Genomic DNA, 54,659 nt, shown 5'->3' with positions numbered 1-54,659 from the left:
TTAGGCCCTTTCTGTTTAGAAACCAATTCACAAGAATAATGCTTCTTTAAAACTAATTCTACGCATTCTAACTTAAATGCATAATCATACTTGACTTTTCTTTCCATAAAAATACCCCCAAATAGTGTCTAACTTTTTGGGTGCAGTCTAATTTGGGAGGTTTTTTTATTTTTGAAACATGAAACCAATAATTAAAACATTCTCAACAACAAAATTCATTGGAATGAATAGTCAATTTTCTTATTCAGATTATCGAATAGGGGAATTGTGGGGAAAATTTATGCCTAGAAGAAATGAAATTCGAAATGCGATAGGCAAAGATTTATTCAACATTCAAATCAACCCTGAAAATTTCGATTTCAACCCTCAAACTGAATTTGTAAAATGGGCTGTTGTTCCTGTGTCAGATTTTAATTTTATTCCCGAAGGAATGCAGTCTTTAATTGTTGAGGAAGGTTTGTATGCTGTTTTCAATCATATTGGAGATGCTTCAAAAGCAAGAGAAACGTTTGGTTATATTTTTGGAGTTTGGCTGCCAAATTCCGAATATGAATTAGATAATCGTCCTCAATTTGAAATTTTAGGAGAAAAATATAAAAATAATACTCCTGACTCTGAAGAGGAAATTTGGATTCCAATTAAGAAAAGAATTTAATATTCTCCATCCACATAAAACCATTTTCCATTTTCTAATTTAAAAGTCGAATGTTCGTAATGGACTTGTGCTTTTAAATTTTCATCTAAATAATACGCTTTGAAAGTTACCGTAGTTTCAGTTGAAGCCAAAACTTCTAGTTTTAACCATTTGTTGGCTTGACTCCAATCTAAAATGTCTTTTTTATTATGAAGTCTGCGTTTTGAAATATGAGTAGTGTTTACTAAATAATCAGCGGCACCTGTTGCAAAAGCACTGTAACGAGAACGCATTAATTTTTTGGCAGTTGGAGCATTTGTAATTCCTTTAATATAAGGTTCGCAACAATCTTGAAAAGGAATGGAATTTCCGCAATAACAATTCGACATAAATTATTGTTTAGATTCGTTAAATTTTCTAGTAATCTCTTTCAATTTTTCGGTACGAGCATTCTTTTTTGCTTTTTCTTTAGCTTGCTCTTTGTGCAATTTATCGTTGTGTGCTTTAATATTTTTTGGATTATTTCTTCCCATTTTACAAGCTTTTTTGAAGTTTCAAAGATAAGAAAATAAAGTGTGATAAATTTTTGGCACAACAATTGGTTATATCTATATAGGAAAACATTTAAAAAATTAAAGAATATGAAGAAAATTACTTTATTGATAGCTTTTATCGGGATGATAACACTACAAAGTTGTACAGTTAACGAAGTTCAAGATAATGTTGATAACGATACTATAAGCGAGGTTTTTGAATTCACAAATGTTGATTTAACATCTGGAAACGGATATTCAGCATTATTAACCTTTCCTCATGCTACTTATACATCTGATATGGTTTTGGTTTATCGTTTGGTAGGTTATGGTGCTGATGGAGATGTTTGGAAATTATTACCAGAAACCTATTATTTTAACGATGGAACTCTAGATTTTGGATATAGAAATGATTTTACTCGATATGATGCACAAGTAAGTTTATTTGGATATGATTTACCTGGATTACCCAATGGGAATAGATTAGATCAAGTGTTCAGAGTAGTAGTCATTCCAGCCTATGAGAATAACAAATCATCTTCTGGTAAATTTGACTTTGAAGATTATAATTCAGTAAAAGAACATTTTAATTTAGATTCTGCTAAAGTGACTAAAATTAAAATGTAAATAAACTAAAAAGAGCTATCCAATCCGATAGCTCTTTTTTTATACCGATATTTTATCCAACTTTAAATAACCAATATGTTTTTCATCTTCTGAAATTACATTGGTTTTTGTTATTTTCAAACAATATTGCGATTTGAATTTATCTGATAGAATTTCTTCTATATTGTGAATATCATCAACATCAACTCCATATTTATCATCAATATGTGATTCGGCACCTTTAAAACCACAATGTTTATAAAAAGTAGTTTGCTTTGCTTTCTTGATTGCTTCGACTTTTGTTTTAGCAACGACTAATACTTTATAATGGTATTCTTCAAATTCTCCTTCTTTGTAACCTCCTAGGTTCAAAAAGAATAATTGTTCTTCTTGTTCTAATTTTTCCTCTTTTGAAACTATTTCTATAGTAAATCCATCAACAATAGTTACTTTTTGCCAAGCATCAATATGAATTCTGCCTTTTGCTTCTTGCCAAAATTCTTTCATATCAGGAACCAATTCTTTTAAGCTACTTCCAATACCAAAAAAGATATCGTGTTGTTCGGTATAGCGTCCTTTTGGAGTGCATCCCAACATTATCATGTATAAATTTGATGTTTTCATAATGTAAAAGTAATAAAAAATATTTTTACCCCTAAAAAAATAGGGGTATTTGAAAAAATATTTAAAAAATTTATATATTTGCATAACTTTTCAAGGGTATAACTTTAAACACACACAACTTATGTCAACATTACGTTTTCAAGCTTTAAGAAAAGCAACCGACAGAAAACCAGTTCACGTAGAAGAATTGGACAGAAAATCAGCTATTTTTGGTAGTAATGTTTTTGGAGATAAAGCGATGCGACAGTTTTTAACACCAGAGGCTTACAAAGCTGTTAAAGCTGCTGCTGAAGGAGTAAAAATCGACCGAAAAATTGCCGATTATATTGCATTGGGAATGAAAGAGTGGGCATTATCTAAAGGAGTAACTCATTATACGCACTGGTTCCAACCTTTAACCGGAACCACTGCGGAAAAGCACGATGCTTTCTTTGAAACATTTCCTGATGGAAGTGATCCAGTAGAAAAATTCGGTGGAAGTCAATTGGTACAACAAGAACCAGATGCGTCTTCTTTTCCAAATGGAGGAATTCGTAATACATTTGAAGCTAGAGGATATACCGCTTGGGATCCAACATCACCAGCATTTATCTTTGGAACTACATTGTGTATCCCAACAGTTTTCGTTTCGTACACAGGAGAAGCGTTAGATAACAAAACACCTTTATTAAGAGCGTTGCATGCTATCGATTCAGCTGCGATTGACGTTGCAAGATATTTCGATAAAAATGTAAAAAGAGTAACACCGACTTTAGGTTGGGAACAAGAATATTTCTTGGTAGACAGTGCTTTAGCTGCATCAAGACCTGACTTATTAGCTACAGGAAGAACGTTATTAGGACATACTGCAGCAAAAGGACAACAATTAGACGACCACTATTTTGGTTCGATTCCTACTCGAGTTTTAACGTATATGCGTGATTTAGAAAACGAATGTATGTTATTAGGAATTCCGGTTAAAACACGTCATAACGAGGTAGCTCCTAACCAATTTGAGTTAGCACCAATCTTCGAAGAAACGAATTTAGCGGTTGACCACAACTCATTATTAATGGATGTAATGCAAAAAGTGGCTGAACGTCACGATTTTAAGGTATTATTCCACGAAAAGCCATTCAAAGGAGTTAATGGTTCTGGTAAACATAATAACTGGTCATTAGCAACAGATACTGGAATTAACTTATTATCTCCAGGAAAAACGCCAATGAGCAACTTACAATTCTTGACTTTCTTTATAAATACGATTAAAGCGGTTCATGATTATGAAGAATTGTTAAGAGCGTCAATTGCTTCGGCAAGTAACGACCACCGTTTAGGAGCTAACGAAGCGCCACCAGCAATTATTTCGGTTTTCATCGGACAACAATTGACTAAAGTGTTAGCGGAATTAGAAGGTGTTTCTCAAGGGAAATTATCTCCAGAAGAAAAAACAGATTTAAAATTAAACGTAGTAGGTAAATTACCAGACGTTTTATTAGACAATACCGATAGAAATAGAACTTCTCCATTTGCTTTTACAGGAAATAAATTTGAGTTCAGAGCAGTTGGTTCTTCTGCAAACTGTGCAGTTTCTATGACGACTTTAAATACAATCGTTGCAAAACAATTAAAAGATTTCAAAATTGAAGTGGATGCTTTAATTGAGAAAAAAGATTTAAAGAAAGACGAAGCGATTTTTAATGTTTTAAGAGAATATATCAAGCAAACGAAAACTATCCTTTTTGAAGGCGATGGTTATAGCGAAGCTTGGGAAAAAGAAGCTAAAAAACGCGGATTGAGTAATCATAAAACTACACCACAAGCATTAAAAGCTAAAGTTTCTAAAAAAGTTGTTGAGTTGTTTGGTGAAATGGGGGTTATGAATCATGTTGAGGTAGAATCACGCTACGAAATTGAATTGGAAGAATACGTGAAAAAAATCCAAATCGAAGGGCGTGTTTTAGGAGATATTGCTCGCAATCATGTGGTTCCAACTGCGATTAAATACCAAAATGTGTTAATAGAAAACGTAAAAGGTTTAAAAGAAATTTTCGGAAAAGATTTTGAGAAAATCGCTAAAGAGCAAATTTCGTTAATCAAAGAAATTTCAGAACATATCGAAGGCATTAATACGAAAGTAGAAAAAATGACTGAAGAACGTAAAAAAGCAAACGCCTTAACAAGTACAGAAAAAATGGCAGACGCGTATTGCGATAAAGTAAAACCATACTTCGAAGAAATTCGTTACCACGCTGACAAATTAGAATTGTTAGTAGACGACGAACTTTGGACACTAACAAAATACAGAGAATTGTTATTTACGAAGTAATTGAAATAGAAATCCCAATCGAAAGATTGGGATTTTTTTGTTTGCAACTTGATAATAATAATTTACCCCTAAATTAACTAACCAAGTGCTTAAATTTATTTGCAATGATTTGTTTGATACATTGCAAAGATTGTTAGTGACATACTTTAACCCCTTAAATTACCACTAACATTTCAAAACTTAAGTAAGGAATGCAGTTTTGAAAGCATTAAAATTTAGATAGGTCAAAATTAATAGGTTTTATTGGAGTGTTTGCTGTAGTTTTTCTGCATATTTTTACTAAAATGCATTTTTTTGCTACTTTTTTGTAAAAAAAGTCTAGCAAAAGCTAGACTAGTAAAATATTTAAATGGTAATATTAAATTTTGCTAATTGCAGTCTCGTATTTAGCATTTACAACAGTCCAATCGATTACATTGAAAATAGCGGTTAAATATTCATTGCGTTTATTTTGGTAGTTTAAGTAGTATGCGTGTTCCCAAACATCAATAGCTAAGATAGGTGTTCCCCTTACTTCGGCATTTGGCATTAAAGGATTGTCTTGGTTGGCAGTGCTAGTAACGGCTAATTTTCCATCACGAGTAACTACTAACCATGCCCAGCCACTTCCAAATTGTCCTGCAGCGGCATCTGTGAGTTGTTTTTGTAAGTTGTCAAACGAGCCTAATTCTGCAGTAATGGCTTCCGCTAAAGCACCTTTTGGAGTACCGCCGCCTTTTGGATTTAATATCTCAAAAAACAAATTGTGGTTATAGTAGCCACCAGCGTTATTTCGGATTTCTTTATTGTTAACGTCTAAGTTTTTTAGAATATCTTCAACGGTTTTTAATTCTAAATCGGTTCCAATTACGGCTTTGTTTAGTTTGTTTGCGTAACCTAAATGATGTTTTGAATAGTGGATTTCCATTGTACGACCATCTATGTGAGGTTGTAAGTCATCGTAGGCATATTTTAATCCGCGCATTTGAAAGATTCCACCTTCTGTGACTTTTACATCAGCTGGATTTCCTAAAGCTGAAATTTTAGTTTCTACTTCTGGGTCAGGAATTTTAACTTCTTCAAGTTCGTTTTCTTTTCTACAGCTCGTCATCATAAATGATATACAAGCCAAAATCAATAGTGACTTTTTCATTTGTAATGCGGATTATAAATTACGTTCTTTCAGTAATTGATTGATGATATTGATGTATTCTGCTTTGGCATCATCTGGTTTCAGATGTTTCACTTGCATCCAAGCATTTAACTTGAAAGCATTTCTTAAATCTTGTGGATTTTGAAACAATAAAGGATTGGAAGTTTCGGATGTAGCTTGTTTATACAAACCATACAGTACTAGTTGCATATCCTGGGGCACTGATTCTTGTGGAATTAATTGTGCGTTAGCAAATGCTTCGTCAAATAAAGTATTGATATCCTTTTCGCTCATTCTTTATGCTTTTTTACTAATAACGGTTTTGTTTCCGATAGCTTTATCGCCTAGTTTTACGTTGATTTCAGTTCCTAATGGTAAGTAAATATCAACTCTTGAACCAAATTTGATGAAACCTGCATCTTTACCTTGAACTACACGCATACCTTCTTGAGCGTAATTTACAATACGTCTTGCTAAAGCACCGGCAATTTGGCGGTATAAAATTTCACCATAAACTCTATTATTAATAACAACAGTAGTTCTTTCGTTTTCTTCACTTGCTTTTGGATGCCAAGCTACTAAATATTTTCCTGGATGATATTTGCTGTATTTAACGATTCCGTTTACACAGTAACGTGTAACATGCACGTTAATAGGTGACATAAAGATAGAAACCATTAAACGTTTGTCTTTGAAATATTCAGGTTCAAATACTTCTTCAATAACTACCACTTTTCCATCTACTGGAGCCAAAATGTGATTGTCACTATTATCAGCAACACGTGTAGGGTTTCTGAAGAATTGTAAAACTAAAACTAAAATTACTAATGCAAATAAGTATAAAAGTGTTCGTAACCAATTTATATCAACAAATGCATCGGTTAAGAAAATAATAGCAACTACTATAAGCAGTGTAATGAAAATGATTTTAGCGCCTTCTTTATGAAACATAGTATAAAATTAAATAAAATAAATTAATAAATGGAATTACAAATATAATACTATCTAGTCGATCTAGAATACCTCCGTGACCGGGCATTATATTTCCAGTGTCTTTTATGCCGGCAACACGTTTTAATTTCGATTCAATTAAATCACCTAACGTACTGAAAATACTAACAATTGCTGCAATTACAATCCAAATGTATAACGTAGAAGCCATGATGTAATAATTAGCCAACAAAGCACCGCCAATAATTGTAAACAATAATCCGCCAGCAAAACCTTCAATTGTTTTTTTAGGAGAAACACTTGGGAAAAGTTTATTCTTTCCTATGTTTTTTCCAACTAAATAGGCAAAAGTATCGTTGGTCCAAATTAAAACAATGATAGAAATTAATATTTTAGGATTATAACCTTTAACTCCCATTGCCACATAATTTGCTAAGATGAATGGAAGAATTACATAACCAAACAACAAGAAATATCTTGTGTAAATTTTAAAATTAGATTTATTTGCATTGAATAAATACAATAATAATTTTATAGAAGTTATAATCGAAATGGCAGTTAAAGTGGTGTTTATGTTTAAATCGAAATTCTTATTCCATAAGTAATAATAAGAACCAGCAGCAATTGGAATACTTATATAGAAATTTAATCCACACATTTTACAGAATTCGTAAACTCCAAAGACTAAAAATGCGCCAAAAAGAATTGCTAAACCCTCTCTAGAATAAGAAATGCAGCCTAACAGTAATACAACATAAACGGCTCCAGATAATGCTCTTTTTAGCGTTTCATTCATTATTATAAATCTTCTAAAAGAAGTAGATAAAGATTTTTATGGCAACTTCCATAGTGAAGAAAATCCTGTTCTTTTACTTCTTCAAAATATTTTATAGCAGTAATATTGGAAGGATAATTTTTTTCGTGTGTGCTTTTAATTCGTCTCATCCCATCACTTTTGCTATTTACTATTTGACTAGTTGTAGCAAAAACAATCATGTTGGTAGGCAACTCATTTGGTTTAAAATGTTTTAACTGATTTGAAGAGAATAGAATTGAGCCTTCATCAGCAATTAAATTTTCACAAGAAGAAAGAAAAAACACAGGAGTTGATGAATTATCGTAAGTTAATTTATTGTCGTTTAGTAAATAAAGTAATCGGTTGTCAAAACATTGTGTGTTACATTCAAACCAATCATTCTCTGCTAAAATGTTTTCAAAATTCTCTGCAATCTCATCTAAATTCTCACAATAAATAAATTTACCTCCATTTTCTTTGAAATTGAAAGTAAATTGTTCGTCAATTGGTAAAGTAGTATCAGGAGTATAAGGACTTTTGACTTCTTGTTTCTTGTCATTGTCTTCTTCGTCTGATGATGAACCAAAAAATTTTCTAAAAAGACTCATGTATCTTTAGTAGGTTTTTTAACTGTGAAAATCAAAGATAAAAAAAATCTTAGTTCTACACATAAAGAACTAAGATTTTTATTAATATTATTTTGTTGATAAGTTGCTTATTCTGATACAGTATTTTCGGTTGTTTTTTCAGGGGTTGCAACAGTTTCTTTTTCAAAAGGTCTTTTTCCAAAAATGTTTTCTAAATCATCTTTAAAAATTACTTCTTTTTCAATCAGAATATCAGCTAATTGGACTAATTTTTCTTTATTGGTTTCCAAAAGATGAATAGCTCTATCATACTGTTCTTCAATTAATTTCGAAATTTCAGTATCGATAACTTTAGCAGTTTCTTCAGAATATGGTTTCGAAAAATTATAGTCAGATTGTCCTGTTGAATCGTAATACGTGATGTTTCCAAGCTTATCATTCAATCCATAAATCGTTACCATGGCTCTCGCTTGACGCGTAACTTTCTCTAAATCGCTCAACGCTCCAGTTGAAATTTTATTGAAAATTACTTTTTCAGCAGCACGACCTCCCATGGTAGCACACATCTCATCTAGCATTTGTTCTGGTCTTACGATTAAACGTTCTTCAGGTAAATACCAAGCGGCACCTAAACTTTGTCCACGAGGAACAATCGTAACTTTTACTAATGGAGCAGCGTGTTCTAACATCCAACTTACGGTTGCGTGGCCTGCTTCATGTATTGCAATAGCACGTTTTTCCTCTGGAGTAACGATTTTATTTTTCTTTTCTAAACCACCAACGATTCTGTCAACAGCATCAAGGAAATCTTGTTTGTCTACCGCTTTTTTGTCTTTACGAGCTGCAATTAAAGCCGCCTCGTTACAAACATTAGCAATATCTGCACCCGAGAATCCAGGAGTTTGTTTTGCTAAGAATTCGGTATCTAATTCCTCTGATTTTTTCAAAGGTTTTAAATGCACTTCAAAGATTTCTTTACGTTCTCTAATGTCTGGTAAGTCTACATAAATTTGTCTGTCAAAACGACCAGCACGCAATAACGCTTTGTCTAAAACATCCGCACGGTTTGTGGCAGCTAGTACAATTACATTTGAATTGGTTCCAAAACCATCCATTTCAGTTAATAACTGATTCAATGTGTTTTCTCTTTCGTCGTTAGCGCCTGTCATGTTATTTTTACCACGAGCTCTACCCACAGCGTCAATTTCATCAATGAAAATGATAGAAGGCGATTTTTCCTTCGCTTGTTTGAATAAATCTCGAACACGAGAAGCTCCAACTCCCACAAACATTTCCACAAAATCAGAACCTGACAATGAAAAGAAAGGTACTTTAGCTTCACCTGCAACAGCTTTAGCTAACAAGGTTTTTCCGGTTCCTGGAGGTCCTACTAACAATGCGCCTTTTGGAATTTTTCCTCCAATAGAAGTATATTTTTCAGGATTTTTCAAGAATTCAACAATTTCTTGAATTTCTTCTTTTGCTCCTTCTAGTCCAGCAACGTTTTCAAAAGTTACACGAGTATCGTTTTTTTCGTCAAATAATTTCGCTTTCGATTTTCCAATACTAAAAATTTGACCTCCGCCACCACCAGAACCACCAGACATTCTTCGCATCATGAAAATCCATAATCCAACTAAGATTAAAATGGGTAGAAGCATGGAGATAAGTTCACCCCAAATACTTTCTGGCTCTTTTTCATATTCTGAAAGTTTGCCTTCATTTGATGCTTTTTGTAAGTTTTCTTGAAAGGTTTTTAAATCTCCAATTTCAAAGAAATAGTGAGGTCCTTTGGTGTTTAGTTTCCCTAAAACGTCATTTTTAACCTTGTCATGAGCCTTATCTGTTAAAGCAGTTTTCTTTAGAAAGACTGTTGCTTTTGTATTGGTAAACACTACTTTTTCTACCTGACTTTTATCTAAAAATTGGTAGAATTTTGACAATGTAGTTGGCGCAGGATTACTTAAATCTAATCCTTTAGTAAATAAACTTATCGTAAAAAAAATCGTCAGGACAAGTACAATACTCATCCACGGACTAAACTTAAAGCCAGAATTATTATTTTGTGCCATAAAATTTTTAGTAATTAGTATCTATGGTTGTAATTTTAGCATCACCCCATAAACTTTCAATGTTGTAGTATTCTCTAATATGTTTTTGGAACACGTGAACCACAATACTCACATAATCCATAAGTACCCATTCTCCATTTTGCTCTCCTTCAACATGCCATGGTTTTTCTTTTAATTCTTTTGAAACCACCTTTTGAACCGAGCCCACAATTGCATTAACTTGTGTATTTGAATTACCGTTACAGATTACAAAGTAATCACAAACCGTATTTTCTATTTCCCTTAAATCAAGGATATTAATATCATTTCCCTTTACGTCTTCAATTCCTTTGATGATAAGTGCTAATAAATCATCATTATTCGTATTTTTTTTCGTCATGTAATATTTATGATTTTATGCAAAGGTATCATTTTTTGTGATTATTTTTGAACCTTAACATAAGATTAAATTTTGTTATTAAAATATGAGAATAATCAAACTCGATGCCATAGATTCAACCAACCATTTTTTGAAAGCACTTTCTGCTCAAGAAAGTTGCGAAAATTTCACAGTTGTAAGTACTCAATCGCAAACGGAAGGTAAAGGTCAAAGAGGGTCTGGGTGGGTTTCTGAAGTAGGTAAGAATCTAACTTTTAGTGTTTTATATAATCAAAAGACAGGTGAAATTACAAGTTTGTTTACTTTGAATATTATGGTAGCATTGAGTGTTGTTGAAGCACTAAAAACCGTTAGTAATTTAAATTTTGTCATCAAATGGCCAAACGACATTTTGGCAGAAAATAAAAAAATAGGTGGCATTTTAATTGAAAATACATTTAAAAGTTCAAGCGAAGTGCAATCGATAATAGGAATTGGTTTGAATGTAAATCAATCTCAGTTCGAAAATTTACCTCAAGCGTCGTCTTTATTTTTGTTAGAAAATAAATTTTTTGATAGAGAAAAGATGCTAATTTCTATTGTAAATCAGTTGGAATTCAATTTAAAACAATTATCAATTTTAGGTGAAACTCATTTTTGGAACGCCTATCATCAAATTTTGTTTAAGAAAGATGTAGTTTCTGCTTTTGAATCGGTTGATGGAAATCGTTTTGTGGGTAAAATCCAAGAGGTAACACAAGAAGGAAAATTAGCTGTTTTGTTGGAAGATGATTCTGTTCAATTTTTTGATGTCAAAGAGGTGAAAATGTTGTACTAAAATGAGAATGTTATAAATTCCTCAAACCTTTGTTAAACTTCGTTAAAAAGTTTTTGTTTTTAAGTACATTTGTGCCAAATTAAAAAAACGTATTCCTATATATCTCATGGAGAAAAAAATACTATCCCTGTTATCTTCCACGCGCTTAATGGCTGTTTTGTTTATTCTTTTTGCTGTTGCCATGGCGGCTGGAACTTTTATTGAAGATGCTTATAATACTGATACTGCAAGAGTTATTGTTTACAATGCCGTTTGGTTTGAAGTTATTATGGTGTTTTTTATCATTAATTTTTTAGGCAACATCAAACGTTATCAATTGCATAAAAAAGAAAATTGGGCGACTTTAATTTTACACCTTTCTTTTATTCTAATTATTGTTGGAGCCTTTGTTACGCGTTATATTAGTTACGAAGGAATGATGCCAATTAGAGAAGGCGAATCTTCTAATATGATTTATTCGGATAAACCTTATCTAACGGTTCTGGTTGATGGAGATCACGAAGGTCAAATGCGTCGTAAGACTTTTGAAAAAGGCTTGTATTTAGCACCAGAAGTAAAAGAAGACGGCTTTTTGAATGCTTTCGCTAGTAATCATTTTTCAATGGGAGGAGAGTTTAGTGGCATTCCATTTGAAGTAGAACATCAAGAATTCATTATGAACGCTACTGAAACGGTTGTTCCTTCTGAAACCGGACAATTGATGTTGAAAATGGTAGAGTCGAGTGGAGGAACGCGTCACGAACATTACTTAAAAGAAGGCGAAGTTCAAAATTTACATAACGTTCTTTTTGCTTTCAATAAATATACAGAAGGTGCAATCAATATTACTAAAATTGCTGAAGCCTACACGATTAAAACGCCTTTTGAAGGTGATTTTATGCGAATGGCAGATCAGTTAAAAGGTAAAGTTGCAAAAGATTCGGTGCAACCTTTAATGTTACGTTCACTATATAATATTGGTGGAGCACAATTTGTATTTCCAGAACCAGCAATAAAAGGAGAATTGACTTTCAAATCGAATAACGATTTCAAAGACAAACAAACCGATGATGCTTTGAAAGTTAAAATCAAAACGCAAGGAAAAGAAGAAATTCTAACTTTAGTTGGTTCAAGAGGAAAGCAAGGAGTTCCGCAAAGTGTTAAGATTGGTGATTTAGAATTTACACTATTCTTTGGAAGTAAAATTTACAACATACCATTTACAGTGAAATTAGACGATTTTATTGCCGATAAGTATCCAGGAACGGAAAACAGTTATTCGGCATATAAAAGTAAGATTGAAATTGCGGATACAGAATCTGGAAAAACATTTAAAGATAGTATTTTCATGAATCATATTCTAGATTATGGAGGCTATCGTTTCTTCCAAGCTGGTTTTGATCCAGACGAAAAAGGAACTAATCTTTCTGTAAGTCACGATTTCTGGGGAACTTGGATTACTTATATTGGTTACTTCTTATTATATTTTGGTCTGATGGCAATACTATTTACAAAAAGTAGTCGATTTGCAAGTTTGAAAGAAAAATTAGAAAAAGTGAAAACGAAAAAAGCAGGTTTACTAAGTGTATTTTTGATTTTATTCTCGACAATAACTTTTGCACAACAACACAATCATCAACCAAGCAAAGAAGAAATTCTGAAGTTGTTGAAGAAATACGAAGTAACGCCAGAACATGCGAGCGAATTTGGAAAAGTAGTTATTCAAGATAATGGGCGAATGAAGCCTATTAACACGTTTTCATCAGAATTACTTCGTAAAGTATCTAAAAGTGATACTTATGAAGGAATGAATTCCGACCAAGCGTTTTTATCAATGACGCAATATCCTCAATATTGGTATTCGTTGCCAATCATCTATTTAAAAAGAGGAAATGATAGTATTCGTAAGTTAATTGGAGTAGAAAAAGAAGCAAAATATGCACCATTAATTGCCTTTTTTGATGAAACCGGAAATTATAAATTGGCTCAATTTTTAGAATCGGCTTACAAAGAACCAGTTCCAAATCAATTTCAAAAAGATTTTATTGAAGCAGATAAAAAAGTAAACCTTTTATATTCGGCTTTGAGTGGACAAATTTTGAAAGTATTCCCAATTCCAGGTGACAAATCGAACAAATGGGTTTCATATTTAGAAGCAAATGAACCAACGGGAACTGCTTTGGATTCAATTAAAAATGTAATGCCGTTTTATTTGAATGCTTTAGATAAAGCCTCACAAAGTAAAAATTACGAATTGCCAAATAGTCTTTTAAAAGGACTAACTGAATACCAAAAGAAATACGGAAAAGCCGTAATGCTTTCGGAAAGTAAAATCAACTCCGAAATCATGTACAATAAGTATGATATTTTCAAAAGGTTGTACTATATGTATATGTTAGCTGGTGTTTTAATGTTAGCGTTCTGTATTGTTCAAATTTTCAAAAATTCAAAAGCCATTCGAATGATTATCAATGGTTTTCATGGATTAATCGGATTGTTTTTCATCTTGCATTTAGCGGGATTAATTATAAGATGGTACATTTCAGGTCACGCGCCTTGGAGTGATGCTTATGAAAGTATGATTTATGTGGGTTGGGCAACGATGTTCTTTGGATTAGCTTTCGGAAAAGATTCGAAACTTACGGTAGCTTCAACTGCTTTTGTAACTTCAATGATTTTGATGATTGCGCATTGGAATTGGATGGATCCTTCCATCGGAAACTTACAACCGGTTTTAAATTCATATTGGTTAATGATTCACGTTGCAGTAATCGTAGCGAGTTACGGACCATTTACTTTAGCGATGGTTTTAGGTTTAGTTTCGTTATTCTTGATGATTTTCACAAACGAAAAAAACAAAGAAAGAATGAAATTAAGCATCGACGAAATCACATACATTAACGAAATGGCACTAACAGTAGGTTTAGTCATGTTAACCATAGGGAATTTCCTTGGAGGACAATGGGCTAACGAAAGTTGGGGACGATATTGGGGTTGGGACCCAAAAGAAACTTGGGCATTAATTAGTATTATGGTCTATGCATTTGTAATTCACGCAAGATTTGTACCAGCATTAAGAGGAAGATGGATTTATAATGTAATGAGTGTTTTAGCTTTCGCTTCTATTTTAATGACGTATTTTGGAGTGAATTTCCACTTGAGCGGTTTACACAGTTACGCTTCTGGAGAGAAACAAAACGTTACGTATTACTTTGTAATTTTAGCAGTTGTCTTAGTAATATCGGCAATAGCTTACTTCCCGTATAAGAAGTATTATAAAAAATAAGAATTTGGTCGCTAATAAGCGGCCATTTTTTTTAAGAAATGTTTATCAAAAATTGCGTTTTAAAATCCTAAATTTGAAATAAAAAAAGAGATGAAGAAATTAGTAACCTTGTTTTCAGTAGCAGCATTGCTTTTTAGTTGTCAAAATCAGGCACAAAAAAAACAAACAACTACTGTAACAACAACCACAACACCTATGGCAAAAGAAACCATTTATCAGTTTAAAGTAGAAGATTTGAGTGGAGATTCATTCGATTTTTCTACACTAAAAGGAAAAAAAATCTTAGTAGTCAATACCGCTTCTGAATGTGGTTTAACACCGCAATACGAACAATTGCAAGCGATTTACGAAAAATACAAAGACAAAAACTTCGTAATTGTAGGTTTTCCAGCTAATAATTTTGGAGCACAAGAACCAGGAACTAATCAACAAATTGCAACTTTTTGTCAAAAAAATTATGGCGTTTCGTTTCCTATGATGGCTAAAATTTCGGTAAAAGGAGGCGACATGCATCCGGTATACCAATTTTTAACACAAAAAGCCAAAAACGGTTTGGAAGATAGCGAAGTACAATGGAACTTCCAAAAATACCTAATCAATGAAAATGGCGAGTTAGTAAAAGTAGTTTCACCAAGAACGTTGCCAACTGATGCAGAAATCGTAAATTGGATTGAAGGGAAATAGTTTAGTATTCAGTATATAGTGTTCAGTTTGTTCTTTTTTAGAATACTGAACACTTTTTTTTATAATATCTTTTGAACAAAAACAGAATGCAACCATCGGTTAAATTTAAAGCCGGATTCTTTAATAAAACCAACTTCTTCAAAGCCAAATTTCTTATGAAAATCGATGCTGTTCGTGTTTTCAGAATCAATAACACCAATCATCGTATGAAGGTTTTGTTTTTTTGCTCTTTTAATTAATTCGGTTAATAATAATTTACCGATGCCTTTACCAATACAATTTTTATTCGCATAAACCGAATGTTCTACTGTGAATTTATACGCTTCTCTGAAACGAAATTCACTATAATAGCCGAAGCCTACAACTTCACCATTCATTTCGGCAACAATCACAGGGAAACCTTTCTGAAGTTTTTCTTCAAAAATGGCTTCTTGTGTGGCTAATGTTCGCACGTTGTAATCGTATAAAGCGGTTGAATGCAAAATAGCATCGTTGATGATGTCTAAAATGGCTGGGCAATCTGTTATTTGATAGTCTCTAATTTTTATCTCCATTTGGTAAAGAAATTACGTAGTAAAAGTACTAAAAACCTTTTCAACTTCGTAACTTTGTAGTCCAGTTATTTTTTAAAAATGATGTATCCAAAAATTCCTTTAGCGCAAAGCATAATCGAAATTTGCCAACAAAAAGGAGTCCAACATATCGTAATTTCACCTGGTTCGCGTAATGCTCCTTTGACTATTGGATTTACTAATAATCCGTTTTTCAAATGTTACAGTATTGCTGATGAACGTTGTGCTGCATTTTTTGCTTTGGGAATTGCCCAACAAATTCAGAAACCTGTTGCTGTTGTTTGTACTTCGGGTTCCGCTGTTTTGAATTATTATCCTGCGGTTGCAGAAGCGTTTTATAGTCAAATTCCGTTAGTAGTTATTTCTGCGGACAGACCACAAAATAAGATTGATATTGGCGACGGGCAAACGATTCGTCAAGAAAACGTATTGGGAAATCATTCTTTGTACAATGCGAATTTACGTGAAGATACCTCTGCTGAAAACGATAATCACATTCAAATGGCGTTGCATGTTGCGGTTACCCAAAAAGGGCCGGTTCATATCAATGCACCATTCGAAGAACCGTTGTATGAAACGGTTTCCGAATTACAAGTAAACCCCGAAATTATCGAATTTATTACTGAAGATGAACATTTTTCTCTCGGTAATAACACAAAAGAAACTTGGAACAAAGCCACTAAGAAATTGGTTTTAGTAGGAGAGTTGTTTCCAAATTCAGTAGAGCAAAAATATTTGGATATTTTAGCGAATGACCCAAGTGTGGTGGTCTTAACGGAAAAAACATCCAATTTGCATCATCCGTCATTTATAGATCAGATTGATACTTTGATTACGCCATTTTCAGAAGATGATTTCAAAACGTTTCAACCAAAAATTTTATTGACTTTTGGTGGAATGGTCGTTTCTAAACGTATTAAAGCGTTTTTAAGAAAGTACAAACCTACTCATCATTGGCATGTTGATACATTACGTGCTTACGATACTTTTGGTGCGTTAACCAATCATTTTGAAGTTGCAATCAATCCTTTTTTCAAGGAATTACTAGAGGTAAATTCAGTTGAAAGTAACTACAAATCCAATATTGCGGAAATTTGGAAAGATAGAGTTGTGAAACATCAAGCCTATTCGAAACAAATTCCGTTTTCTGATTTTAAAGTATTCGATTTTATATGTCAAAATATTCCAGCGAATATCCAATTACAAGTTAGTAACAGTTCGGCAATTCGTTATTTGCAATTGTTTGATTTAGATAAAAGTGTTCAAGTGTTTTGCAATCGTGGTACAAGTGGTATTGATGGAAGTACTTCAACTGCCATCGGAGCAGCATTAGTTTCTGATTTGCCTACAATGTTAATTACAGGTGATATCAGTTTTTTATACGATAGTAACGCTTTGTGGAACAATTATATTCCAAAAAACTTCAAAATCATTTTATTAAACAATAGTGGTGGTGGGATTTTTAGAATTTTACCAGGTCATCAAGAAACCGAAACGTTCAATACCTATTTTGAAACTTCACACCAATTAAACGCTTCTCATTTAGCTAAAATGTATGGATTAGATTATTTTGAAGCGAATGATGAAATTACATTACAACAACAATATTCAGCTTTCCTAAATCAAAATGAAAAACCAAGTATTTTAGAAGTTTTCACACCAGAAAAAGAGAATAATTGGATTTTATTAGCGTTTTTTAGAGAGTTGAAGTAATTTTTTTGGTTTAAGAAATCATATAAAAGACTTTTTTTGGCGTTACAAGATTTAATTTTACTCTTTTTCCAATTGTGATAATTAATTTTTAACTTTTCTGAACGAGAATAGTTGATTTGATAAGTTTTAGAAATTCATTTGATATTATTGTATTTTCATAAAATTCTCATTATTTACCCAAATTTGTAAGTCTGTAAATGTTTGTTTGCAGGCTTTCTGTTTAATATGATATTGTGTTATATGAGGAAAGTTTTTTTTTATTGAAATAGAATTATGTTTTATTTTATGATTTAAGAGAATTCTATTTACATTCTCGAGCTCATTTAATCTTTTTATTATAATTTTTCTTTATTTCATTTTAATATTTTAAACTTTTTTTCTAAACATGATTTTTATCATGTTAAAGGATGTTTTTGTCCTTTAATTTTGACCTATAAAATGATAGTAACGAAACTATTATTGATACCAATATTTAAAACTAATTTTTCTACCATGAGTAATTTTATTAAAAAAGTTCTTGTATTGTGTGTGGCTTGTGCGGCAAGTATCGCATGTAAACAGAACGGTGACTCAACAACCAATTATGCCGATATTGCAGTTGGTGATGAAATGATTGCAGAATTAACAGCGCCTCCATTTGTACCAAAACCTGTCGGAGATCGTCCTGCTAAAAAATTAATTGTAAACATGGAAATTAAAGAAATCGAAGGAGAAATGGCCGACGGTGTTAAATATGTTTACTGGACTTTTGGTGGTAGTGTACCAGGAAGTTTTATTAGAACTAGAGTAGGTGATGAAGTAGAATTTACGTTAAAAAATCATCCAGACAACAAATTGCCTCACAACATCGATTTACATGCCGTTACAGGTCCAGGTGGTGGAGCTGCTTCTTCTCTAGTAGCGCCAGGACATGAAAAAACTTTTAATTTCAAATGTATCAATCCAGGATTATATGTGTACCACTGTGCTACAGCTCCTGTAGGGATGCATATCGCGAACGGTATGTACGGTTTAATTTTGGTAGAGCCAGAAGGTGGTTTACCTCCTGTTGATAAAGAATACTACGTAATGCAAGGGGATTTCTATACGAAAGGAAAGTACGGAGAACCTGGAATGCAACCTTTCGATATGACAAAAGCTGTTGATGAGCACGCGGATTATGTTGTATTTAATGGTAAAGTTGGGGCTTTAACAGGTGAAAAAGCTTTAACGGCTAAAGTAGGAGAAACAGTTAGAATTTATATGGGTAACGGTGGACCAAATTTAGTTTCTTCCTTCCACGTTATTGGAGAAATTTTTGATAAAGTTCACATTGAAGGTGGTGACATGATTAATAAAAATGTCCAAACAACTTTGATTCCTGCTGGAGGTTCTGCAATTGTAGAGTTCAAAGTAGACGTTCCAGGAACTTTAATTCTAGTGGATCACTCAATCTTCAGAGCGTTCAATAAAGGAGCATTGGGAATGTTAAAAGTAGAAGGTGCTGAGAATGCTAAAATTTATTCAGGTACAACCCAAGAAGGAATTTATCACCCAGAAGGTGGAACGATTCAAAACATGCCAAAATCAGGTAATGGAAAAGAAGTGGTAGTCAACAAAACGTTAGACCAACAAATTACAGATGGTAAAAACATTTATTCAAGAACTTGTTTTGCTTGTCACCAATCTGAAGGTCAAGGAATTCCTGCAGCGTTCCCACCATTAGCAAAATCAGATTACTTAAACGCCGATCCAAATAGAGCCATTAATGCAGTTCTTCACGGATTAAGTGGTGAGATCACAGTAAATGGTAAAAAATACAATTCGGTGATGACGAGTCAAAACCTTACCGATCAAGAGATTTCGGATGTTTTAACCTACATATATAACAGTTGGGGTAATAACAAAACAAAAGTAACCCCAGAAATGGTTAAAACACAAAGAGCAAAACCAGCGCCTAAAGTAAAAGATATGCACGAATAATAATCAAATAAATAGAGTAAATACAAAATGAAAAAAATAGTATTGAGTGCCATCGCACTTATCGTAACCGGAACTTTAATCAGTTTTAAATTACCAACAACCAAAACATCTGAAGTAGTTGCATTTCAGGATGGAAATAAAGGAAAAGCAATTTATAACAAAACTTGTGTGGCTTGTCATCAGGCAAACGGACAAGGAATTCCAAATGCATTTCCTCCTTTAGCCAAATCCGATTACTTAAATAAAGATGTTAACAGAGCTATTCGTGCTGTAATTCACGGTTTAAACGGTCCAATCACAGTTAATGGAAAAAAATACAATAGTGCTATGACAAGTCAGGGATTAAATGACCAACAAGTAGCGGATGTACTGACTTATGTTTACAGCAGTTGGGGTAACAATAAAACAAAAGTTACGCCCGCAATGGTAAAAGCACAAAGAGGTAAAAAATAAGACTAAACCTTAAACAAACTGAAGAATGGAAGCTCAATTTATGAAACGATTTCACTACTGCCTAATTTTATTATCTTGGGTTTCCATTTCTTTTTCTCAGGTGCCCAAGGATATGGTAACCATTGGAGCAGGGAGTTACGTTCCGTTATATGGAACAACAGATAAGAAACCAGTGTTCATCAAATCCTTTTTGTTAGATGTATATCCGGTTACGAATCAGGAATATTTAGAATTTTTGAAAAAAAATCCGAATTACAGAAAATCAAAAATCAAACGCCTTTTTGCAAATACAACTTATTTATCAGAATGGAATGGTGATTTAAGTTTCGGACAATTAAATGCAAATGCACCTGTAACTAATATTTCTTGGTTTGCTGCGAAAGAATATTGCGAATGTCAAGGTAAAAGATTAGCCACTTTAGACGAATGGGAATATGTAGCTATGGCCGATGAGAAACGAAAAGACGCTCGTTCAAGAGAAGAATTCAATAAATACATCTTGAGTTGGTACGAAAAAAACAAAACCTACAACAATTCCGTAGGAAAAACATTCAAGAATTACTGGGGCGTTTACGATATGCACGGATTAGTTTGGGAATGGACTTTCGATTTCAATAGCATCTTTTTATCAGGAGAATCTAGAAAAGATAAAGACACCGATAAAGATTTGTTCTGCGGAAGTGGTTCTGTCAATGCTACTGATTTAATGAATTATGCCGCTTTTATGCGTTACGCTTTCCGAGGCAGTATAAAAGCAAACTATACTACAAAAAATTTAGGTTTCCGATGTGCCAAAAACATCGCTAATTGAGTTTTCAATTAAAAAAAATAGTCATGAAATCGCCACAAATTCTTCTTTTGCGTAAGCAAAAATCATTATAAAAAAAGGCGATAACATATGTTACCAATAATAAATAAAATTTCAACATATGAAAAAGATAATTTTATTCGTAATTGCTTCCCTTTTATTAATCGGATGTAATTCAAAAGAAGAAAAACAAGGCATAAAAGATAAACCTATAACCGATTTATCAATTTACAACTTGCCTGAAAAATGGACCAATCAAGACGGAAAAGATATTGAACTAAAAGAATTAAGAGGAAAAGTTCTTGTTATGGTGATGATTTACACTTCTTGCAAAGCCGCTTGTCCAAGATTAGTTGCCGATATGCGAAATATTGAAGAACGAATTCCCGAAGAATACAAAGACAAAGTACAATTGGTTTTAGTAAGTATTGATCCAACAGTGGATACTCCAAAACGATTAAAAGATTTCTCTATCGAAAATAAAATGACAGGAAATCAATGGGTTTTCTTGCGTTCAAATGAAGAAAATACCAGAGAGTTCGCAGCAGTTCTAGCCGTAAATTATAAAAAAATATCTCCGATAGATTTCTCACATTCCAATATTATCAGTGTATTTAATGCGGAAGGCGAGTTGGCATTCCAACAAGAAGGCTTAGGAGTTAGTTACGATAAAACGGTTTCAAAAATCAAAGAAGAAGCAGCTAAAGTAGAGTAGTGGCTTCCCCCAAAAAAAACAATAAAACATGAAACTTCAAAATAAAATGCTAGTTGCAGTTGCTTTTGCAATTTCAACTGTAGGTTCTTTTGCTCAAGAGTTAGAAGTCAACCTACAACTACGACCACGTTTTGAATACCGAAATGGTTTTAAAGAATTAATGAAAGACGATTTCTATCCCACTTCGTTTGTTTCCCAACGTTCAAGAATGAATTTCTTCTACAAGCAAGAAAAATTCAAAGCCAATGTATCGTTTCAAAACGTTAGAGTTTGGGGCGATGTGGCTACAACTTCTCCATCGGATAAACACGGAGTAGCGTTATTCGAATCTTGGATTTCGTATGATTTCAATACGAATTGGACCGCTAAATTTGGTCGACAAGTGCTTTCTTATGACAATCAAAGAATTCTAGGTGGAATCGATTGGCTCCAACAAGGACAAAGTCACGATGCTGTTTTGGTTACAAACAAGAAAAATGGCTACCAATTGGATTTCGGAGCAGCGTTAAATAATAACAATGAAGTTTTGTACGAATCGGGTTATGTGACAAACTATAAAAACATGCAGTTCATTTGGTTCAACCAAAAATTTTCTAAACTTAGTTTGAGCTTTTTAGCATTGAATAATGGTTATCAATATGAAAATTTAGTAGAAAATAAATTCCAAGTTGCCTATTTGCAATCCATCGGAACTTATGGAAAATGGGATGTTTCAAAATTTTATGGTGATTTCGGTTTGTATGCTCAAGTGGGTGAAGCTGCTGTAACTAATGATAAAGTTGATGTTGGTGCTTATTATGCGGGATTTAATTTGGGATATAAATTCACCAATCCTTTCAAAGCCGAATTAGGTTTCGAATATTTATCCGGAAAAGATCAAAATGATACGGATACAAAAGTAAAATCGTTCACACCTTTATTTGGAACCAATCACGGATTTAATGGTTTAATGGATTATTTCTATGTAGGAAATCATAAAAATTCGGTTGGATTACAAGATTTGTACACCAAATTCATTTACGATAAAAATAAATGGCAAGTTACGTTATCGCCACACCTTTTTTACAGCGCTGCATCGGTTTACAACATGGCTACTTTAGAAGAACAAGATAGTTATTTAGGTACAGAAATCGATTTAACAGCTATTTATAAAATGGATAAAAACTTTGTAATTTCTGGAGGTGTTTCAAAAATGTTTGCCAGCGATACTATGGAAGTTTTAAAAGGTGGAAATAACAACAATTGTAACAATTGGGCATGGGTAATGGTTTCATTTAATCCGCAATTGTTTACTTACAAAAAATAGATTAATTATAAATGGGTTATTTTTAATTAAAAAAGGACTGCTAATTATTTTAGCAGTCCTTTTACTTTAAAAAGAGTCGCTCTGTTTACCCAAACGACTCCGTTTAAAAACCTAATTAACTAATAAAACTTATCTTGTAAAACAATGGCACTTGGAAACAAAATATTATTTTCTAAATGAATGTGCGCATGTAAATCCGCTTCAAATTCTTGTAACATTTGATAGGTTACTTTGTACGTGTTGCAAGCATCTGCTGGGGGAGTGTAGTTGTTTGATAATTCTACAATTTTTTCAAATCGTTCGCCTTCATTTTCATGTTCTTCCATCATCATGGCAATTGGATTAGCTACAGAACCAAATCCAGGATTGTTGATAGGTGTGTTATTTCGACTAGCCTCTACCATTTTCTTGATAAAAGGAAACAGAATTAACTCTTCTTTTTTCATGTGTTGCGTTAATTCATCCGCACTTCTTTTGAATAATTTTTTAATCTCAAAAAGTTCTGGATGTTGAGCGCCATGTACTTGTTCCAATTTAAGTAAAAACGATAGCAATTGTGGAATTTTTTCTTCCACATAACGATGGTGTTTTTTCTCAATATAATCAATCAACAAATCCAATTCCCAAGATTTAAAATCGATTCCTTGATTGTTGTTGTTTGCCGTAACACGTTCTAATTCTTCTAAAAGCGCATATTTATCAATGCCTTTTTTTGCACATACTTCATCGATTGTTCGGTTCCCTTTACAACAAAAATCGATACCTAACTGACTGAAAACACCTGCAGTTCTATAATCATCTGCTACTATGTTTCCCACTGTTTTGTTTGAATCTATTACCATAATAATGTATTGTTTGAATAAAAGACAAATTTATCCTTAATTTATTTTTTATAGTATGATTTGAATCATAACGAATGTTTTTTTTTGGCAGTTATTTTGTACATAATTAAAGGATAAAAATATCCTTTATAATTTCTAACTAATATCTAAAATATGTTATCAAAATCACAAGCACGAGCATTTTTTTTAGGAGGAACCGTAGTAACCTTTTTAGTCTTTATTGGCTTAACTATTTACTCGTTCATGCCTAAAAATGATCAAACTTATCATGATAAGATTGATGCAAAAGTTATTCGAGGAAAGGAAATCTGGGAATCGAATAATTGTATGGGTTGTCATACCATACTGGGTGAAGGAGGCTACTACGCTCCAGAACTTACCAAAGTAATCGAAAGAAGAGGAGAAGGCTACGTAAAAGCTGTTTTACAATCGCCAGTTCCTTGGGGACCAAAAGGCAGAAAAATGGTAAAATATGAAATGAACGACGCCGATGCCGAAGCCATGATTGCTTACTTCAAATGGATTGGAAACATTGATTTGAATGGTTTTGATCGCGTGGTTTCCCCTTTAGCTAAAGAAGAATAATCCAAAATTTAGTATCATGAAATATAAATCACAAAAAGTAGCGTATTGGTTCTTTGGATTATGCATGTTATTATTTGCATTACAAATTATCTATGGTTTTATTATGGGCTTTGCCCGAATTGGAATGGATGGTCTTCACGATTTTATTCCGTTCAATACAGCAAGAGCTGTTCACACGAATTTATTAGTAGTTTGGTTATTAACCGGTTTTATGGGAGCCGCTTATTATATCATTCCTGAAGAAGCACAAAGAGAATTAGTCAATGTGAAATTGGCTTATGTACAGTTGATTTCATTAGCAGTAGTTGGAGTTTTAGCTATCGTTGGCTATCACTTTAATATTTGGGAAGGAAGAAAATTCCTTGAAATTCCAAGAGAATTAGACTTTTTAGTAGTGGTAAACGTATTATTATTCTTAGGATTAATCCTTACCACTTTATACAAAGCAGAACGTAGAACTACAACAGCATTAGTTTTAACCATGGGATTGGTTTTTGCTGCTTTATTATACTTACCGGGTATGATTTGGTTCGATAGCCAAGTAACCGATTCATTCTTCCGTTGGTGGGTAGTGCATTTATGGGTTGAAGGTGTATGGGAACTAATCATGGGAGGTATTTTATCATACTTATTAATCAAACTTACTGGTGTTGATAGAGAAGTTATTGAGAAATGGTTATATGTAATTGTTGGTTTGACATTCCTTTCAGGTTTATTAGGAACGGGTCACCATTATTATTATATCGGAGTAAATAAAATTTGGCTAATCGTTGGAGGTATTTTCTCTGCATTAGAACCATTAGCCTTCTTAGCTATGGCATTATTCGCAGTGTATATGTATCGAAAAGGAGAAAAATCACATCCAAATAAAATTGCGTTATTCTGGACAATCGGAGCTTCTATCGTATCTTTCATTGGAGCTGGATTGTTAGGATTTGCACACACTTTACCACAAACCAACATTTACACGCACGGAACTTTAGTAACAGCCATGCACGGTCACTATGCATTCTGGGGAGCTTATGCCATGATTGTTTTAGCAATTATCAGTTATGCAATGCCTAATATGACAGGAAGAAAATTATTTGACAGTTCAAGAGGTCATATGGCGTTTTGGTTGTCTAATATTGGAATGTTAGGAATGACAGTAGCTTTTGGTGTAGCAGGTGTAGCCCAAGTATATCTAGAACGTAAAATGAAAATGGATTTCATGGATGTTCAAAACGAAATCAGTATTCACTTTGTCGTATTGTTGCTTTGTGCCACATTATTTACAACCGGAATTACCTTATACATTTTAGAGTTTATCAAATACGGTAAACCTACAGATGAAGCTCTTGTAAAAGAATAGTTATTAATTATTAAGGGTTAGAATTACACAATTAATAACCAGCCGAGACCAATTGCCCAGAGTTGTCGCTGCCCGCTTTTGGTTTCGGTTTTTTCAAAAATAAATTGCCATGATAGTAACAGAAAAAACCATATTTTATAAAGCAGTAGGTGCTGAAATTGAAATTTTCAATCAAATCAACCAATTGCGATTGCCTTTATTATTGAAAGGTCCAACCGGCTCTGGAAAGTCTCGCTTCGTAGAATATATGGCGAATGAAGTAAACAAAACATTAGTCACCGTAAGTTGTCACGAAGAAACTTCAGCAACCGATTTAATTGGACGTTTTATCATCAAAGGAGCCGAAACCATTTGGATTGACGGACCTTTATCAATTGCCGTAAAAAACGGATATATTTTATATTTAGATGAGGTTGCCGAAGCACGTCCTGATGTCATCGTAGCCATTCACTCCTTAACCGATCATAGAAGAGAACTTTTCATTGATAAATTAGGAGAAACCATTAAAGCACATCCCGATTTTCTTTTAGTTGCTTCGTTTAATCCAGGATATCAAAAAGGATTCAAAGAATTGAAACCTTCTACTCGTCAACGATTTGTAGCACTTTCATTCGATTATCCAAATCCAAAAATTGAAGCCGAAATTTTAATTAATGAAACCGGAATTCAAGCCGATATCGCTCAAAAATTAGTAGCAATCGGAACAAAAATTAGAAATCTTACCGAGTTGGGTCTAACCGAAACCGTTTCCACTCGATTATTAGTGGACGCCGCGAAACTTATCAATAATGGATTACCAAAACGATTAGCCGTTCATGTTGCCGTTGTTGAACCTTTAACAGACGAGCAAGAAACCATTCAAGCTTTAAACGATTTGTGCGATTTAATGATTTAAAGATTTGAGTTATGGGCTTAGAATTAGACGAAATTATCTATAAAAAAGTACTCAAATACTTTAAAAACAAGCGACTGAATGATGTTGAAATCCTTAGCCGTCAAATCAACTTATCGGATATCAAACCGCGATTGACTCTTTTTGCTAGAGCCATTTCTGGTGCGCCAATCGAAATTTTTCCAGCCGAACGCGAAGGCGGTTACAAAAACAAAAACTTCTTTCTTCCAATAAATTGTTCGCTGTTCCCAACAAAAGAAGAAAACCTGAAATTTTATTTTTTCAGAACGGTGTATTTGAGTATTCAAAAACAACTGAATTTGAATTGGGATAACCAAGATAATTCACACGAACTTTCTTTGGAAAAAGCTAACGAAACCGCACCATTGGTTTTAGAAAAAATGTTTCAGGATTATCCATCCATGCAAGAATTTTATTTTGATGCAGTTCCAAAATTACCTGTTAATAAAAAAGACCAATTCATTGATTACTCTTGGTTGTACGGAAAATGGATGAAAAACACACCCGAAATTGAAGCCGAAAATGTATTGCAAAATTTCGATAGTAATACCAAGAAAATAAAAAACAATGTCGTAGCCGAAACCACACTTCATGCGAAAGCCGTTGAAGAAATTGAATCACTTACTATCGACAAAAAACAACAAGAAGATTACGTATTAATGCACAGTTTCGAGAAAATAGAAACGGCAGAAGAATTCAACGGAAATTGGCGCGATTTTGATGGAAAAGACGATTTAAAAGACCATCAAGAAGCCTTGGAAGAAATGAACATGCGATTCACCGTGCGTGTTGATGATATGGTGCATTCTGTATATCAAGCGGATTTTGTTGAAAATACTTCCATTGCCGAAAGTGCTGAGGTCGATGAAAAAGGCTTTCATTTAAAATACGACGAGTGGGATTTTAAAAAACGAAATTACTTGATTGATTTCTGTAAAGTGTATCCAAAAACCCAACTCAAAACCCACGCAACTTATTATAAAAATACGATGGCGATGTACAAAACCACTTTAAATGGTTTACGAAAAATGCTTACCAGCGTAAATAATAAAATGCAACAACAACGAAGACAATTACAAGGTGACGCTTTCGATTTAGACGCATTAACCGATTTATATACTGATATTCATTCTGGAAAATCGCCAGACGAACGCATTTATTTATCTCAAAGAAAGAAAAACAAAGATCTTGCGATTTTAGTTTTGTTAGACATTAGTCTTTCAAGTGACGGTTATGCCGCAGGAAATCGTGTGATTGATGTAGAGAAAGAAGTTTCTATTTTATTTGGCGAAATTCTACATGAGTTCGACATCGATTTTGCGATTGACGGATTTTATTCCAAAACCAGAAATTTCACGACTTATCTCACTTTGAAAGATTTCAACGAAAGTTGGAACAAAGCCAAACATAAAATCGGAGCTGTTGAGCCTAATGGTTATACTCGAATTGGTCCCGCATTACGTCACGCTGGCGCACGAATGGATCAATTGGATGCTAAAAATAAATGGATTATCGTGCTTTCCGATGGAAAACCAAACGATTACGATAAATACGAAGGACAACACGGTATTCAAGACATCAAACAAGCGTTGCGAGAATTGAATGAACGAAAAATCAATTCGTATGCTTTAGCTATCGAAGCGCAAGCCAAATATTATTTACCGCAAATGTTCGGTCAAAATCATTATCAAATATTAACGTCTCCTGAAGCTTTACTAAAATCATTGGTAAAACTTTATGAGAAAATCAAACATCAATAAAATGGAAACAGCAGAAACACATACAAAAGTAATGGAAGGTCATCCTATTCATACGTATTTCGTAGAGACCGATTTGATTCACCAATTACTGGAAGAAGTAAATGCCATTCATCCAAAAGAAGAATTTCAAAAATTTTACAATGTTTTCAATCATTTAGCAATGGTTGAACGACGCTTTGAACGAAAAGAAAATCAATTATTTCCGTTTTTAGAACAAAAAGGTTGGACAGGGCCTTCTCGCAATATGTGGTCGTTTCACGATACGATTAGAGAAATGTTTCGCATTGTTAGAAAAAATTTAGAAGACCAAGATTTTACTTCTGCAAAACACAACACCAATTTAATTTCTCAAAATTTATATCGTTTGTTAGAAGTAGAAGAAAACGTGTTGTTTCCCAATGCTTTAGATATGTTATCAGATGAAGATTGGATTAAAATGCGAAAAGGAGAAGACGAAATTGGTTGGATGTTATCAGAAGCACCACCAAAATTTCCAAAAGAATCCGAATACATTCATCCTTCTCAAGATACAGAACGCAGAACGGATGTGGTTTTCAACGAAAATGCAGCGCATTATGATGAGGGCTTTATGACAATTGAACAAGTAAACTTACTTTTCAAAACCTTACCCATCGATTTAACTTATGTTGATGAAAACGATAAAGTAATTTTCTACAATCGAGGTGAAGAACGCGTGTTTCCAAGAAGTGCTGGAATTATTGGTAGGGAAGTTCGTTTTTGTCATCCACCCAAAAGTGTGGATACTGTTTTGCAAATTTTAGAAGCGTTTAGAAAAGGCGAGCAAAACGAAGCTTCTTTCTGGATTAATTATAAAGAGCGCCTGATTTACATTCGCTATTTTGCAGTTAGAGATACACAAAAAAGATACAAAGGGGTAATTGAAATGTCGCAAGATATTACAGATATCAAGCAAATTGATGGTGAAAAACGATTGTTAGAATGGAAATAAAAGCAAAATCAATCTATTATCCGCCTGGAGGCATTTTAATTTGGATCATCATTTATTTGGAACTCATCACATTCGGGATGGCAATTTTAGCCTTAGCGTATTACGGTTCGGAAGAGCGTGAATTGTTTCACAACAGTAGCTTAAAATTGAACAAAACAATAGGAACGATAAATACAATTCTATTGTTAACCAGTGGCTTTTTTGTAGCTAAAGGGATTCATTTTTTTAAAGCCGCTAACATTAAAAAGGCATTGTTTTATTTCAATTGGGCAATGGTTGGAGGTTTCGGATTTTTAGTTTTAAAATCATTTGAATACTACGAAAAATTACAAGCCGGATTGCACATGGATTACAATTCGTTTTTTAGATTTTATTGGTTATTAACGGGTTTTCATTTTATACATGTTTTGGTGGGATTGGTAATCTTATTAGTAATTACATTTTCCATCAGAAAAAAACAAACCGAAGCATCCTTTGAAGACATCGAAGCTAGTGCCAGTTTTTGGCACATGTGCGATTTAATTTGGTTGCTTTTATTCCCGGTTCTTTATTTACTTTTTTAAATGTAAGATTATGAAAGACACTATTTCTTCTACGTTTATTTTGTTGTTAGCACTGACTGTAATTGCTGCTTTTTTAGCATTAAATGTAAGTGCAGAAATTATGGCAACAACGGTTGTTACTTTAGCTTTAATTAAGTTTTGGTTAGTAGCTTTTCAGTTTATGGAATTAAAAAAGGCACATGCTTTTTGGAAATATTTGATATTAGGTTTTGGTGGTTTAATGGGAATTATTTTAGTTATTTTACTTTAAATTCTTCCAATTTTCAAAGCATGATAATAATCATATATTAATCTGAAGGATTGTATTTTCTTTGTCACTATTTATTTTGTTAAGAGATAAATGGAATTCAAAAATTAACCAAGAAAAAAATATGACTTTACAAAAAAACGTACACACTTTTCACATTCCTGTTATGGGATTGGCGTTCACTATTGATAGTCCAGTGCGAGTGGCTCAATATGGAATCGATTCTGTAATTTCGATTATGGATGACGATTTGATTGAAAAAATGACTGCTTTTTATGCTGAAAAATTTAAGCAACCTTATGAAGAAATCTCGCAAAAAGTAGAAGATTTTAGAACCAAAAGAATCACCAATTATTTGAATTTACTCGATACAATTGTTACTCAAAAATTCGAAAGTTTCAAATCGGAATTGATTGAAAAAAGAACCCAATTAGAGGATTTCATCGCCATTTTGCCTACAACTTCAGAATTGAAAATCAAATTAGAACATTTAATCGATTCGGGAAAAAACAATATGATGGAATTAAAAACAATTCTTGACCATCATTTTGCAGCAGGAAGCATTGATGTGAATATCATGACGAAAATCGACAAAGATAATTTTAGTAACGACGAACAATTGCCAGTAATGTACAACGATGCGCATGCAGCTCTAAGAGGTTTTGTAAACAGTACCACAAATTCATCCGTAGTTTTTTCTGCTGGAATGAATCCGAGACTGTACAGTTACATGGAAACTTTCGATGCTTTTTATCCAAATGCAAACGGACAATTTCAGAAGAAAATCATTTTGAAAGTAAGCGATTTTCGTTCGGCGATGATTCAAGGAAATTATCTGGCTAAGAAAGGACTTTGGGTTTCCGAATATCGAATCGAGTCAGGTTTAAATTGTGGCGGACATGCATTTGCTACTGATGGTTTTTTATTAGGCCCAATTTTGGAAGAATTCAAAAACAAAAAAGACGAGTTGATTCAATCGGCCTATTCGCTATTGACAAATGCTTTAGCTTCAAAAAATAAGGAAGTACCAAACGAACCTCCTGTTTTAAAAATCACAGTTCAAGGAGGAGTAGGGACAGCAGAAGAACATCAGTTTTTATTAGACCATTATCAAGTGGATGCTGTGGGTTGGGGTTCACCATTTCTTTTAGTTCCAGAAGCTACTTCAGTGGATGCAGAAACTAGAAAATTATTGGCTGATGCAAAAGAAAAAGATTTGTATTTAAGCAACATTTCGCCTCTTGGAGTTCCGTTCAACACAATTAAAGGAATGACAAATGATTTTTTTAAAAGCCAACGCATTGCTTCGGGAAAAGCAGGAAGTTCTTGCCCAAAGAAATATTTAGCATTAAGCAAAGAATACAAAAAAGAAGGTACTTGTACTGCATCTAAAAAACATCAAGACAAGAAATTGGAAGAGTTAGAAGTAAAACGCAATAGTATTTCGTTCGAAAATTACACGAAAGAATACAATTCAATCACAGAAAAATCATGTTTGTGTGTGGGATTAGCAAATGCAAGTCATATCGAACTAGGAATTCCTATTAAAGGTCAAGCACAAGGTGTTGTGGTTTGTCCTGGTCCAAACATGGCTTATTTTTCTAGAGAATTTTCATTAAAAGAAATGATTCAACATATTTATGGAAAGAAAGAAATCGAAAATCATACCGTTAGACCCAATATGTTTGTGAAAGAATTAGGCTTGTATGTTTCGTATTTGTCCAATCAAATAAATGAAGCTTTTGAAATTACACCACAGCAAATAAAAAAATGGGAAACTTTTAAAACGAATCTTTTAAAAGGAATTGATTATTACAAATCTATTTTTCAAGAAAAGAATTCCAAAATTCAAAACGATATTTTACAATTGGAATTTCAATTAAACAAGTTAGAATTCAACACAATTTCTGTTTAAAATATAATTACTTAATACTGAGGGTTATTTAATTTTTATAAGTAGGTTTTTGCAAAAGGCTGTTTTCATTTTTTGGAAACAGCCTTTTTTGTTCAACAATTGTTAATAAAAAAGATAAAAATATCTTTTTTATGATTGTAATCATACTTTTAAAGCACTCAATTTCAGAAATTTGTAGTAATAATTTTAATATTAAAATATCATGAACAAATCAATTTTACTTGTTTTATCTCTTGCTTTAGCTGTAGCATGTGGTAAAAAAGAAGCATCTGCTGAAGATAATTATCAACCTGGTGGAGGTGAAGCAACAACAGAAGCTGCTGATCCGGCTTCGTATGATCCAAAACGTGGTGAAGGGAAATACGATACCGTTGAATTAGGAGCTACTTTAGATCAAGCTATGGCTGCTAAAGGGGAAGAAGTATCAGGTGTAAAATGTACATCGTGTCATAAAATGACAGATGAGAAACTAGTAGGTCCAGGATGGAAAGGCGTAACGGAAAGAAGAACCCCACAGTGGATTATGAACTTCATTACTAATCCAGATCCAATGATTGACAAAGATCCAGAAGTACAAGCGCAATTGGAAATTTGTTTGGTTCGTATGCCTAATCAAGGTATTTCAGATGAAGAAGCTAGAGGAATTCTAGAGTACATGCGTAAAAATGACGGAGTGAAATAAACGTAAAAGGGTATTGTGTTAAGTGAAAGTAATACGATACCTTAATTTAACTACATATATCATGAAAAATAAATTTGTACAGGCAATTTTAGTAATTGCCTTAGGAAGTGCTTTGGTAACTTCTTGTAAACCTAAAAGCTCAGGAGATGCTGTAAGTGGCGATGCTGCTGAGAAAGCGTATGTTGCACCAGGAAAATACGATGAGTTTTACAATTTCGTTTCAGGTGGTTTTAGTGGACAATTAAGTGTTTACGGATTACCAAGTGGACGTTTATTCCGAGTTATTCCTGTATTTTCGGTTGACCCAGAAAAAGGTTGGGGATACAGTGAAGAAACAAAACCAATGTTAAATACTTCTCACGGATTTGTGCCTTGGGACGATTTACATCACACTGAAATGTCTCAAACTAACGGTGAAGTTGACGGTCGTTGGGTTTTTGGGAATGCTAACAATACTCCTCGTATTGCTAGAATTGATTTGAAAACATTCAAAACGGCTGAAATTATTGAACTTCCAAACAGTGGAGGTAATCACTCTTCTCCATTCATTACAGAAAATACAGAATATGTGGTAGCGGGTACTCGTTTTAGTGTTCCTGCCGATTATTCTAATGGAGACGTTCCAATTAACACTTATAAAGAGAATTACAAAGGACACATCAGTTTTGTAAGTGTAGATAAAAAATCGGGAGAAATGGATTTGGCTTTCCAAATTGTAACTCCAGGTGTAAACTTTGACCTTTCGCATGCTGGTAAAGGAAAATCTCACGGATGGTTCTTCTTCTCTTGCTACAACACAGAACAAGCCAACACATTGTTAGAAGTAAATGCTTCTCAAAAAGATAAAGACTTTATCATGGCAGTGAACTGGAAAAAAGCAGAAGAGTACATCAAAGCTGGAAAAGGTAAAAAACAAAAAGTGAAATATGCACACAACACTTGGGATGAGCATACACACTCTGCAAAATCAGTTATGAAAGATGAAGTATTGGTTTTAGATGCTTCTGAATTAAAAGATATCTGTTACATGATTCCTTGTCCAAAATCACCTCACGGATGTGACGTTGACCCAACAGGTGAATTCATCGTAGGTTCAGGTAAATTAGCAGCATTGATTCCAGTATTTAGTTTTGATAAATTACAAGCTGCAATCAAAGGGAAAAAATTTGAAGGTAACTACGGAGGAATTCCAGTTATTAAATATGAAGAAGCTTTACATGGTGAAGTTCAAAAACCTGGTTTAGGGCCATTACATACCGAATTCGATGGAAAAGGAAATGCATATACTACATTCTTTGTTTCTTCTGAAGTAGTGAAATGGGATATCAAAACGTTAAAAGTATTAGACCGCGTTGCAACTTATTACTCAGTAGGTCACTTATGTATTCCTGGTGGAGATAGTAAAAAACCATTTGGAAAATACTTAGTAGCGTACAACAAAATTACTAAAGACCGTTATTTACCAACAGGTCCAGAGTTAGCACAATCAGCACAAATATTTGATATTAGTGGCGATAAAATGAAACTAATTTTAGATTTCCCAACTATTGGTGAGCCTCACTACGCGCAAGCAGCTCCGGCGGATTTAATTCGAAACAATGGTCAGTTGAAATTCTATAAATTAGACGATAACAAGCATCCTTACGCGACAAAAGGAGAAAAAGAAGCGAAAGTGGTTAGAGAAGGAAATAAAGTTCATGTATACATGACATCTATCCGATCTCACTTTGCTCCTGATAATATTGAAGGTGTATTCCTTGGCGATGAAGTATACTTCCACGTAACCAACTTAGAGCAAGATTGGGATGTACCACACGGATTCGCTATCAAAGGTGCTAACAATGGTGAATTGTTAATCATGCCTGGAGAAACTACAACATTAAAATGGGTTCCAGATAGAGTAGGAACGTTCCCATTCTACTGTACCGACTTCTGTAGTGCATTACACCAAGAAATGCAAGGATACATTAGAGTATCTCCAAAAGGTTCAAATGTTCCATTACAATTTAGTTTAGGAACAAACGTACCAGCAACAAAATAAATTTTTAACAAAAGGGGCAAAGTAACTTTTGTCCCTTTTTTAAACTCAATTGTATGGAAACTACAAAACTTGCTTTAGTTTCAAAAATCTTTTTATTTATCATCGCAGGATTGTTTATAGGCTCTTTATTCGTTCCTATGTGGCAAATTGATTTAGATGCGCCGCAATATCCTGAAGGATTAGTTTTAAAATTACATGCTAATAAAATTGGTGGTGATGTAGAAATCATAAATGGTTTAAATCATTACATCGGAATGGCAACTTTACATACCGAGAATTTTATCGAATTTAAAATTTTGCCGTACATCATTGGTGCTTTCGCATTGATTTCTATAGCTTTAATATTTATCAATAATAGAAAATTCGTATTAGCATTTTTCGCAACCTTTATACTTTTCGTTATCTTAGCAGGAGTAGATTTTTACCGCTGGAATTACGAATACGGACACAATTTAGATCCGAATGCTGCTATTAAAGTACCAGGAATGGCCTATCAACCCCCATTAATTGGATACAAACAATTATTGAATTTTGGAGCCTATTCAATTCCAGATATCGGAGGATGGATGTTAATTGGTGCAGGTCTAATGCTGTTTTACATTGTATTTAAAGAATTCAACTTATTCAAAAGAAAACAAACTATTTAGTTATGAAAAAGATTGTACTTTTATTTTCGTCGCTTTTTATGATTGCTTGCGTTTCTAACGAACCAAAACCAATTAAATTAAATGTAGATACTTGCGAATTTTGCAAAATGACTATTTCAAACGGAAAATTTGGAGCCGAATTGTTGACTAAAAAAGGACGCTACTACAAGTTTGATGATTTGTCTTGCATGTTGCTATACGCAAAAGAAAATGCGAATGTACAAGTACAATCTTTCTTTGTAAACGATTATGCAAAAGACAATACTTTAATTCCAGCCGAGCAAAGTTTTTACTTGCGCGGAGGTTCGATAAATTCTCCTATGCGAGGCAATTTTGCAGCATTTGCATCTGATAAAGACCAAGACAATTTTCAAAAACAACTTAATGCCAAAACGTTAACTTGGGAACAAGTTTTCACAATGTATTAATGAAAAAAATTAGTTTCATATTATTCCTTTTGTTTTTTTCAATTGGGAAAGCGGCTACTATTCAGGTAGGTGCTAACTTTCCAGTAAAGAAAATCAAGCAAGCCCTTGCATTAGCAAAAGATGGTGATACTGTCTTAGTACATTCGGGCATTTATAAAGAGGGAACGATTTTAATCAATAAAAAGATTTACTTTATTGGTAAGAACTTCCCTGTTTTAGATGGTCAGAATAAAAAAGAAGTGTTGTCCATCAACGCCAATGATGTAGTGGTAAAAGGATTTAAAGTTATAAATTCAGGTCACGCTGCTTTAAATGATCCTTGTGGAATTCGTGTTTATGATAAAAATAATGTCACGATTCAAGGGAACATTCTCGATAACAATTTCTTTGGAATTTACCTTCAAAACAGTACAAATTGTATCGTTAAGAATAACGTAATTAAAGCTTATGGTAAAGCCGAACAGTTAATCGGAAATGGAATTCACTGTTGGAAAAGTAATAATTTACAAATCATCGGAAATAAAATCACAGGTCATCGTGACGGCATTTATTTTGAATTCGTTACCCAATCGGTTATTTGGAGAAACATTGCGAACAATAACGTTCGTTACGGATTACATTTTATGTTTTCTAATGATGATGCTTACATAACCAATGTTTTCAAGAACAATGGAGCAGGAGTAGCTGTTATGTTTACCAAAAACGTGAAAATGTTTAATAATTATTTTGAGGAAAATTGGGGCGATTCGGCTTACGGATTGTTGCTGAAAGAAATCGCAGATAGTTATATTTTTAACAATCGTTTTGCTCGAAATACCTCGGGAATCTATATGGAAGGAACGTCTCGAATCAAAGTTGAGAAAAATAGTTTCGAATCGAACGGCTGGGGCATGAAAATCCAAGCTAGTTGTATGGAAAACGAAATCGTAAATAATAATTTCTTGAAAAACACTTTCGATATCAGTACCAATGGAAGTTTGGTTTTAAACACGTTCAATGCGAATTATTGGGACAAATATGAAGGTTATGATTTAGACAAAGATGGAATGGGTGATGTTCCGTATCATCCGCTAAGTTTGTTTGCCGTACTTACCGAAAATACACCTTCCGCCATGTTGCTCTATAGAAGTTTTATGATTACTCTGTTAGATAAATCTGAAAAAGTATTGCCCAGTATAACACCTGATAATTTTGTAGATAATAAGCCTTTAATGAAGTCACTGCCGCTATGATTGAGATAAAAGAATTGCAGAAAAAGTTTGGAAAATTTGAAGTTTTAAAGAACATCAATCTTTCTTGTAAAAAAGGAGAATGTATCGCTTTAATTGGTCCGAATGGTTGTGGAAAAACCACTTTGATAAAATCGGTTTTGGGAATGGTTTTACCCGATTCGGGTACGATTCATTTTAACGGAAATTCTGTTTTAGGTGAATATTTGTATCGCGAAAAAATTGGCTACATGCCACAAATTGGAAGATATCCCGATAACATGACAATTGGTCAAATTATCGAAATGATAAAAAAGATTCGAAATTCTTCGGATGATTTGGATGAAGATTTGCTACACGCTTTCGAATTAGAAAAAATGTTCGACAAACAAATGCGTACTTTATCTGGTGGAACTACACAAAAAGTAAGTGCTGTCCTAGCTTTTCTTTTTAATCCAGATGTGCTGATTTTAGACGAACCTACCGCTGGTTTAGATCCTTTAGCAGCTGAGGTTTTGAAAGAAAAAATCATCAAAGAGAAAGAAAAAGGAAAATTGATTTTGATTACGTCGCATTTACTAAGTGAATTGGACGATTTAATTACCGAAATCATTTTCATGCAAGAGGGGAAAGTACATTTTCATCAAAAAGTAGAAGAATTAAAAGAAACTACAGGTGAAGAGAAAATCTCAAAAGCAATTGCCAAAATTTTAAAGAACAAACAAAATGAACCGAATCATTAAAATCATATTATCCGACATTATCCGAAACAAAATTGTTTTGGCTTACACGCTGATTTTGTCTATTTTATCTTGGAGTTCTTTTGCTTTGGAAGATAATTCGGCAAAAGGTTTACTAACGATTTTGAATGTAATTTTATTCACAGTTCCGCTAGTTTCCATTTTGTTTGCTACGATTTATTTGTACAACAGTGCCGAATTTATTGAACTTTTACTAAGTCAACCCATCAAAAGAAGAAAAATTTGGCTGAGTTTGTTTTTCGGATTATCAACGGCGATGGTTTTGGCGTTTTTTATAGGTGCTGGAATTCCGTTGTTAGTCAATTCTCCTGATAGTGTTGGTTTTATGATGTTGCTAAATGGTTGTTTGATTTCCATAATTTTTGTCGCTTTGGCTTTCTTGAGTTCGATTTTAACCCGAGATAAAGCAAAAGGAATTGGTTTAGCGATAATGATTTGGTTGTATTTCGCACTATTATTCGACGGAATGGTTTTGTTTTTGCTCTTCCAATTAGCCGAATATCCTATCGAAAACATGATGGTTGGTATCACCGCTTTTAGTCCGATTGACTTAGCTCGAATTCAAATTCTCTTGCATTTAGATGTTTCCGCTATGATGGGATATACCGGTGCAATTTTTAAAGATTTTTTTGGCACAACGGCTGGATTGATAGTTTCGTTTGTTTTGTTGGCTTTGTGGGCAATTATTCCGTTTTTCATTTCGATGCGAAAATTCAATAAAAAAGACTTGTAATTTATATTTAATCAAATTACAAAATGAAAACAGATATTAGAAATAGAAAAGATATTGAACTTTTAGTCGATACCTTTTATGATAAAATCAAAACTGATGCAGTTATCGGTTTTCTGTTTACCGAAATTGCCAAAGTAAATTGGGAAACTCATTTGCCTAGAATGTACGATTTTTGGGAAAACATCTTGTTTTATACCGGAAATTACAACGGAAGTCCAATGCAAATCCATAAAGATTTACACAGCAAATGTCCGATGAAACCAGAACATTTTGAGCATTGGGTAATCGTATTCACCACAACAGTTGATGAATTATTCGAAGGCGAAAAAGCCATTGAAATCAAGGAAAGAGCACTCAATATTGCCAATGTTATCATGTATAAAACGTTAGCATAATGTATCATCATTTCTTATTAATCATCCATTTATTAGCTGCAACCGTTTGGATTGGTGGTCATCTTATTTTATCGACTCGTTATTTACCTGAAGCCATAAAAACTAAAGATTTAGAAAAATTAAAAGTTTTCAAAGATAAATTTGAACCCATTGGAATGCCATCATTAATTACGCTTGTGATTACCGGAGTTTTAATGGCGTATGATTATGATGTTACCATTACAAAATGGTTTTCTTTCTCAAACGGAATTGAAAAAGTAATTTCCATCAAACTTATTTTGTTTATTACTTCTTTAACATTAGCTATTTCTGCCCAACTTTTTATTTTTCCAAAACTTACGCCTAAACGATACCATTACGTTACAATTCTTATCATAGTAGTAACTCTGATTGCAATTTCAATGTTGGTTTTAGGATCTTTAATCCGATTAGGAGGGGTATAAAATAAAAAGCGTAAACTGTTAAAGTCTACGCTTTTTACCTTTATAAAAGATGAATTAATAATTGTTTTTTATTTTGGAAGTAAAACGTCGCCAATTACATGGATAATACCATTTGATGTTTCAATGGAAGCCACAATTTCGGAACCGTTTACGAATGTTTTTTCTCCTTGTTTAGTGATTTTTACTTTTCCACCAAACACCATATCAAACTCTTGTCCGTCTTGCATGTATTCTGCTTTCAACGAGCCTACATAAGTGTGATAGCCTAAAATGTTTTCTAAATCGCCTTTTTTCTCAGGTTTTAATAACCCTTCTACGGTTCCTGCAGGTAATTTATCAAAAGCAGCATTGGTTGGTGCAAATACAGTAAATGGTCCAGCGTTACTTAATGAAGTTACTAATCCTGCAGCTTTTACTGCTGTAACTAATGTAGTGTGATCTTTACTTCCAGCAGCGGTTTGCACAATGTTTGGATTTGATGTTGCATCCACAACATTTTCTTGTCCTCCAGTTGGTACTTCTGTAGATTCTGATGTTGGTTCAGATGCTGTTTCTTCGCCTTGTTTACATCCAAAGGTGATTAGTAAACTGGCTAACAATAAAGTTTTAATGGAATTTTTCATAATTTGAATAATTTATACACACAAAGTACTTGATTATCTGATGATTATTTTATGAGTAGAATCATAAAAAAATACTTTTTTATCCTTTTTTTGTAAAAAAAGTTGTCCATAAAACACTTGCGAAAAGAAGTATGGCAATTCCGAACAAAGCTTCATTTATATTAGGAATTAAAGTATAACTAAAAGACGCAACACCTTGAATTCCTAAAACAATTTCATTCAAAACAACGCCAATGCAAAATAAGATTAATCCTAAGATAGTTTTCTTATTCACGGCAATAAAATTATTCACATAAATATAAAACAATAGAAAAAGCGAAATAATAGCTAACAAAATCAGATGTAAATAAGCAATTATTATAGGTCTAAAACCAAAGGCTAATTTACTAATTGCAGGAACGGTGGAACCTAATTGTAATAGGAACTTCGCACTCAAAGCAAAACTGATAAATAAAATCAGATATTTTAAATAATTTGGAAGATTTACGAAGATGGATTTATTTTCTTTAAAAATAGTTTTAAATAGTAAATACCAAACAACTACTTGAACAATTGCCGAAATAGCAGTTAAAATATAAATTAGTAGTGGTAAATCTAACCAAAGCGTTGATAGAAAATACCCTGCAATACAGGACCAAAATAACCAAATAAACGATTGCGAATAAATGCGATTTGAGTTTGAAGTTACTTTTAAATAATCCAACAACAATCCTATGCAAGCAAAGAAAAACCAACCATTGTATTGAAAATGCAAATAGTAATAAATAGAAGCTAAATATTCATTCTGATGGATGTTTTTAGTTGCCATCATATAAGCTAAAGCAAAAGTTCCCAAAGACGAAATCACATTAAAAAATAATGCGGCTTTGAACCATTTTGTTGCTACAGAAGATGTTTCAATTTGTTTGCAATCTTTAAAGAAAGCATAGGCAAACCAATAAGAGACAAAAATAGAAAGGGTTGAAAAAGTTATCGAAATCGCTCCATAACCTTGCATAATAAAGGAAATTAGCATTACATAAGAGCAAATTAAATTCCCAATTAATATAAGATTGTATTTCTTTAATGCGATTTTGTTGAGTGTATTGTGTTTTTGTAGAAAGGCAATGAGCAACGTCATTAAAGTATGCGTAACCCAACCAGCAAAGGCAAAATGAGAATGGGAATGTTGTACACTTTTTTGATCGAGAAGCGGAAATTCAAACAGAATTTTATAACGCATTAAAAGTCCTAATAATGCAACAAGCATCAGATTAAAAATCGAAAACCGAATCCAAAAAGTTGTTTTAAAAGACATCAGTAATATAATTTATGATTAATAATTTCCACTTTATTCGTTTTGCTCATTCTTGAAAGTTCTCGAATCACGGTTTCCACGCGTAAACCTGTAAAATTGGCAATTTCTTGTCTTGTAAATGCTACCAATTCTTTTTTTGCACAATTTGGATTTTTATGAGCATTTAAAAAAGCAATGATTCTAAATTCAGGTTTCTGATTCACAATATCTTTTGTGGTTTTGGCTTTTGTGTGAATTCGTTCTGCCATTAAATTCAAGAATTGTTTCTGAATAAAAGGATATTCTTCTAAAATTTTCAAAAACTTCTCCTTAGAAATTTTTATTATTTTCGAATCTTTAAAGGCTACGGCTGTCGAAGGATACAGTTCATCAATAAACAAAGGTGGTTCTCCAAAGCTCTGACCATTTTTAAAATAGCCTTGAGTAAACTCTTTTCCTTCGTCATTGGAATTGTACATTCTTACGCAACCATCGATAATTTGATAATAAAAATTCGCTGATTCCTCTTCATGAAAAATAATTTCATTTTTCTTGTACTCCTTGGCAATAGCGCCCCAAGTAAATAATAAATCTAAATCAATCTGCATAAAGTAGTTGTGTTGAAGGCTTTAATTCTTTTAGATAAAGCACAAATTAATTTCAATAAAAGTAAAAAAAATATGACTGAAATCATACTAAACCCTAATTTATTTCTTGTAAATTTGTCCCATGAAACAATTACTAATCATATTAACTTTACTAATGTTCCTCAAGCCAATACTTCCGGTTTTAGAATATGCTGTGAATTATGATTACATTGTAACTAACCTTTGTGAGAATAAATCCAAACCCGAATTAAAATGTAACGGAAAGTGTCACTTAACAAAACAATTGGCAATAGCTTCCGAAAGCGGTTCTGAAAATTCTCCAGAAAAAAAGATATCATTCGAACAAACTGAAATCGTATTTTTTCAGGAAATTCAACCGATAGAAATTAGACAAATTTATTTTTTAAATAAAACTTCTATTGGTAACAATTATTCTAACCTTTACTTTCACTTGAATGATTGTGCCTTCTTTCATCCACCTACAATTATTTCTTAATTAAATATTGGTTTTTGTTAGTTCATTTTCTGAATTAACCCACTCAACTTACATCATAATTTCTCTGAAAATTATTTTTCAGATGCAATTACAATCACTTTAATTAAAAAATATAATGAAAACTTCAATAAAATATATTGTAGCCATTTTTGCTATGGCCTTAACTTTCGTGTCTTGTTCAAACGATGATGAAACTACTGTAAATGAATTAGACGGAATTACTAAATTTAAAGAATTCACTAACGATACGCATACTATTGAATTGTATTCTAAAATGGGAAGTTTAGAACAAGGGTACAATGAAATTAGCCTACGAATTAAAGAAAACGGAACCAACAATTATATTAAAAATGCAGAAGTGAGTTGGACTCCACTTATGCACATGACTTCAATGACACATGCGTGCCCATATTCAACAGTAGAAAAAGTAACTGAAAACGGAACTTTATATGAAGGTTATATTATGTTCCAAATGGCTCAAAATGCCACAGAATATTGGGATTTAAAAATCGATTACAATATTAATGGTGTAGATTACACTGCAACAGATGTTATCGATGTACCAGCTTCTACCAAAAGAAAAGTAAATACTTTTATGGGTTCGGATGGTACAAAATACTTAGTAGCTTTAATAGAACCTACTACTCCTAAAGTAGCTGTCAACGATATGAAAGTTGGCGTTTGGAAAATGCAAAGCATGATGAATTTCCCTGTTGTTGATGGCTATACCGTAAAAATCGACCCTAGAATGCCAAGCATGGGAAATCATTCTTCACCAAACAATGTTCATGCAACACAAACACTTGCTGGCGGATTATACAATGGAAAATTATCGTTAACCATGACGGGTTATTGGAAAATCAACTTACAATTAGCTAACGCCGAAGGAACTATCTTAAAAGGAGAAGAAGTCACAGAAACAGTTACTGCTAGTAGTATTTTCTTCGAAATCGAATTTTAATTTTTACTCTAAAAAAGGTCGTTATGACTTAAATAATGACCTTTTTTAAAATCTTTATATTATGAAAAAATTAGTTGTATTTTTTCTGTCACTTTCGTTTTGTTTTACTTTTAGTCAAGAAGTAGATTCACTTAAAACCAAAGAACTTAAAGAAGTTTTGGTGGTAGGAACAAAAGCTCCTTTACACGAAAAACAATCCAAAACACTTGCTACTTTAGACGAATTTTTACAAAAATCTACCAAAGTAGACTTAATTAAAAGAGGCGCTTATGCATGGGAACCCATTATCAACGGAATGGCAACCGAGCGAACCGTTGTTACAATCGACGGAATGCGAATCTTTGGCGCTTGTACCGATAAAATGGACCCTGTGACTTCCTATGTTGAAGTGTCTAACTTGTCTGAAGCTACCATTTCTTCAGGGCAACAAGGGAGTTGTCACGGAAATACGATTGGTGGTTCGATTGATTTAAAAAGAAGCCAACGTCAATTTACTAATGCGGGATGGGAATTTTTTGTCAACTCAGGTTATGAAACGAATAATCGTCAGAAAATCATAGGTTCTGCTATCAATTATGCGGATAGTTTATTTTATGTAGATACCGATGTGATGTTTCGCGATGCCGAAAATTACAAAGCAGGAAATAACAAAGAAATTCAATTTTCTCAGTTCAGAAAACTGAATCTTTCCGCCACTTCGGGTTACCGATTGGCACCTAATAAAAGCATTGAAGCTTCACTAATTTTTGATAGAGCTACCGATGTCGGTTATCCTGCGTTACCAATGGATGTTTCGTTGGCGGAAGCTTTGATTACTTCGGTAAAATTCAATTACAAACCAAGTTTTGATTCAATCGATAATTGGGAAACCAAATTGTATTTCAATACGATTACGCACACTATGGACGATACTAAACGCCCAGATGTTCCTATTCACATGGATATGCCGGGTTGGAGTGATACCTATGGTTTTTATTCCAAAGTAAATGGAAAATACAAAAAGCATCAATTTTTAGCCAATTTGAATTCGTTTTACAATCGTTCGGTTGCGGAAATGACGATGTATCCATCTGATCCAAACGAAAACTTAATGTTTATGTACACTTGGCCCGATGTTCGTACGTTGTATACTGGAATTTATTTGGAAGATAATTTCGAAATCAATTGTCATTCTAATTTGAAATTCACTACCAATTTAGGTTTTCATAATAACAACGTTGCGAGTGATTTCGGCTTACAAAGTTTACAGATTTTCTATCCTGAAATGGAAGCTTCAAATTCTCGATTCCTAAAAAGTATTTCAACCAATTATTTCTACAACAAAGATGAAATTTCGTATGGATTCGGAATGGGGTATGGCGAACGCGCTCCATCAGTTTCAGAAGGGTATGGGTTTTATTTGTACAACAGTTTTGACGGATTTGATTACATCGGAAACCCAAATTTAAAAAATGAAAAATCGGTAGAAGGAAATGCCAATATTGGTTTTAAAAATGAGAAATGGCAAACTAAATTATCGACTTCCTATTTTCATATTTATGATTATATCATTGGAATTCCTGATGCTTCGGTAGCGCCTATGACTATTGGTGCCAATGGAATAAAAGTCTATACAGCTTTAGATTATGCTACTATTTTATCTTCTGATTTTACGGTAAGTTATCAATTATCAGATTTCTGGATTTGGAAAGGACAATTCGTATACAACTTAGGAAAAGACAATGAAAACAACGGATTGCCTTTTATGAGTCCGTTTAATTACATGACCTCTTTAGGCTTTAGACCAGGAAAATTTAGTTCGGAATTACAACTAAAAGGAAATGCTACACAAACTCAATACAACGCTTTTTATGGTGAAGACAAAACACCTGATTATGCAATTGTAAGTGCTAATTTAGGTTATAAATTCACTTTTGAAAAATCAAAAATGATATTAAATACAGGTGTTGAAAACATGTTCGATACTAATTATACTACTTATACCGATTGGAAAAACATTCCAAGAATGGGACGAAATATCTTTGTTAATTTGATGTTTCAGTTTTAAAAAATGCTGCTGTTTAGAAGAATTGGTTTTATAGCGATTTCAAAAAAGTTTCTCCAGATTTAATTCCTAAAGCTAATTCTTCTAAATTCGTGGTTTCTAGCATTCGCGCCAATTCATCACGAATACTTTTGAATTTATCATGCACCGGACAAGGATGTGTTTCAGAACATTGAGATAAACCTAATCCGCAACCATGAAAAACGGCATCACCATCAATAGCATCAACGATTTCTACAAGAAATGTAGTAGCGATGTTCTTTTTAGGGATGTAAAAACCACCATTTACGCCTTTAACAGAATCGATAATCCCAGCTTTTACTAGAATCTGTAAAATTTTAGCAGTAAACGCTTGTGGTGAATCGATTTCTTTAGCGATATCAACAAATCCTACCTTATTTTCCTCTAAGGAGTGTTTAGCAATAAAAATTGCCGCTTTTATGGCATAATTACATGATTTTGAAAACATAAGGAATAGTAATTTAGTAATTAGCAAAGATACGATGGAATTATGATATTTTGTCCGATTTATAGTAACCTATTTTAGAACGAATTCAAGACTCTAGTTCCAATTTGTTTTTTTTATAAGATTGAATCAAAAGATAAATAAAAAAACTTGCCATACTAAACATCAGAATGGTTCCTAAAATGATGAAGGCTAAAACCCAATTTCCACTGGAACTGCTCATTTTACTAAAGCTTTCCGAAGTTAATCCGGCTTGCCAAATGGCACGTTGAATACCCATTCCAATTAATGAAATTAAAAACAACAACAATGTAACCTGTACTATCCAAAAGGTAACACTACCATACATACGCCATTTTGCCGAATTAAAAGTTGGCTTGATAAAGTAAAAAACACCTGCCAAAATAATCATCGTATTGATTCCAATTGTTGTTCCCATAGCATGCGCCACCGTGATATGCGTTCCGTGCGTGTATAAGTTGATGGCTGGAATCGACATGAATAAGGCTAATGTTAAGTTTAGTGTTACCCAATAATCAGAAGCCATTAAAAATCGGTAAGGGAAGAAGTAGTAAAACTGTTTGTTTTCTTTTATTTGTTGGCTCCATTTATAAAAAATACGAATCAAAATAATCCATTCCGTCATGCTCACTGCGTAGGCAATGTAATGAATGTATTTTTCGGTTGGAAGTAAGTAAATATGATGTCCCCAATTAAACATCAAATTAAACATTCCTAGAAAATACATCGCAAAAGATAGTTTTTGATAGGACGATTTTTCATCGCCACTAATTTTTTCCATCAAATAAAAAGCAACGCCATAAATAATTTGATTGATAGCGCCCACGAGCGAACCATTTACTTTCCATTGAATTGTCATATCGGCAATAAAATGTTGTCTGAAATAAGGAAAAATCCACAAATAATTTTCGATAAAAGTAAAAATAAAGAAGATAATTCCAGTAAGCCACATCCAATAGTAAACAGGCCATTTTATCGAAAATCCAACCTGATGCAGATAGAAAACTAAGAAAACAATAAAGGAAACAAAGATCGGTAAAGCCCAAACGGGATTGAATTCCCAATATTCTCTTCCTCCAAAATCACCTGTAAAATAGCTGTAGAAAATTCCTAACAAAGCAATTAACCAAAGTGAAAAATGCAAGTATTGTAAAAAAGTACCAAAACGTGTGGTTTTCATTTTTGCAATGATCAGTGTTACAAAACCTAATCCAGCAGTTATAATCCCTAAATATGCACTACTCACATGAAGCGGACGAAGCGATAAAAATCCCATAACACCCGATTTGGGTTGGGTTATGCGATAACTTTCGGAAGCCAAATGTCCAAAAAACAAACCTAAAACAAACAACACAAGGGCTATTCTGATGAGCCAAATTCCAAAATTCTTCATTTCTTTTCTAAACTAAAAGTTCCTATTATTTCAGGTTGGTAATCTTGCGGATTCGATGTTCCTGTGGCATCTACATTTTTCAAAAAGTGTAAAAGCGCTTTCATTTCGTCATCCGGAATTTCAAAAGCAGGCATCTGTTTTACTCCCGATTTTATTATGCCTTTGATATACGCTTCATTGTTGGCAGTTCTGGAATATACATTCGTTAAATCCGGACCCAAATAACCACCTAAACCATACAATTGATGACACGTATGGCAGTTGTTTTTCTGCCAAACCAATCTACCTTCGGCTACTAAATGAAGTTCTTTTTCAGAATAGGGAGTTGGGCTAAAAAGCGGAATGGCATAAATCCAAATGCTAAACGTTAGAAAACAAACGAAAAGCAACAAAAAAATGCGTTTTGGATGGGCAAGTAAGTTCAGCATTACGAAATAGTTTTTTCTTTTTTAACCGATTTTACGCGGTATCTTTTGGGTAAACAATCTTTTAAAATGATTTCTGCGGTTTGTATTAAATTATAAGTTTCACATAAAAACGGATGCGAATCATAATTTTTGAACTTCATTTTGAAGCGTTTGCTCATCTCGGTAACCATTTCATATACTTTTTCGGTATTTTTCCCCGAAGTGTACAAAGCATCGTATTTCATGAAATGTTGCAGTTGGTTTTTGAATTGCAAAATTTGGTCGTGATGAATGTTTTTATAGCGAATAGGGTGATTTTCAACTTTGTTTAATTTTATTGATTCTATTGAAGAGATTAAATGATTTGCTAAGTCATGTGCATAAACAATTGCTTCTAATAATGAGTTGGAAGCTAAACGATTCGCACCATGAAGACCTGTGTGCGAACATTCTCCAATAGCAAACAATTGCTTGATAGAAGTAGCTCCCAGTTCATCCACGACAATTCCACCACATTGATAATGCGCTGCAGGTGTAATCGGAATTAAATCCTTGGAAACATCAATTCCATTTTCGAAGCAATAATTGTAGACTTTTGGAAATTTTGTTTTAAACGTTTCTATCGGTAAATGTCTTACATCCAACCAAACGTGTTGCGAATGTTCTTTTTTCATTTGATCCGAAATAGCTTTTGAAACGATATCTCGAGTTGCTAATTCGCCATCTGGATGGTATTGAAAAACAAAACGTTCCATTTTTTGATTCAAAATATGAGCACCAAAACCACGAATGGCTTCAGTAATTAAGAACGCTTGACTTTTATTAGGTTCGTAAAGTGCTGTGGGATGAAATTGAATGTATTTCATTTTGTCCAATTTAGCACCCGCTCGATACGCCATCGCAACACCATCACCTGTAGAAACAAACGGATTGGAAGTCACGCCAAACACTTGTCCCGATCCACCGGTTGCTAAAACAGTTGCTTTTGCTACGATGGAAGTCACTTCACTTTTTTCATCAAATCCGATGATTCCAATGCATTTTTGATTGTCTAGCAAAACATCTGTGGCAAAAAAGGAAGTTTTGATTGTAACATTCGGTAAATTCTGAACGACTTGAATCAACTTGGTTTCAATTTCTAATCCAGTTTTGTCTTTGTGATGTACAATACGATTTTGCGAATGACCGCCTTCTAAACCTAAATCCAATTCGCCTGAATTATTCTTGTCTAATTCCACGCCCCATTGAATCAATTCTTGTAATCGGGCAGGAGCTTCTGTAATTACGTGTTCGACTACTTTTTTATCGCAAATGCCTTTTCCAGCCAGTAAAGTGTCTTGAATATGTTGTTGGTAACTGTCTTTGATAAAATCGTGTACTACGGCAATTCCGCCTTGAGCGTAATAGGTATTGCACTCGTCTATAGAAGTTTTGCTAAGTAAGGTAATTTGTAGGTTTGGATTTTGCTCGCTGAGATATTTTGCTAGTGATAATCCCGCTAATCCTGTGCCTACTATGAGTATATCGGTTTCTAAATTTTGCATGATGTTTTAGTTTAGCGCTAACATTCTTTGAATAGGAAGTAAAGCTTTTTCGATGATTTCGTTGTCCAAATGCACTTCTGGACTTTCATCTTGTAAACATTGATAGAGTTTTTCTAAGGTGTTGACTTTCATAAACGCACACTCGCTGCACGCACAAGTATTGTCTTCTTTTGAAGGCGCTGGAATTAATGTCTTGGTTGGATTATCCAATTGCATTTGGTGTAAAATTCCCGCTTCTGTGGCTACGATAAAAGTGTCGTTTGGACTGTTTTTTACATGATTCAACATGCCTGAAGTTGAACCAATGTAATGCGCTACTTTTAATATATGCGTTTCCGATTCTGGATGTGCAATGATGGTAGCGGTTGGATGTTTTTTATATAAATCGATTAATTTTTCTAATGAAAAAGCTTCGTGAACAATGCAAGAACCTTCCCATAAAACCATATTTCTTCCAGTTTCAGCAATTAAATATTTTCCTAAATTTTTATCGGGAGCAAAAACAATAGGTTGGTCTTCTGGAATGGACGCGATTACTTTTTTAGCATTGGAAGAAGTACAAACTATATCGGTTAAAGTTTTCACTTCTGCTGTGCAATTGATATAAGTTACAACCGTATGATTCGGATATTTTTCTAAGAAATTCTTGAATTCATCTGGCGGACAACCATCGGCAAGGGAACAACCTGCTTTTACATCGGGAACGATTACTTTTTTATTTGGATTGACAATTTTAGCTGTTTCTGCCATGAAATAAACGCCGGCAAAAACGATAATATCCGCATCAACTTGCGATGCTTTTCTCGATAATTCTAAACTATCACCCACAAAATCAGCAATTTCTTGAATGGCTTCTTCTTGATAATAATGCGCCAGAATTACCGCATTTTTTCTTTTCTTCAATTCAAGAATTTTCTCTTTTAAATCCGAAGTTGTTTTCATTAGAGGATGTTTTTATCTTTTATTTAATTAAATTTTTTAAAGCTTAAGGAAAGTCTCTCCGGTGTTGAATTCACTAATTAAATCCAAAAGAGAAGTTTCTTTCAGCGTTTTCTTTAAATTTTCACGTAATGGCTTGTACTTATGATGAAAAGGACACGGTTGTTTGTCGGAACAATCATGAAGTCCTAAACTGCATCGGTCAAATAAGTCATTTCCGTCGATAGCTTTTACGAGCTGTTCTAACTTAATGTGTTTCAATTGTACCTTTTCGATTTCAAAACCACCGCCATTTCCTTTAATCGATTTTATGATGTCGGCTTTTACCAAACGTTGTAAAATCTTAGCTGTAAAAGGTTCTGGTGATTCAATTTTTCTGGCAATGTCTCGAATACCACAACGCTTGCCAGCAGACGATTCTGAGGCAATGTAAATGGTAGCTCGTATGGCATATTCACAGGTTTTTGAAAACATAGATAAAATTTACACAAAGTTAGGGATTTTAAATCATCGAAATATGATTTTAGTCATATTCTGATGGATATCCTTTTCTGAAATGGATTGCGAATCGGGTAGTGGTGCAATCGTGTTTTGATAATTTCTGAAATTTTGAATGTAATAGTTTCTATCGTAGCTTAATTCCAATAAAACGTTTTGCATTGCAGTAATATCCCCTGGATTCAATAGAGAAGAATGATAAGTAGTTCGAATTTCAAATGGAATGGAACTCGCTTGAAGCAATTCCAAACAACTTAGAAATTGACTATAAAAATCAGCTTTTGTAATCGCAAAGAATTTTTCTTTCGGACCTTTAAAATCCAAAGCTATATAATCGATGAGTTGTTCCTCTATTAGTTTTTCGAGTACTTTGGGCTGACTTCCATTCGTATCTACTTTGATTAAAAATCCTAAACTTTTCACTAATTTTATGAATGGGATAATGTCTTTATGTATCAAACATTCGCCACCACTAAAAACAACGGCATCCAACAAATTTCTTCTCGATTTTAAAAACGAAATGATTTCGGAAAAGTAAAAAGCCCCTTTTCCGAAAACTATTTCTGGATTGTAACAATAATCACATTTCATATTACACCCTGCAAACCATAAGATACAAGCCGATTTATCGGGATAATCTAACAGTGTGAAGGGTGTAAAACTATGAATGGCTTTTTTGTTTAGAAAATCAAGATTTACATTCTCTAAAGTGGGTTCGTTGTTTGTGTTCACCTTTTTTTCCAATATTAAAGCTTTCTACGGGTCTGTGATAGCCCATTACTCGTGTATACACCAAACATTTGGTTCTTTTTTCATTGTGTTGAAGCAAAGCTTCAGTGGTTTGTGTTTGCATAGGATGTTGTTTTTAAGGTTGCTAATAATTCTTCATCACATTTTGGACAATATTCGTGTTCGCCATTCAAATAGCCATGTTTCGGACAAACGCTGAAAACTGGAGTCACTGTGATATAGGGCAATTTGAAATTCGTAATTACTTTTTTAATGAAATTTCGACACGCTTCTACCGAACTCAATTTTTCGTTCATATATAAATGCAAAACCGTTCCTCCAGTGTACTGACATTGTAAATTGTCTTGTAATAACAAAGCTTCAAACGGATCTTCGGTGTAATCTACTGGTAATTGCGAACTGTTCGTGTAGTAAATATTTTCGCCTTCACCTGCTTGAATAATATCGGAATAACGTTTTTTATCTTCTTTAGCAAAACGATACGTTGTGCCTTCTGCAGGAGTTGCTTCTAAGTTGTATAAATTGCCAGTTTCTTCTTGATAAGCTCTCATTTTGGTTCGAATGTGTTCCAAAATTTCGGTTGCGAATGCCATTCCGTAATCCGAAACGATGTCTTCTTTTCCGTCTGTGAAATTTTGAATCATTTCGTTAATTCCGTTCACACCAATTGTAGAAAAGTGATTTCTGAAATGAGGCAAATAACGTTTGGTATACGGAAATAATCCTCTATCATACATTTCCTGAATGAAAACGCGTTTTTTCTCTAAAGTTGCTTTCGAAATTTCTAACAAACGATCTAAATCGGAATATAATTTGGCTTTATTTCCTTTGTTTAGATAACCCAATCGCGCCATATTGATAGTTACGACACCGATACTTCCCGTCATTTCCGCACTTCCGAATAAACCGTTACCTCTTTTTAATAATTCGCGTAAATCGAGTTGTAAACGGCAGCACATACTTCGTACGGCATTGGGTTTGTAGGCATTTGGATTTTCAACTTTATTGCCGTTTTCATCATATGTATATTGACTTCCGATGAAATTCTGGAAATAAGACGAACCAATTTTCGCTGTATTTTCAAAAAGAATATCGGTATTTTCTCCGTACCAATCAAATTCTTCAGTAATATTAACCGTTGGAATAGGGAAGGTGAACGGTTGTCCATGCGCATCGCCTTCGGTCATAACCGTATAATACGCTTTGTTGATGAGATTCATTTCTTTTTGAAAATGTTCGTAACGCATTTCGGTTATGTCTGAAACGCCTCTTTCTTTAGCTCTTTTTATAAAATCTTCTGAAGTGATTCCTTTAAAAAGATGCTGTTCATTTCGTGTTGGGATTTGCTCTTTCAAATCATCTGGAACCACCCAATCCAATGTAATATTCGTAAACGGAGATTGTCCCCAACGAGCTGGAACATTCAAATTGTAGACGAAACTTCGAATCGCTTTTAAAACATCATCATATGATGAATTATCTTTGAAAACATAAGGAGCCAAATAAGTATCAAACGAACTAAACGCTTGAGCTCCGGCCCATTCGCTTTGTAAAATTCCAAGGAAATTCGCCATCTGTCCTAATGCTTCTCTAAAATGATTAGGAGGACGACTTTCCACTCGACCACGAACGCCGTTAAAACCTTCATTTAGTAAAACGCGTAAACTCCAACCCGCACAATAACCCGTTAAGCAATCTAAATCGTGAATGTGAATATCACCATTACGATGCGCATAACCTTCTTCTTTCGAATAGACTTTATCTAACCAATAATTTGCAATGATTTTTCCTGCGACATTATTGACTAAACCTGCGTTGGAATACGAAGTATTAGCATTTGCATTGATGCGCCAATCGGTTTGGTTGGTGTATTCTTCTATGGTTTGGGTGCTATCGACATAAGTGGTATCGTCATTTAAGCCTAAAACGTGTTCTCGCTGAAGTTTTCGGGTGTGACGGAACAGCATGAAGGAACGCATCACTTCATAATGACCATATTCGAAAAGCGTTTTTTCAATTTTATCTTGAATATCTTCAACTGCCCAAGTGTCTTCGTGCGATAACAATTGGAACACGGTTTCAATTACTTTTGGATTTAAAGTTTCGCTTACACTGGCAAAAGCTTTTGTGATGGCTTCTTCTATTTTGAAAGGTTCAAATGGTAAATACGTACCATTTCGTTTGATTACAAATTTGTCCATAATGCAGAATTTTATTGTGGTATGGAACAAATTTAAATATTAAAAAGACTTTTTAGTCTTGTTTGAATAAATAGTAATCAACAAATTATGAAGTGTTTTTGTTAATAAGTTGTTTTGATAAATAGGAGTTTCAATTTTAGTCATTGGAAATAAAAAACCCTGTAAAATCTGTAGGTCTTCAAACTAAATCAGTCCACTTTTTGCTGACGATATACAACTGCTGAGTATTTTAAAAGTGGTAATACCGAGAGTTTTTATCCTTTTATAGAAGTGGTTTTTTAAATTTCCGATGATAGTCATTATCATGTACCGATTACGCTTTCTGCTTTTGGGTATGCTACTTATAAGGGGAATTGATTTTTCTTGATTTGTTGGGGGAGAAGGGAAAAGTGAAAAGGATGGGCTTTACTTCGTAAAGCCTGTGCTTAGGGTTATGAGATTTAGCTACGCTGAACTTACGTTTCTATTCTGCGGAATGAAAGCTTTTCCTGCGTAAAGCAATTGCCTACTGCTTAGGAGATTCTGAAATGATTCAGAAGTGTCGGGATAGAATAACAATATAAAAAAAAAACGCTCAAGACAACTTGAGCGTTTTTTTTTATTAATAATTTACATAATCGGTGATTTCTAATCCGTAACCTATCATTCCTACGCGTTTAGTAGGAGCGGTGCTGTTGGATAGTAATTCGATTTTGGTAATGTCTAAGTCGTGAAGGATTTGGGCTCCGATTCCGAAATCTTTGGTGTCCATTTTAATTTGTGGGGCACGCATTTCGCCTTGAGATTGTAATACTTTTAATTCGGCAATACGATCTAATAATTCTAAGGATTTAACTTCTTGGTTAATGAAGATGATTGCTCCTTTTTCTACTTCGTTAATTTTACGGAAAATATCGTCTAGTTTCTTATCGTTGTTATCGGTAAGTGTCCCTAAAATATCATTGTTGACTTGGGTTGTGTTGATTCTAGTTAATACAGGTTCGCCTGCATTCCAAGTTCCTTTTGTTAAAGCAATGTGTACTTGTTTGTTG

56 protein-coding genes and 2 pseudogenes (1 of these 58 only partly in view) are annotated in these 54,659 nt (G+C 33.5%); 33 read left to right on the top strand and 25 right to left on the bottom strand.

What is annotated here, in order from left to right; translation table 11 throughout:
* Window positions 1-178 precede the first annotated feature (178 nt).
* Window positions 179-655, top strand: a complete 477-nt coding sequence (locus ACE3PD_RS05160) for a GyrI-like domain-containing protein (RefSeq protein WP_374400210.1) — start codon at window positions 179-181, stop codon at window positions 653-655.
* Here ACE3PD_RS05160 and ACE3PD_RS05155 read toward each other — a convergent pair.
* Window positions 652-1,023, bottom strand: a complete 372-nt coding sequence (locus ACE3PD_RS05155; RefSeq protein ID WP_374400207.1) for a YchJ family protein — start codon at window positions 1,021-1,023, stop codon at window positions 652-654. The genes ACE3PD_RS05160 and ACE3PD_RS05155 overlap by 4 nt on opposite strands.
* A 3-nt stretch (window positions 1,024-1,026) precedes the next feature.
* Window positions 1,027-1,167: a hypothetical protein gene (locus ACE3PD_RS05150; RefSeq protein ID WP_374400204.1), complete on the bottom strand. Its 141-nt coding sequence runs from the start codon at window positions 1,165-1,167 to the stop codon at window positions 1,027-1,029.
* Between the two features lie 108 nt (window positions 1,168-1,275).
* On the opposite strand from ACE3PD_RS05150, the gene ACE3PD_RS05145 reads away from it, so the two are divergent.
* Window positions 1,276-1,794: a hypothetical protein gene (locus ACE3PD_RS05145; RefSeq protein ID WP_374400202.1), complete on the top strand. Its 519-nt coding sequence runs from the start codon at window positions 1,276-1,278 to the stop codon at window positions 1,792-1,794.
* Between the two features lie 39 nt (window positions 1,795-1,833).
* Here ACE3PD_RS05145 and ACE3PD_RS05140 read toward each other — a convergent pair whose 3' ends face one another.
* A complete protein-coding gene (locus tag ACE3PD_RS05140) occupies window positions 1,834-2,397 on the bottom strand; it encodes a DUF1543 domain-containing protein (protein WP_374400199.1) in 564 nt (187 codons plus the stop codon).
* A gap of 121 nt (window positions 2,398-2,518) precedes the next feature.
* Between ACE3PD_RS05140 and ACE3PD_RS05135 the strand changes: the two genes are divergently transcribed.
* The gene (locus ACE3PD_RS05135; RefSeq protein WP_374400197.1) at window positions 2,519-4,705 is read left to right on the top strand and encodes a glutamine synthetase III; all 2,187 of its coding nucleotides are present in this window, start codon (window positions 2,519-2,521) and stop codon (window positions 4,703-4,705) included.
* A 358-nt stretch (window positions 4,706-5,063) separates the two neighbouring features.
* On the opposite strand, the gene ACE3PD_RS05130 is transcribed toward ACE3PD_RS05135, so the two are convergent.
* From ACE3PD_RS05130 to rsfS, 7 genes are all read right to left on the bottom strand, one after another.
* Window positions 5,064-5,837: a superoxide dismutase gene (locus ACE3PD_RS05130; protein ID WP_374400195.1), complete on the bottom strand. Its 774-nt coding sequence runs from the start codon at window positions 5,835-5,837 to the stop codon at window positions 5,064-5,066.
* 12 nt (window positions 5,838-5,849) lie between these two features.
* Entirely contained in the window at window positions 5,850-6,131 is a 282-nt protein-coding gene (locus ACE3PD_RS05125; protein WP_026725088.1) for an acyl-CoA-binding protein, read from the bottom strand.
* A gap of 3 nt (window positions 6,132-6,134) precedes the next feature.
* Complete coding sequence (locus ACE3PD_RS05120) at window positions 6,135-6,788, bottom strand: phosphatidylserine decarboxylase family protein (RefSeq protein WP_026725087.1); 654 nt, start codon at window positions 6,786-6,788, stop codon at window positions 6,135-6,137.
* Window positions 6,778-7,584, bottom strand: a complete 807-nt coding sequence (locus ACE3PD_RS05115; protein WP_374400192.1) for a phosphatidate cytidylyltransferase — start codon at window positions 7,582-7,584, stop codon at window positions 6,778-6,780. Before ACE3PD_RS05115 ends, ACE3PD_RS05120 begins: the two co-directional genes overlap by 11 nt.
* A gap of 2 nt (window positions 7,585-7,586) precedes the next feature.
* The gene (locus ACE3PD_RS05110; RefSeq protein WP_374400190.1) at window positions 7,587-8,192 is read right to left on the bottom strand and encodes an LUD domain-containing protein; all 606 of its coding nucleotides are present in this window, start codon (window positions 8,190-8,192) and stop codon (window positions 7,587-7,589) included.
* A gap of 107 nt (window positions 8,193-8,299) precedes the next feature.
* A complete protein-coding gene (ftsH, locus tag ACE3PD_RS05105) occupies window positions 8,300-10,243 on the bottom strand; it encodes an ATP-dependent zinc metalloprotease FtsH (protein WP_374400187.1) in 1,944 nt (647 codons plus the stop codon).
* Window positions 10,244-10,250: 7 nt separating this feature from the next.
* Complete coding sequence (gene rsfS, locus ACE3PD_RS05100; RefSeq protein ID WP_231843446.1) at window positions 10,251-10,622, bottom strand: ribosome silencing factor; 372 nt, start codon at window positions 10,620-10,622, stop codon at window positions 10,251-10,253.
* A gap of 85 nt (window positions 10,623-10,707) precedes the next feature.
* On the opposite strand from rsfS, the gene ACE3PD_RS05095 reads away from it, so the two are divergent.
* The 3 genes from ACE3PD_RS05095 to ACE3PD_RS05085 all read left to right on the top strand — a co-directional run bounded on the left by ACE3PD_RS05095 (window position 10,708) and on the right by ACE3PD_RS05085 (window position 15,388).
* Entirely contained in the window at window positions 10,708-11,439 is a 732-nt protein-coding gene (locus tag ACE3PD_RS05095; RefSeq protein WP_374400184.1) for a biotin--[acetyl-CoA-carboxylase] ligase, read from the top strand.
* Between the two features lie 106 nt (window positions 11,440-11,545).
* Window positions 11,546-14,704 (top strand): cytochrome c biogenesis protein CcsA, encoded by a 3,159-nt coding sequence (gene ccsA / locus ACE3PD_RS05090; protein ID WP_374400182.1) that lies wholly within the window; start codon window positions 11,546-11,548, stop codon window positions 14,702-14,704.
* Window positions 14,705-14,794: 90 nt separating this feature from the next.
* Window positions 14,795-15,388, top strand: a complete 594-nt coding sequence (locus ACE3PD_RS05085; protein WP_374400180.1) for a glutathione peroxidase — start codon at window positions 14,795-14,797, stop codon at window positions 15,386-15,388.
* 59 nt (window positions 15,389-15,447) lie between these two features.
* On the opposite strand, the gene ACE3PD_RS05080 is transcribed toward ACE3PD_RS05085, so the two are convergent.
* A complete protein-coding gene (locus tag ACE3PD_RS05080) occupies window positions 15,448-15,942 on the bottom strand; it encodes an N-acetyltransferase family protein (RefSeq protein ID WP_374400178.1) in 495 nt (164 codons plus the stop codon).
* 78 nt (window positions 15,943-16,020) lie between these two features.
* Between ACE3PD_RS05080 and menD the strand changes: the two genes are divergently transcribed.
* From menD to ACE3PD_RS05050, 6 genes and pseudogenes are all read left to right on the top strand, one after another.
* Window positions 16,021-17,673, top strand: coding sequence for a 2-succinyl-5-enolpyruvyl-6-hydroxy-3-cyclohexene-1-carboxylic-acid synthase (gene menD, locus ACE3PD_RS05075; RefSeq protein ID WP_374400175.1), 1,653 nt, complete (start codon window positions 16,021-16,023; stop codon window positions 17,671-17,673).
* Window positions 17,674-18,165: 492 nt separating this feature from the next.
* Window positions 18,166-19,635, top strand: a complete 1,470-nt coding sequence (gene nirK / locus ACE3PD_RS05070) for a copper-containing nitrite reductase (protein WP_374400172.1) — start codon at window positions 18,166-18,168, stop codon at window positions 19,633-19,635.
* Between the two features lie 141 nt (window positions 19,636-19,776).
* Window positions 19,777-20,088: pseudogene (locus ACE3PD_RS05065) on the top strand (cytochrome c); the annotation flags it as partial.
* Window positions 20,089-20,113: 25 nt separating this feature from the next.
* The gene (locus tag ACE3PD_RS05060) at window positions 20,114-20,899 is read left to right on the top strand and encodes a formylglycine-generating enzyme family protein (protein ID WP_374400170.1); all 786 of its coding nucleotides are present in this window, start codon (window positions 20,114-20,116) and stop codon (window positions 20,897-20,899) included.
* A 118-nt stretch (window positions 20,900-21,017) separates the two neighbouring features.
* Entirely contained in the window at window positions 21,018-21,611 is a 594-nt protein-coding gene (locus ACE3PD_RS05055) for an SCO family protein (protein WP_374400167.1), read from the top strand.
* Window positions 21,612-21,639: 28 nt separating this feature from the next.
* A complete protein-coding gene (locus tag ACE3PD_RS05050; RefSeq protein WP_374400164.1) occupies window positions 21,640-22,917 on the top strand; it encodes an alginate export family protein in 1,278 nt (425 codons plus the stop codon).
* Window positions 22,918-23,036: 119 nt separating this feature from the next.
* Here ACE3PD_RS05050 and ric read toward each other — a convergent pair whose 3' ends face one another.
* Window positions 23,037-23,759, bottom strand: coding sequence for an iron-sulfur cluster repair di-iron protein (gene ric, locus ACE3PD_RS05045; protein WP_374400162.1), 723 nt, complete (start codon window positions 23,757-23,759; stop codon window positions 23,037-23,039).
* A gap of 153 nt (window positions 23,760-23,912) precedes the next feature.
* Here ric and ACE3PD_RS05040 point away from each other — a divergent pair, with 153 nt between their 5' ends.
* The 17 genes from ACE3PD_RS05040 (at window position 23,913) to ACE3PD_RS04960 (ending at window position 39,401) form a co-directional block, all read left to right on the top strand.
* Window positions 23,913-24,344, top strand: a complete 432-nt coding sequence (locus ACE3PD_RS05040) for a cytochrome c (protein ID WP_194097423.1) — start codon at window positions 23,913-23,915, stop codon at window positions 24,342-24,344.
* 16 nt (window positions 24,345-24,360) lie between these two features.
* A complete protein-coding gene (locus ACE3PD_RS05035; protein ID WP_374400158.1) occupies window positions 24,361-25,695 on the top strand; it encodes a cbb3-type cytochrome c oxidase subunit I in 1,335 nt (444 codons plus the stop codon).
* A gap of 109 nt (window positions 25,696-25,804) precedes the next feature.
* Window positions 25,805-26,590 carry an AAA family ATPase gene (locus ACE3PD_RS05030; protein ID WP_374400156.1) on the top strand — a complete coding sequence of 262 codons (786 nt, stop codon included), beginning with the start codon at window positions 25,805-25,807 and terminating at the stop codon, window positions 26,588-26,590.
* Window positions 26,591-26,601: 11 nt separating this feature from the next.
* Window positions 26,602-28,368 (top strand): nitric oxide reductase activation protein NorD, encoded by a 1,767-nt coding sequence (locus ACE3PD_RS05025; protein ID WP_374400153.1) that lies wholly within the window; start codon window positions 26,602-26,604, stop codon window positions 28,366-28,368.
* Window positions 28,346-29,338, top strand: a complete 993-nt coding sequence (locus tag ACE3PD_RS05020) for a DUF438 domain-containing protein (protein ID WP_374400151.1) — start codon at window positions 28,346-28,348, stop codon at window positions 29,336-29,338. Before ACE3PD_RS05025 ends, ACE3PD_RS05020 begins: the two co-directional genes overlap by 23 nt.
* Window positions 29,329-29,901, top strand: a complete 573-nt coding sequence (locus ACE3PD_RS05015; protein ID WP_374400149.1) for a cytochrome c oxidase subunit 3 — start codon at window positions 29,329-29,331, stop codon at window positions 29,899-29,901. Before ACE3PD_RS05020 ends, ACE3PD_RS05015 begins: the two co-directional genes overlap by 10 nt.
* 10 nt (window positions 29,902-29,911) lie before the next feature.
* Window positions 29,912-30,151 carry a cytochrome C oxidase subunit IV family protein gene (locus ACE3PD_RS05010; protein WP_374400146.1) on the top strand — a complete coding sequence of 80 codons (240 nt, stop codon included), beginning with the start codon at window positions 29,912-29,914 and terminating at the stop codon, window positions 30,149-30,151.
* A gap of 121 nt (window positions 30,152-30,272) precedes the next feature.
* Complete coding sequence (locus ACE3PD_RS05005) at window positions 30,273-32,063, top strand: hypothetical protein (RefSeq protein WP_374400143.1); 1,791 nt, start codon at window positions 30,273-30,275, stop codon at window positions 32,061-32,063.
* Window positions 32,064-32,265: 202 nt separating this feature from the next.
* A complete protein-coding gene (locus ACE3PD_RS05000) occupies window positions 32,266-32,745 on the top strand; it encodes a cytochrome c family protein (RefSeq protein WP_374400141.1) in 480 nt (159 codons plus the stop codon).
* A gap of 61 nt (window positions 32,746-32,806) precedes the next feature.
* Entirely contained in the window at window positions 32,807-34,786 is a 1,980-nt protein-coding gene (gene nosZ, locus ACE3PD_RS04995; RefSeq protein WP_374400139.1) for a Sec-dependent nitrous-oxide reductase, read from the top strand.
* Between the two features lie 53 nt (window positions 34,787-34,839).
* Window positions 34,840-35,433, top strand: a complete 594-nt coding sequence (locus ACE3PD_RS04990) for a hypothetical protein (protein ID WP_374400136.1) — start codon at window positions 34,840-34,842, stop codon at window positions 35,431-35,433.
* Window positions 35,434-35,435: 2 nt separating this feature from the next.
* On the top strand, window positions 35,436-35,861 hold the full coding sequence (locus ACE3PD_RS04985) for a nitrous oxide reductase accessory protein NosL (protein ID WP_374400134.1): 426 nt from the start codon (window positions 35,436-35,438) through the stop codon (window positions 35,859-35,861).
* Window positions 35,861-37,093 (top strand): nitrous oxide reductase family maturation protein NosD, encoded by a 1,233-nt coding sequence (locus ACE3PD_RS04980; RefSeq protein WP_374400132.1) that lies wholly within the window; start codon window positions 35,861-35,863, stop codon window positions 37,091-37,093. Before ACE3PD_RS04985 ends, ACE3PD_RS04980 begins: the two co-directional genes overlap by 1 nt.
* Window positions 37,090-37,812 (top strand): ABC transporter ATP-binding protein, encoded by a 723-nt coding sequence (locus ACE3PD_RS04975; protein ID WP_374400130.1) that lies wholly within the window; start codon window positions 37,090-37,092, stop codon window positions 37,810-37,812. The genes ACE3PD_RS04980 and ACE3PD_RS04975 overlap by 4 nt, the downstream gene beginning before the upstream one ends.
* The gene (locus ACE3PD_RS04970) at window positions 37,796-38,563 is read left to right on the top strand and encodes an ABC transporter permease subunit (RefSeq protein WP_374400128.1); all 768 of its coding nucleotides are present in this window, start codon (window positions 37,796-37,798) and stop codon (window positions 38,561-38,563) included. Before ACE3PD_RS04975 ends, ACE3PD_RS04970 begins: the two co-directional genes overlap by 17 nt.
* 23 nt (window positions 38,564-38,586) lie before the next feature.
* Entirely contained in the window at window positions 38,587-38,958 is a 372-nt protein-coding gene (locus ACE3PD_RS04965; RefSeq protein ID WP_374400126.1) for a group III truncated hemoglobin, read from the top strand.
* A complete protein-coding gene (locus tag ACE3PD_RS04960; protein WP_374400124.1) occupies window positions 38,958-39,401 on the top strand; it encodes a copper resistance protein CopD in 444 nt (147 codons plus the stop codon). Before ACE3PD_RS04965 ends, ACE3PD_RS04960 begins: the two co-directional genes overlap by 1 nt.
* A 68-nt stretch (window positions 39,402-39,469) precedes the next feature.
* Here ACE3PD_RS04960 and ACE3PD_RS04955 read toward each other — a convergent pair whose 3' ends face one another.
* From ACE3PD_RS04955 to ACE3PD_RS04945, 3 genes are all read right to left on the bottom strand, one after another.
* Window positions 39,470-40,024 (bottom strand): fasciclin domain-containing protein, encoded by a 555-nt coding sequence (locus ACE3PD_RS04955; RefSeq protein ID WP_026726054.1) that lies wholly within the window; start codon window positions 40,022-40,024, stop codon window positions 39,470-39,472.
* A gap of 79 nt (window positions 40,025-40,103) precedes the next feature.
* The gene (locus tag ACE3PD_RS04950; RefSeq protein WP_374400121.1) at window positions 40,104-41,273 is read right to left on the bottom strand and encodes a hypothetical protein; all 1,170 of its coding nucleotides are present in this window, start codon (window positions 41,271-41,273) and stop codon (window positions 40,104-40,106) included.
* 47 nt (window positions 41,274-41,320) lie between these two features.
* Window positions 41,321-41,908 (bottom strand): Crp/Fnr family transcriptional regulator, encoded by a 588-nt coding sequence (locus ACE3PD_RS04945; RefSeq protein WP_374400119.1) that lies wholly within the window; start codon window positions 41,906-41,908, stop codon window positions 41,321-41,323.
* A gap of 121 nt (window positions 41,909-42,029) precedes the next feature.
* Here ACE3PD_RS04945 and ACE3PD_RS04940 point away from each other — a divergent pair, with 121 nt between their 5' ends.
* From ACE3PD_RS04940 to ACE3PD_RS04930, 3 genes are all read left to right on the top strand, one after another.
* A complete protein-coding gene (locus ACE3PD_RS04940) occupies window positions 42,030-42,404 on the top strand; it encodes a hypothetical protein (RefSeq protein ID WP_374400117.1) in 375 nt (124 codons plus the stop codon).
* Between the two features lie 115 nt (window positions 42,405-42,519).
* The gene (locus ACE3PD_RS04935) at window positions 42,520-43,365 is read left to right on the top strand and encodes a FixH family protein (protein ID WP_374400115.1); all 846 of its coding nucleotides are present in this window, start codon (window positions 42,520-42,522) and stop codon (window positions 43,363-43,365) included.
* A gap of 61 nt (window positions 43,366-43,426) precedes the next feature.
* Window positions 43,427-45,412, top strand: a complete 1,986-nt coding sequence (locus ACE3PD_RS04930) for a TonB-dependent receptor plug domain-containing protein (protein WP_374400113.1) — start codon at window positions 43,427-43,429, stop codon at window positions 45,410-45,412.
* 28 nt (window positions 45,413-45,440) lie between these two features.
* Here the strand turns inward: ACE3PD_RS04930 and ACE3PD_RS04925 are convergent, their stop codons facing one another.
* The 9 genes from ACE3PD_RS04925 to ACE3PD_RS04885 all read right to left on the bottom strand — a co-directional run bounded on the left by ACE3PD_RS04925 (window position 45,441) and on the right by ACE3PD_RS04885 (window position 53,628).
* Window positions 45,441-45,878: an Rrf2 family transcriptional regulator gene (locus ACE3PD_RS04925; protein WP_374400110.1), complete on the bottom strand. Its 438-nt coding sequence runs from the start codon at window positions 45,876-45,878 to the stop codon at window positions 45,441-45,443.
* Between the two features lie 85 nt (window positions 45,879-45,963).
* On the bottom strand, window positions 45,964-47,289 hold the full coding sequence (locus tag ACE3PD_RS04920; RefSeq protein ID WP_374400107.1) for a cbb3-type cytochrome c oxidase subunit I: 1,326 nt from the start codon (window positions 47,287-47,289) through the stop codon (window positions 45,964-45,966).
* Window positions 47,286-47,717 (bottom strand): cytochrome c, encoded by a 432-nt coding sequence (locus ACE3PD_RS04915; RefSeq protein WP_374400105.1) that lies wholly within the window; start codon window positions 47,715-47,717, stop codon window positions 47,286-47,288. Before ACE3PD_RS04915 ends, ACE3PD_RS04920 begins: the two co-directional genes overlap by 4 nt.
* A complete protein-coding gene (nadB, locus tag ACE3PD_RS04910; protein ID WP_374400102.1) occupies window positions 47,717-49,240 on the bottom strand; it encodes an L-aspartate oxidase in 1,524 nt (507 codons plus the stop codon). Before nadB ends, ACE3PD_RS04915 begins: the two co-directional genes overlap by 1 nt.
* Before the next feature lie 6 nt (window positions 49,241-49,246).
* Window positions 49,247-50,182, bottom strand: coding sequence for a quinolinate synthase NadA (gene nadA, locus ACE3PD_RS04905; RefSeq protein WP_374400099.1), 936 nt, complete (start codon window positions 50,180-50,182; stop codon window positions 49,247-49,249).
* A 36-nt stretch (window positions 50,183-50,218) separates the two neighbouring features.
* On the bottom strand, window positions 50,219-50,653 hold the full coding sequence (locus tag ACE3PD_RS04900; protein WP_111567272.1) for an Rrf2 family transcriptional regulator: 435 nt from the start codon (window positions 50,651-50,653) through the stop codon (window positions 50,219-50,221).
* A 33-nt stretch (window positions 50,654-50,686) separates the two neighbouring features.
* Window positions 50,687-51,409, bottom strand: coding sequence for an anaerobic ribonucleoside-triphosphate reductase activating protein (locus tag ACE3PD_RS04895; protein WP_374400097.1), 723 nt, complete (start codon window positions 51,407-51,409; stop codon window positions 50,687-50,689).
* Window positions 51,366-51,530 carry an anaerobic ribonucleoside-triphosphate reductase gene (gene nrdD, locus ACE3PD_RS04890; protein WP_111567273.1) on the bottom strand — a complete coding sequence of 55 codons (165 nt, stop codon included), beginning with the start codon at window positions 51,528-51,530 and terminating at the stop codon, window positions 51,366-51,368. The genes ACE3PD_RS04895 and nrdD overlap by 44 nt, the downstream gene beginning before the upstream one ends.
* Window positions 51,511-53,628, bottom strand: coding sequence for a ribonucleoside triphosphate reductase (locus tag ACE3PD_RS04885; RefSeq protein ID WP_374400093.1), 2,118 nt, complete (start codon window positions 53,626-53,628; stop codon window positions 51,511-51,513). Before ACE3PD_RS04885 ends, nrdD begins: the two co-directional genes overlap by 20 nt.
* Before the next feature lie 210 nt (window positions 53,629-53,838).
* Between ACE3PD_RS04885 and ACE3PD_RS04880 the strand changes: the two are divergent.
* Window positions 53,839-53,985 (top strand): annotated as a pseudogene (locus tag ACE3PD_RS04880) (hydroxyisourate hydrolase); the annotation flags it as partial.
* A 244-nt stretch (window positions 53,986-54,229) separates the two neighbouring features.
* Here the strand turns inward: ACE3PD_RS04880 and ribB are convergent.
* Window positions 54,230-54,659, bottom strand: the 3' portion of a protein-coding gene (gene ribB / locus ACE3PD_RS04875; protein WP_374400091.1) for a 3,4-dihydroxy-2-butanone-4-phosphate synthase. It continues 704 nt past the right edge of the window; 430 of the gene's 1,134 nt are visible here — the last part of the coding sequence; its start codon lies off the right edge, out of view — the gene reads right to left on this strand; its stop codon occupies window positions 54,230-54,232.

The organism is Flavobacterium sp., assembly GCF_041911335.1.
Taxonomy (GTDB): domain Bacteria; phylum Bacteroidota; class Bacteroidia; order Flavobacteriales; family Flavobacteriaceae; genus Flavobacterium.
This window is presented reverse-complemented; position numbering and strand designations above follow the sequence as displayed.

Excerpts from the sequence above, each read along its gene's own strand:
- ACE3PD_RS05160 (WP_374400210.1), top strand. The coding sequence starts at position 179 with ATGAAACCAATAATTAAAACATTCTCAACAACAAAATTCATTGGAATG.
- ACE3PD_RS05155 (WP_374400207.1), bottom strand. The coding sequence starts at position 1,023 with ATGTCGAATTGTTATTGCGGAAATTCCATTCCTTTTCAAGATTGTTGC.
- ACE3PD_RS05150 (WP_374400204.1), bottom strand. The coding sequence starts at position 1,167 with ATGGGAAGAAATAATCCAAAAAATATTAAAGCACACAACGATAAATTG.
- ACE3PD_RS05145 (WP_374400202.1), top strand. The coding sequence starts at position 1,276 with ATGAAGAAAATTACTTTATTGATAGCTTTTATCGGGATGATAACACTA.
- ACE3PD_RS05140 (WP_374400199.1), bottom strand. The coding sequence starts at position 2,397 with ATGAAAACATCAAATTTATACATGATAATGTTGGGATGCACTCCAAAA.
- ACE3PD_RS05135 (WP_374400197.1), top strand. The coding sequence starts at position 2,519 with ATGTCAACATTACGTTTTCAAGCTTTAAGAAAAGCAACCGACAGAAAA.
- ACE3PD_RS05130 (WP_374400195.1), bottom strand. The coding sequence starts at position 5,837 with ATGAAAAAGTCACTATTGATTTTGGCTTGTATATCATTTATGATGACG.
- ACE3PD_RS05125 (WP_026725088.1), bottom strand. The coding sequence starts at position 6,131 with ATGAGCGAAAAGGATATCAATACTTTATTTGACGAAGCATTTGCTAAC.
- ACE3PD_RS05120 (WP_026725087.1), bottom strand. The coding sequence starts at position 6,788 with ATGTTTCATAAAGAAGGCGCTAAAATCATTTTCATTACACTGCTTATA.
- ACE3PD_RS05115 (WP_374400192.1), bottom strand. The coding sequence starts at position 7,584 with ATGAATGAAACGCTAAAAAGAGCATTATCTGGAGCCGTTTATGTTGTA.
- ACE3PD_RS05110 (WP_374400190.1), bottom strand. The coding sequence starts at position 8,192 with ATGAGTCTTTTTAGAAAATTTTTTGGTTCATCATCAGACGAAGAAGAC.
- ftsH (WP_374400187.1), bottom strand. The coding sequence starts at position 10,243 with ATGGCACAAAATAATAATTCTGGCTTTAAGTTTAGTCCGTGGATGAGT.
- rsfS (WP_231843446.1), bottom strand. The coding sequence starts at position 10,622 with ATGACGAAAAAAAATACGAATAATGATGATTTATTAGCACTTATCATC.
- ACE3PD_RS05095 (WP_374400184.1), top strand. The coding sequence starts at position 10,708 with ATGAGAATAATCAAACTCGATGCCATAGATTCAACCAACCATTTTTTG.
- ccsA (WP_374400182.1), top strand. The coding sequence starts at position 11,546 with ATGGAGAAAAAAATACTATCCCTGTTATCTTCCACGCGCTTAATGGCT.
- ACE3PD_RS05085 (WP_374400180.1), top strand. The coding sequence starts at position 14,795 with ATGAAGAAATTAGTAACCTTGTTTTCAGTAGCAGCATTGCTTTTTAGT.
- ACE3PD_RS05080 (WP_374400178.1), bottom strand. The coding sequence starts at position 15,942 with ATGGAGATAAAAATTAGAGACTATCAAATAACAGATTGCCCAGCCATT.
- menD (WP_374400175.1), top strand. The coding sequence starts at position 16,021 with ATGATGTATCCAAAAATTCCTTTAGCGCAAAGCATAATCGAAATTTGC.
- nirK (WP_374400172.1), top strand. The coding sequence starts at position 18,166 with ATGAGTAATTTTATTAAAAAAGTTCTTGTATTGTGTGTGGCTTGTGCG.
- ACE3PD_RS05060 (WP_374400170.1), top strand. The coding sequence starts at position 20,114 with ATGGAAGCTCAATTTATGAAACGATTTCACTACTGCCTAATTTTATTA.
- ACE3PD_RS05055 (WP_374400167.1), top strand. The coding sequence starts at position 21,018 with ATGAAAAAGATAATTTTATTCGTAATTGCTTCCCTTTTATTAATCGGA.
- ACE3PD_RS05050 (WP_374400164.1), top strand. The coding sequence starts at position 21,640 with ATGAAACTTCAAAATAAAATGCTAGTTGCAGTTGCTTTTGCAATTTCA.
- ric (WP_374400162.1), bottom strand. The coding sequence starts at position 23,759 with ATGGTAATAGATTCAAACAAAACAGTGGGAAACATAGTAGCAGATGAT.
- ACE3PD_RS05040 (WP_194097423.1), top strand. The coding sequence starts at position 23,913 with ATGTTATCAAAATCACAAGCACGAGCATTTTTTTTAGGAGGAACCGTA.
- ACE3PD_RS05035 (WP_374400158.1), top strand. The coding sequence starts at position 24,361 with ATGAAATATAAATCACAAAAAGTAGCGTATTGGTTCTTTGGATTATGC.
- ACE3PD_RS05030 (WP_374400156.1), top strand. The coding sequence starts at position 25,805 with ATGATAGTAACAGAAAAAACCATATTTTATAAAGCAGTAGGTGCTGAA.
- ACE3PD_RS05025 (WP_374400153.1), top strand. The coding sequence starts at position 26,602 with ATGGGCTTAGAATTAGACGAAATTATCTATAAAAAAGTACTCAAATAC.
- ACE3PD_RS05020 (WP_374400151.1), top strand. The coding sequence starts at position 28,346 with ATGAGAAAATCAAACATCAATAAAATGGAAACAGCAGAAACACATACA.
- ACE3PD_RS05015 (WP_374400149.1), top strand. The coding sequence starts at position 29,329 with ATGGAAATAAAAGCAAAATCAATCTATTATCCGCCTGGAGGCATTTTA.
- ACE3PD_RS05010 (WP_374400146.1), top strand. The coding sequence starts at position 29,912 with ATGAAAGACACTATTTCTTCTACGTTTATTTTGTTGTTAGCACTGACT.
- ACE3PD_RS05005 (WP_374400143.1), top strand. The coding sequence starts at position 30,273 with ATGACTTTACAAAAAAACGTACACACTTTTCACATTCCTGTTATGGGA.
- ACE3PD_RS05000 (WP_374400141.1), top strand. The coding sequence starts at position 32,266 with ATGAACAAATCAATTTTACTTGTTTTATCTCTTGCTTTAGCTGTAGCA.
- nosZ (WP_374400139.1), top strand. The coding sequence starts at position 32,807 with ATGAAAAATAAATTTGTACAGGCAATTTTAGTAATTGCCTTAGGAAGT.
- ACE3PD_RS04990 (WP_374400136.1), top strand. The coding sequence starts at position 34,840 with ATGGAAACTACAAAACTTGCTTTAGTTTCAAAAATCTTTTTATTTATC.
- ACE3PD_RS04985 (WP_374400134.1), top strand. The coding sequence starts at position 35,436 with ATGAAAAAGATTGTACTTTTATTTTCGTCGCTTTTTATGATTGCTTGC.
- ACE3PD_RS04980 (WP_374400132.1), top strand. The coding sequence starts at position 35,861 with ATGAAAAAAATTAGTTTCATATTATTCCTTTTGTTTTTTTCAATTGGG.
- ACE3PD_RS04975 (WP_374400130.1), top strand. The coding sequence starts at position 37,090 with ATGATTGAGATAAAAGAATTGCAGAAAAAGTTTGGAAAATTTGAAGTT.
- ACE3PD_RS04970 (WP_374400128.1), top strand. The coding sequence starts at position 37,796 with ATGAACCGAATCATTAAAATCATATTATCCGACATTATCCGAAACAAA.
- ACE3PD_RS04965 (WP_374400126.1), top strand. The coding sequence starts at position 38,587 with ATGAAAACAGATATTAGAAATAGAAAAGATATTGAACTTTTAGTCGAT.
- ACE3PD_RS04960 (WP_374400124.1), top strand. The coding sequence starts at position 38,958 with ATGTATCATCATTTCTTATTAATCATCCATTTATTAGCTGCAACCGTT.
- ACE3PD_RS04955 (WP_026726054.1), bottom strand. The coding sequence starts at position 40,024 with ATGAAAAATTCCATTAAAACTTTATTGTTAGCCAGTTTACTAATCACC.
- ACE3PD_RS04950 (WP_374400121.1), bottom strand. The coding sequence starts at position 41,273 with ATGCTTGTTGCATTATTAGGACTTTTAATGCGTTATAAAATTCTGTTT.
- ACE3PD_RS04945 (WP_374400119.1), bottom strand. The coding sequence starts at position 41,908 with ATGCAGATTGATTTAGATTTATTATTTACTTGGGGCGCTATTGCCAAG.
- ACE3PD_RS04940 (WP_374400117.1), top strand. The coding sequence starts at position 42,030 with ATGAAACAATTACTAATCATATTAACTTTACTAATGTTCCTCAAGCCA.
- ACE3PD_RS04935 (WP_374400115.1), top strand. The coding sequence starts at position 42,520 with ATGAAAACTTCAATAAAATATATTGTAGCCATTTTTGCTATGGCCTTA.
- ACE3PD_RS04930 (WP_374400113.1), top strand. The coding sequence starts at position 43,427 with ATGAAAAAATTAGTTGTATTTTTTCTGTCACTTTCGTTTTGTTTTACT.
- ACE3PD_RS04925 (WP_374400110.1), bottom strand. The coding sequence starts at position 45,878 with ATGTTTTCAAAATCATGTAATTATGCCATAAAAGCGGCAATTTTTATT.
- ACE3PD_RS04920 (WP_374400107.1), bottom strand. The coding sequence starts at position 47,289 with ATGAAGAATTTTGGAATTTGGCTCATCAGAATAGCCCTTGTGTTGTTT.
- ACE3PD_RS04915 (WP_374400105.1), bottom strand. The coding sequence starts at position 47,717 with ATGCTGAACTTACTTGCCCATCCAAAACGCATTTTTTTGTTGCTTTTC.
- nadB (WP_374400102.1), bottom strand. The coding sequence starts at position 49,240 with ATGCAAAATTTAGAAACCGATATACTCATAGTAGGCACAGGATTAGCG.
- nadA (WP_374400099.1), bottom strand. The coding sequence starts at position 50,182 with ATGAAAACAACTTCGGATTTAAAAGAGAAAATTCTTGAATTGAAGAAA.
- ACE3PD_RS04900 (WP_111567272.1), bottom strand. The coding sequence starts at position 50,653 with ATGTTTTCAAAAACCTGTGAATATGCCATACGAGCTACCATTTACATT.
- nrdD (WP_111567273.1), bottom strand. The coding sequence starts at position 51,530 with ATGCAAACACAAACCACTGAAGCTTTGCTTCAACACAATGAAAAAAGA.
- ACE3PD_RS04885 (WP_374400093.1), bottom strand. The coding sequence starts at position 53,628 with ATGGACAAATTTGTAATCAAACGAAATGGTACGTATTTACCATTTGAA.